This is a genomic window from Kamptonema sp. UHCC 0994, from assembly GCF_029167235.1.
Lineage (GTDB): Bacteria > Cyanobacteriota > Cyanobacteriia > Cyanobacteriales > Microcoleaceae > Kamptonema.
Genome location: NZ_JARFTR010000036.1, coordinates 1 through 43,899, shown reverse-complemented (window position 1 = coordinate 43,899; position 43,899 = coordinate 1). Strand labels below are relative to the sequence as shown.

31 protein-coding genes, 1 tRNA gene and 1 pseudogene are annotated in these 43,899 nt (G+C 42.4%); 16 read left to right on the top strand and 17 right to left on the bottom strand.

Translation table 11 applies throughout. The features are described from left to right. Positions 1-323: 323 nt before the first annotated feature. From PY364_RS03190 to lipA, 3 genes and pseudogenes are all read right to left on the bottom strand, one after another. Positions 324-587 (bottom strand): annotated as a pseudogene (locus PY364_RS03190) (transcriptional repressor); the annotation flags it as partial. Between the two features lie 281 nt (positions 588-868). After that, on the bottom strand, positions 869-2,131 hold the full coding sequence (gene sigC / locus PY364_RS03185; RefSeq protein ID WP_275520507.1) for an RNA polymerase sigma factor SigC: 1,263 nt from the start codon (positions 2,129-2,131) through the stop codon (positions 869-871). Positions 2,132-2,560: 429 nt separating this feature from the next. Next, positions 2,561-3,445 carry a lipoyl synthase gene (lipA, locus tag PY364_RS03180; protein WP_275520505.1) on the bottom strand — a complete coding sequence of 295 codons (885 nt, stop codon included), beginning with the start codon at positions 3,443-3,445 and terminating at the stop codon, positions 2,561-2,563. 144 nt (positions 3,446-3,589) lie between these two features. On the opposite strand from lipA, the gene PY364_RS03175 reads away from it, so the two are divergent. Together PY364_RS03175 and PY364_RS03170 are read left to right on the top strand one after the other, a co-directional pair. Further along, positions 3,590-3,663, top strand: a tRNA-Pro gene (locus PY364_RS03175). 81 nt (positions 3,664-3,744) lie between these two features. Then, the gene (locus tag PY364_RS03170; protein WP_275520503.1) at positions 3,745-3,921 is read left to right on the top strand and encodes a type II toxin-antitoxin system HicB family antitoxin; all 177 of its coding nucleotides are present in this window, start codon (positions 3,745-3,747) and stop codon (positions 3,919-3,921) included. 11 nt (positions 3,922-3,932) lie between these two features. Here PY364_RS03170 and PY364_RS03165 read toward each other — a convergent pair whose 3' ends face one another. Then, positions 3,933-5,912 (bottom strand): ATP-binding protein, encoded by a 1,980-nt coding sequence (locus tag PY364_RS03165; protein ID WP_275520501.1) that lies wholly within the window; start codon positions 5,910-5,912, stop codon positions 3,933-3,935. A gap of 446 nt (positions 5,913-6,358) precedes the next feature. On the opposite strand from PY364_RS03165, the gene PY364_RS03160 reads away from it, so the two are divergent. Further along, positions 6,359-7,456 (top strand): EAL domain-containing protein, encoded by a 1,098-nt coding sequence (locus PY364_RS03160; protein ID WP_275520499.1) that lies wholly within the window; start codon positions 6,359-6,361, stop codon positions 7,454-7,456. 154 nt (positions 7,457-7,610) lie between these two features. Here PY364_RS03160 and PY364_RS03155 read toward each other — a convergent pair whose 3' ends face one another. The 7 genes from PY364_RS03155 to PY364_RS03125 form a co-directional block, all read right to left on the bottom strand. Then, positions 7,611-8,486 (bottom strand): SDR family oxidoreductase, encoded by an 876-nt coding sequence (locus PY364_RS03155; RefSeq protein WP_275520497.1) that lies wholly within the window; start codon positions 8,484-8,486, stop codon positions 7,611-7,613. A gap of 50 nt (positions 8,487-8,536) precedes the next feature. Beyond that, complete coding sequence (xth, locus tag PY364_RS03150; RefSeq protein WP_275520495.1) at positions 8,537-9,322, bottom strand: exodeoxyribonuclease III; 786 nt, start codon at positions 9,320-9,322, stop codon at positions 8,537-8,539. A 66-nt stretch (positions 9,323-9,388) separates the two neighbouring features. After that, positions 9,389-10,423 (bottom strand): methyltransferase, encoded by a 1,035-nt coding sequence (locus PY364_RS03145; RefSeq protein ID WP_275520493.1) that lies wholly within the window; start codon positions 10,421-10,423, stop codon positions 9,389-9,391. Positions 10,424-10,611: 188 nt separating this feature from the next. Beyond that, positions 10,612-14,481: a beta-ketoacyl synthase N-terminal-like domain-containing protein gene (locus tag PY364_RS03140; protein ID WP_275520491.1), complete on the bottom strand. Its 3,870-nt coding sequence runs from the start codon at positions 14,479-14,481 to the stop codon at positions 10,612-10,614. After that, entirely contained in the window at positions 14,474-20,377 is a 5,904-nt protein-coding gene (locus PY364_RS03135) for a non-ribosomal peptide synthetase (RefSeq protein ID WP_275520489.1), read from the bottom strand. The genes PY364_RS03140 and PY364_RS03135 overlap by 8 nt, the downstream gene beginning before the upstream one ends. Before the next feature lie 404 nt (positions 20,378-20,781). Continuing rightward, a complete protein-coding gene (locus PY364_RS03130) occupies positions 20,782-26,427 on the bottom strand; it encodes an ATP-binding sensor histidine kinase (protein WP_275520487.1) in 5,646 nt (1,881 codons plus the stop codon). A gap of 538 nt (positions 26,428-26,965) precedes the next feature. After that, the gene (locus tag PY364_RS03125; RefSeq protein WP_275520485.1) at positions 26,966-27,559 is read right to left on the bottom strand and encodes a DUF3611 family protein; all 594 of its coding nucleotides are present in this window, start codon (positions 27,557-27,559) and stop codon (positions 26,966-26,968) included. Positions 27,560-27,728: 169 nt separating this feature from the next. Between PY364_RS03125 and PY364_RS03120 the strand changes: the two genes are divergently transcribed. From PY364_RS03120 to PY364_RS03110, 3 genes are all read left to right on the top strand, one after another. Further along, positions 27,729-27,899 carry a hypothetical protein gene (locus PY364_RS03120; protein WP_275520483.1) on the top strand — a complete coding sequence of 57 codons (171 nt, stop codon included), beginning with the start codon at positions 27,729-27,731 and terminating at the stop codon, positions 27,897-27,899. Positions 27,900-28,289: 390 nt separating this feature from the next. Next, positions 28,290-28,583: a hypothetical protein gene (locus tag PY364_RS03115; protein ID WP_275520480.1), complete on the top strand. Its 294-nt coding sequence runs from the start codon at positions 28,290-28,292 to the stop codon at positions 28,581-28,583. A gap of 74 nt (positions 28,584-28,657) precedes the next feature. Continuing rightward, a complete protein-coding gene (locus PY364_RS03110; protein WP_275520477.1) occupies positions 28,658-28,780 on the top strand; it encodes a hypothetical protein in 123 nt (40 codons plus the stop codon). A gap of 298 nt (positions 28,781-29,078) precedes the next feature. Here the strand turns inward: PY364_RS03110 and PY364_RS03105 are convergent, their stop codons facing one another. Then, entirely contained in the window at positions 29,079-29,636 is a 558-nt protein-coding gene (locus PY364_RS03105; RefSeq protein ID WP_275520475.1) for a transposase, read from the bottom strand. A 334-nt stretch (positions 29,637-29,970) separates the two neighbouring features. On the opposite strand from PY364_RS03105, the gene PY364_RS03100 reads away from it, so the two are divergent. Then, positions 29,971-30,213 (top strand): hypothetical protein, encoded by a 243-nt coding sequence (locus PY364_RS03100; RefSeq protein ID WP_275520473.1) that lies wholly within the window; start codon positions 29,971-29,973, stop codon positions 30,211-30,213. A 275-nt stretch (positions 30,214-30,488) separates the two neighbouring features. On the opposite strand, the gene PY364_RS03095 is transcribed toward PY364_RS03100, so the two are convergent. Beyond that, positions 30,489-32,795, bottom strand: a complete 2,307-nt coding sequence (locus PY364_RS03095) for a calcium-binding protein (RefSeq protein WP_275520471.1) — start codon at positions 32,793-32,795, stop codon at positions 30,489-30,491. Positions 32,796-32,938: 143 nt separating this feature from the next. Between PY364_RS03095 and PY364_RS03090 the strand changes: the two genes are divergently transcribed. The 3 genes from PY364_RS03090 (at position 32,939) to PY364_RS03080 (ending at position 36,610) form a co-directional block, all read left to right on the top strand. Then, a complete protein-coding gene (locus tag PY364_RS03090) occupies positions 32,939-33,505 on the top strand; it encodes a hypothetical protein (protein ID WP_275520469.1) in 567 nt (188 codons plus the stop codon). A 494-nt stretch (positions 33,506-33,999) separates the two neighbouring features. Continuing rightward, the gene (locus PY364_RS03085; protein ID WP_275520467.1) at positions 34,000-35,028 is read left to right on the top strand and encodes a glycosyltransferase family 2 protein; all 1,029 of its coding nucleotides are present in this window, start codon (positions 34,000-34,002) and stop codon (positions 35,026-35,028) included. A 157-nt stretch (positions 35,029-35,185) separates the two neighbouring features. Further along, complete coding sequence (locus PY364_RS03080) at positions 35,186-36,610, top strand: NAD(P)/FAD-dependent oxidoreductase (RefSeq protein ID WP_275520465.1); 1,425 nt, start codon at positions 35,186-35,188, stop codon at positions 36,608-36,610. 163 nt (positions 36,611-36,773) lie between these two features. Here the strand turns inward: PY364_RS03080 and PY364_RS03075 are convergent, their stop codons facing one another. The 3 genes from PY364_RS03075 to PY364_RS03065 all read right to left on the bottom strand — a co-directional run bounded on the left by PY364_RS03075 (position 36,774) and on the right by PY364_RS03065 (position 38,744). Beyond that, a complete protein-coding gene (locus tag PY364_RS03075; protein WP_275520463.1) occupies positions 36,774-37,283 on the bottom strand; it encodes a hypothetical protein in 510 nt (169 codons plus the stop codon). After that, complete coding sequence (locus PY364_RS03070; protein ID WP_275520461.1) at positions 37,280-37,777, bottom strand: TIGR00725 family protein; 498 nt, start codon at positions 37,775-37,777, stop codon at positions 37,280-37,282. Before PY364_RS03070 ends, PY364_RS03075 begins: the two co-directional genes overlap by 4 nt. An 85-nt stretch (positions 37,778-37,862) precedes the next feature. Next, entirely contained in the window at positions 37,863-38,744 is an 882-nt protein-coding gene (locus tag PY364_RS03065) for a 4-hydroxybenzoate solanesyltransferase (protein WP_275520459.1), read from the bottom strand. Between the two features lie 264 nt (positions 38,745-39,008). On the opposite strand from PY364_RS03065, the gene PY364_RS03060 reads away from it, so the two are divergent. Next, positions 39,009-40,649: a Ppx/GppA phosphatase family protein gene (locus PY364_RS03060; protein WP_275520457.1), complete on the top strand. Its 1,641-nt coding sequence runs from the start codon at positions 39,009-39,011 to the stop codon at positions 40,647-40,649. A 116-nt stretch (positions 40,650-40,765) separates the two neighbouring features. Here PY364_RS03060 and PY364_RS03055 read toward each other — a convergent pair whose 3' ends face one another. Beyond that, positions 40,766-41,047 (bottom strand): hypothetical protein, encoded by a 282-nt coding sequence (locus PY364_RS03055; protein WP_275520455.1) that lies wholly within the window; start codon positions 41,045-41,047, stop codon positions 40,766-40,768. Positions 41,048-41,252: 205 nt separating this feature from the next. Here PY364_RS03055 and PY364_RS03050 point away from each other — a divergent pair, with 205 nt between their 5' ends. The 5 genes from PY364_RS03050 to PY364_RS03030 all read left to right on the top strand — a co-directional run bounded on the left by PY364_RS03050 (position 41,253) and on the right by PY364_RS03030 (position 43,851). Next, entirely contained in the window at positions 41,253-41,423 is a 171-nt protein-coding gene (locus PY364_RS03050) for a hypothetical protein (protein ID WP_275520453.1), read from the top strand. Between the two features lie 75 nt (positions 41,424-41,498). Further along, positions 41,499-41,834 (top strand): hypothetical protein, encoded by a 336-nt coding sequence (locus PY364_RS03045; RefSeq protein WP_275520451.1) that lies wholly within the window; start codon positions 41,499-41,501, stop codon positions 41,832-41,834. 37 nt (positions 41,835-41,871) lie between these two features. Next, complete coding sequence (locus tag PY364_RS03040; RefSeq protein WP_275520449.1) at positions 41,872-42,090, top strand: hypothetical protein; 219 nt, start codon at positions 41,872-41,874, stop codon at positions 42,088-42,090. Continuing rightward, entirely contained in the window at positions 42,083-42,352 is a 270-nt protein-coding gene (locus PY364_RS03035) for a type II toxin-antitoxin system mRNA interferase toxin, RelE/StbE family (protein ID WP_275520447.1), read from the top strand. Before PY364_RS03040 ends, PY364_RS03035 begins: the two co-directional genes overlap by 8 nt. Positions 42,353-42,417: 65 nt before the next feature. Continuing rightward, positions 42,418-43,851, top strand: a complete 1,434-nt coding sequence (locus PY364_RS03030) for a YdiU family protein (RefSeq protein WP_275520445.1) — start codon at positions 42,418-42,420, stop codon at positions 43,849-43,851. Positions 43,852-43,899 lie beyond the last annotated feature (48 nt).

The window sequence follows — 43,899 nt, the reverse complement described above, 5'->3', positions numbered from 1 at the left end:
ATTTCAAAACGGGTTTACCTTTGACTAGCCATTACACCATTACACTTAACGATGGTTCAGACACATCTTTGCTTTCGCTACGCATGGACTCTTGCTCGACAGTTACCGGGTTTGGCTCCTAGTAGTTCTGCCTTTTACCCCCGCTTTAGCTATCATGGTTGCTACCCAATAAACTAGGGGATATGCTTTCACCTCTGCACTTGAGGGGTGGGGCTTACCGCACAGCGATTCACCCACAAATGTAATCAGTTATCACCAGTTTCATCAACTGGGTTTACCGTCCCGCAAGCTTTTCAGCTTACTTTAGGTAAAACGAATCGCACTATTTCATAATGTTTGTGACCTTCCGCCAGTTCTAATTCTCGCAGCAAACCCATCCTAGCCATTAACTTTAGAGTTCGGTAAATGGTAGACAGACTAATCCTTTCGCCTCGATTTTGTAGCACATTGTAAAGATCCTCCGCACTCAGGTGATTGCCCTTTGGCAAATTTTGAAAGACGTGCAAAATAGTCTCCCGCTGAGGAGTCATCCGCCAGCCCTTGTCGTTGAGTTCGGATTTAAATGATGTCGCTGTGTAAAGTACCATAATCAGCTTTTCAAAAAGTCTTCCTATTGACAATCATACACAAGAATTCTATATTTTTTCAAGTATTAAAGATTATTGAGAATCAATAGCGATTAGATTATTAGCATTAATCAAAAAAAAATCAATAAACGGGGAAGAAGGGGCTAGGGCGTGTTCTCAAACTATCAATTTGATGTAGGGGCGAAGCATTCGGGCAATAAATTACCACTATAAACCAAGGTTTTGTGTCCGAATGCTTCGCCCCCCCAGAGTTTGAAAACACGCCCTAGCCTCTAGTTATACTAAGTTAGAGACTCTAAATAATCCCGAACTCGGTTGCGGCGCTTCGGCTGGCGCAACTTTTGCAAAGCTTTAGCTTCAATTTGGCGGACTCGTTCTCGCGACAAGTCAAGGGCGCGACCAATTTCTGCCAGAGAGTAGGGATGTCCATCTCCCAAGCCAAAACGCATCAGAATCACATCTCGTTCCCGACTGGTTAAATCGGCCAGAAGTTGCTGCAAGTCACGGTGTAAAGCCTCCCGCATCAGCATTTCTTCTGGGGAAACACTCTCGGTATCGTCGAGCAAATCTCCTAACTCAGTATCCTTCTCATTACCTACTTTAGTTTCGAGAGAAACAGAACGTGGCACTCTGAGCAAAACTTCTCGCACTTGGGGCGCAGTCATGCCCAATTCAGCAGCGATATCTTCAATACTTGCCGTCCGGCCTTTTTCTTGAGAGATTTTGCGTTGAGCTTTCTTGATTTTGTTAAGCTTTTCAGTGATATGAACAGGTAGGCGAATAGTGCGGCTTTGGGTTGCGATCGCCCGCGTAATTCCTTGACGAATCCACCAGTAGGCATAGGTGCTGAAGCGATATCCCCGTGTCGGGTCAAACTTCTCAACTGCCCTTTCCAGTCCCAGAGTACCTTCTTGGATTAAATCTAAAAGTTCCAAGCCCCGATTTTGATATTTTTTCGCAACTGATACCACCAGCCGCAAGTTAGCCTGGATCATATGATCCTTGGCTTGGATGCCTTCAGTAATCATTTGATCTAACGCTTCCAGCGTCAGACTCGCCAATTCAGCCCAGTGGCGCTTACCTTCAGCCATGATCCGCTTCAACTCGGATACCTCAGCGACACCTGCTAATGCGGCCCAGCGTTCTAGGGAGGGGCGGTGGCCCAACTGAGCTGCTAAGCGATCGCGTGCCTCAATTAACCCTACGTAGCGGCGAATTAACCCTTCATCCTCAAGTGCTGCGGTGTTTCGCAACTCCAGCAACCTGATGTAGCGTTGGACTTTTTGGGCTTCGGAGACTTCCTCATCTCGACCCAATAAACGAACCCGACCAATTTCTTGAAGGTACAAGCGCACCAAATCGGTAGTGCGGCGGCTGGCCGCGTTTTGGAATTTAGCTGTGTCTCCTTCCAAGACCTCTATCTCATCTTCTTGGAGGTCTTCCACAGCTTGTTCGGCATCGCCCTCCACTACGTCGGGTCGCAAAGAATGCCCTTGCAGTTGCTCGTCGTATTCGGCTTCAGCGTAAAAAGAGGTGGCTGGCATAGTGATTCTCTCAGTTGCTCCGGGTAACAAGATCCTGCGCTTAGCGGCGGTTTATTTGTATGATGCCCCCTGTATTAAGACGAAGCATCACCGCTATTAGTTTCGTTTCCCGCTTTGCCGACACCCGTGCTGCGATCTGTTAGGACTCAAGCCCCTGTAATGTTTGACGAACATTAGCGAAAGTAGCCAGACTCTAGCATCAAACAACCAGACTGCCCGTAAAGAGGGTTATGCTTCTCTATTTGCTAGCTAGTATAGAAAAAATATCAGCTACCAGAGGGTGACTTTCGTCAGAAGCTAAGATAATCTTCATCACCGTTAATGTTGGTTCCCGATCACTTCGCAAAATCAACCTAAATCTTTACAAAACTTGATTACTGTATCAAGTTAGATGCCTAAGTCTTAATTCAAATTTTTAATTTTTAATTTTTAATTTTTAATTCTCTGCCGGGGATAAAGCTGCATCAAGGCTCTAACTTGTTCAGCATGATAAGAACTGCGAGTTAGAGGAGAAGCGACAACTTGCAAAAATCCCAAGGACTCCCCAAACTCCCTCCAAGCCGCAAACTGTTCTGGCGGTACAAAGGTTTCGACATTTAAGTGCTTTTGGGTGGGTTGCAGATATTGCCCAATAGTTAAAATATCGCAATCAACCGATCGCAAGTCCTGCATCGTTTCCCGAACTTCCGCGTCAGTTTCTCCCAATCCCACCATGATGCCTGATTTAGTGTAAACCCAAGGTGTCAGTTCCCGGCTGCGCCTCAATAATTCCATTGTCCGCCGATATTCCCCTTGGGGGCGCACTCGACGATAAAGGCGTTTAACTGTTTCTGTATTGTGGTTAAGTACGTCTGGCTGTGCTGCGAGAATAGCCTCTAAAGCTTGCCAATTGCCGCATAAATCTGGGATTAATACTTCAATCGTAGTTTGATGCCTGAGCGATCGCACCGCTTGAATACACCGCCCAAACTGGGATGCACCGCCGTCGGTCAAGTCATCTCGGTTGACAGAGGTAATCACAACATGGTTGAGTTTAAGCCGTAATACCGCCTCTGCAAGTCGTTCTGGTTCAGTTGCATCAAGAGATTTAGGCTTTTTCTCGAAGTCAATGTCGCAATAGGGACAGGCGCGGGTACAGGCGGGGCCCATAATTAGAAAAGTAGCAGTACCAGCATTGAAGCACTCGCCAATGTTGGGGCATGATGCTTCTTCGCAAACGGTATTGAGGGCTAAATCCCGCAGAATTTCTTTAACATTGCCGACTCGCTCCCATTGGGGGGCTTTAACTCGCAACCATTCTGGCTTAACTGTCACGACTGCCTCGATACTGCTGAAGTGTTAGAAATTATTATAATACAACGGGTTGGGGTGATCAGGTGTGGCGAACTCTAAGATTTTTTGTGGGATGAGTTTGTTCGTAGCGATCGCGCGTGCTAGAATCTCGTAAACGACTAAATTCGGGATGTAGCGCAGCTTGGTAGCGCACCTCGTTCGGGACGAGGGGGTCGCAGGTTCAAATCCTGTCATCCCGATTTTTTATAATAAAATAGCCTCTGGCATTCTTTGCGATCGCTGTTTAAGCTATGAAGTCTACCGCCAAGCAATAAAAATCAATGAAACTTAAAGTCATAATTCACGAAGCAGAAGAAGGAGGATTTTGGGCAGAAGTTTCTGCTATTCCTGGTTGTGCTACTCAGGGAGAAACCTTTGAGGAATTACTTCAAAACCTTTATGAAGCTATAGAAGGATGTTTATCAGTCGATATTGAATCAGGCGATCGCACTCCATAGCTAACTGAATATTAAACAGCTTTAGCCACCAGCAGCGGAATCTCAATGATAAACTCTGCTCCCTCTCCTGGTGTAGAAATACACTTCAACTTTCCCCCATGTTTTTGAGTAACAATGCTGTGGGAAATTGATAACCCCAAACCCGTACCCTGGCCAACAGACTTCGTAGTAAAGAAAGGGTCAAACAAACGCGGTTGCAATGCCAAAGATATGCCTGGGCCATTATCAGCAATCCGAATTAATACTGTATTACTATTACTAACTTCCGTACTAATTCTAATTGTCGGGATACTAAAATTTGCCTGCGTAATTTTCCCTGAATAGCCTTCTTCCAAAGCATCAATAGCATTAATCATAATGTACATTAACACCTGATTTAGTTGCCCTGCATAACACTCCACCAGTGGGAGTTGACCGTATTCTTTAATCACCTGAATCTCAAAGCGAGAGCCGTATTTTTTTAAGCGACTATCCAAAATCATCAAAATATTATCAATACTTTCATGAAGGTCAATCGCTTTGATATCGGCTTCATCGAGACGGGCAAAGTTCCGCAAAGAATAGACGATGTTGCGAATTCGCTCCGCTCCTGCTTGCATAGAACCCAGTAGTTTAGGTAAATCTTCCTTGATAAAATTTAAGTCAATATCTTCTATTACTCTGTCAATCTCTGGGACTGTATTGGTATAGCATTGCTGATAAATTTCTACCAAATTCAGGACATCTACAAAATATTTAGAGGCGTGGGGTAAGTTACAGTAAATGAAACTGACAGGATTGTTGATTTCATGGGCAATACCAGCAACTAAAGTACCCAGCGAAGACATTCTTCCACTTTCAACCAGTTGAGTTTGAGTTTGTTTTAGTTCGTCCAAAGTTTGCTCTAACTGCTGTGCTTTTTGTGTCAACTGTTGAGAAGCAAGCTCCAATTCTTGATTAGCTTTTAGCAGACGCTCTTGAGCTTTTGTCCGTTCAATACGAACTCCCAAAATGCGGCAAGCAGCTAGGATTAAATCTTGTTGTGGGCTGTTTTTAATTGGCGAGAAATTGTGCGAATTTAAAGTAAGCACACCTATAACATTACCGTCTGTAGCCGAAATCGGAAAAATACCGATCCTGTTAATTTCGGGTTGGCTAAATGTGGAGACAGAATTTAGCTTTGGAGTATCATCTTTGACAAATATTGGCTGGCCAGTTTTTACGACTTGCCACAGCATTCCTTCACTATTAAGGATGTCATGGTTTATTTCTTCGTCTATTTCCGTAGGGTTGGGTTTGCCGTAGGCGGCCACCAATTCGGCAGACAGATCGCTACCCACAGGACAAGTGTAAGAATTTTCATCAATGCTATTAATTACTTTGACATCTCCATAAGTAGAGTTTGTGGTTTCAACAAGATGTTGGATAGCAAATTCAGCAATCTCATTTAAGTTAGTAGAAGTTTGCAAGCGTTCAGTCAAACCTAGTAAAAAAGAAAGACGTTCAACTTCAGATTCTAACTGATAGTGACTGGTTACATCTACTAGCAAACCATTCCAGAAAATATTTCCGTTTGCTTGGCGGGAAGGTTGAGCATCCCACTGAATCAATTTAGTCTGTCCTGAAGATAAGATAAACCGCCCCGCCCATTTCCATGATTGCAAATTACAGGCGGCGATCGCTATAGAATTGTGAAAGTCATCTATGTCTTCTGGATGAATCATAGCCAGAAGAGTTTCTGTGTCCAATTCCATCTCCCAAGCATCCAGCTCAAAAAATTCGCCAAAACTAGGAGTTAAGAATAAGAAACTTAACGAACCGTCTTGACGGAGTAAGAATTGATACATCAATCCCGCCATGCTTGACAACTGCCACTGAGATTTAGTACGGAAATGATACATAGATCCTGGTTTTTCGTAGCATTCACTGTGGGAGTGTTGCGTAGGCGTTCCCTGTCGTTGCCATCGCTCAGTATAGGAAGACGCTTGACCCAGGAAGGCTGATAGTGTCATAAATTTACAGGGCTACCTGACTAGGAAGATTTTGCTTGCTGGAACAAGAAGGTAAGCTAAAAAGAAATTGAAAACATTTTTATACGAATGTATAAAAATAAGACTATGTAAGCCGTTAAGACTGCTGAGCATAGAATAGTATAAATATAGTAACTATTTTTAAGTTTTACCTAATATTTAATGATTGTTAACTCTATCTATAGGTTGAACACCTAAAAGTTGAGTTCGTTTAACAATTGACAATGTAAAGCAGTCTGACTTCAGGCTTTAACTGTTAAAAAAATATAAATTATCGATCGCTTAAGTCAGTTTAATGGTATTAGGCGTTCCAACTCTCATCAACCAATGCTATACTTCTATAGAGAGATGAGCTAAAATTTTAATATGTTGGAAATTATATCTAACGATAAATTTTAACACCAACCCTGAGTTCAGAGGAAATTCTCATGTATCAAAGTGGTAAAGTTTTCGGCTCCTGCACTCGCTGCGAAACCCTGCCTAGCAAAATTGAAGGCAGCGGCTGTTTATACTTGTGGTTTCCTGTAGGCCATACACTAAACAAGGTTATTTCTGTTTTGCAAAAAGCTGGACTTAAATCCCAATTTCTAGAAGATGAAAAATGTTTGTACATATTTCTAGAAAAAAATGAAGCGGAAACTTTGAGTTCTCTAGTATCAGCTAAACTTACGCCTAAAGAGTTGAAAGAGACGCAAGTTTTATGGATGGCGGGAGATACAAAACCACAATTTAGTGATTTTTACCGCATGGCTTCACTGCATAACTTCACTAGCCTCAAACAGTCGGAATGGTTGGTTGATTTGTTGGCAGAAGAGCGAATTACCAGTCATTTTCAGCCGATTGTTTACACCTCAGATACTTCTAAAATTTTTGCACAAGAGGCGTTACTCAGAGGTTTTGACAAGGAGGGAAATTTAATTTTTCCGGGTCGCATCTTCTCTCAAGCGGAGTCCGCAGGTATGGTTTTTCAACTAGACGCTTTGGCTAGGACTTGTGCGATTCGGCAAGCAAGCCATCATGGAATTAAAGAGTTGATTTTTATCAATTTCTCTCCTACTTCTGTCTACGATCCAACTACGTGCTTGCGAATGACTGTGCGTGCCATTGATGAAGCCGGGATTCCTCACGATAACATTGTTTTTGAAGTAGCAGAATCGGAACAGCCACCGGATCTTGCTCACTTGATTAAGATTCTAAAATTTTATCAAGAAGCAGGGTTTTTAATTGCACTTGACGATTTTGGGGCTGGATATTCTAACTTGAATTTAATTCATCAGTTACGCCCGGATTTTGTGAAGTTGGATATGGACTTAATTCGCAACGTACATCAAGATTCTTACAAAGCTCTAATTACTGAAAAACTATTGGAAATTGCGAATCATTTGAATATTAGAACTGTGGCGGAAGGGGTGGAATCTTTAGAGGAATTTCACTGGGTGCGGGAACGGGGAGCAACTTTTGTGCAAGGTTATTTAATTGCTAAGCCAACTACCCCGCCTGTGGTGACTACACCGTATTTTGAATAATTTATACAAATATGCAAAAGTATACGTAACGTCGCCATCCTAGTGGTAAAGAAACCGCCTGGAAGGCGGCGTTACGTAGAGGGTGCTTAAGTTCTGAATAAGCAAGAAATCCAGAAAACTCGCCCCGATTCTATGCCACTATAAGATGTCCCATTTAAACGCCGATGTACCTCCGTAGATAGCTTTCTAGAGATTCCATTTTCATATCGAAAATTAACTCCAAACTTTCGATTTCTACGGGGGTACAGAAAAATTCGTTAGCTAACAATACTCGCAAAGTGCTTAAACCTTTTTGAGCTTGAGGGTTTAATAAACCCACTGCTCCGCGTAAGCCGTCGAACACAAATAGAGGCGGGTTAATTACCACAGGTTCGCGATTGAAAATGCGCCCAAAGATGCGAGCAATTTCCTCTCGCGTCAGGATATCGGGGCCGCCAACTGGTAAAATTTGATTGCGAGCTCCGGCAATATTTACGGAGTCTATGGCAATTTTTGCTAAGTCGTCGGTACTGACAATTGATGTGCGATTTTTGGGGTCGCCTATCAATAAATAAACTCCCGTTTGTCGAAATTGTTCGGCTAGGGGGATTAAATTTGAAGCAAAACCCGCAGGTCGTAAAATTGTATAATTCAATCCGCTGGTTTGCAGATATTTTTCTACTTCACGCTTGGCTTTAAATACCGTAGAGTCTTCATATCCTCGGTCTACTCCAAGTACGGAAATAAAGACAAAGTGTTCAACGCCAGCATCTTTGGCGCGGTCAATTAATTCAATGTTGGCGCGGTAATGTATTGCTTGAGCATCGCTACCTGCACCATGCGTGCTAATGACGTATTTAACGTTTTGGCACGCTTTTTGAATGTCTTTGTCTTGCTTGAGGTCGCCGATGAAAATTTCAGCGCCTCGGTTTTCTAGTTCTGAGTAGCGAGATGTGAGGCGAACAAATGCTCGCGTTGCTATTTCTCTTTCTCTGAGTAGCCGCACAATTCGGCGGCTTAGTCCGCCTGTTGCTCCAGTAATTAGAAACATGATAATTAGTTGTGAGTTGTCAGCGGTTACAAATCTTTATAACTCATATTTCAAATTTCGACAACGACGGGGGCGTGGTCGCTGGGTTTGGGTAATTGTCTAGGAGTTTTGTCTATTATGCAGCTTTTGGCGCGATCGCATAGACTCAAGCTGAGATAATGGTGGTCAATGCGCCATCCCCTATTTTGACGGAAACCACCCGTGCGATAGTCCCACCAGCTAAAATGACCGCCTTCATCGGTAAATTTGCGAAAAGCGTCGCTGAAGCCTAATGCGACGATTTCCTGTAAGGCTTGGCGTTCTGCTGGTGAAGCCATGATTTGATCTTTAAAGGCTTTAGGGTTGTGAATATCTCGATCGTCGGGAGCAATATTAAAATCGCCGCAGACACATAAATTAGGAGATTTATGAATAATATTTTTGAGATATTCTTGCAGAAGTTTAAGCCAATTTAGTTTGTAGTTATATTTATCACTACCAACTTCTGAACCGTTGGGAACATAGAGGTTGATGACTTGAATATCGGCAATTATACCTGCGATCAATCGTTTTTGGTCGTCAAAGTCTCCAACAATATCAGCGCCGAGTATGGGTGCAAATCCGGTGCTAATATTTGTCATTGGTAAGCGGCTAAAAATGGCTACTCCGTTGTAAGATTTTTGGCCAGAGATATAACAATTATAGCCGATATCAAGAAATGGCTGTAGTGGAAAATCTTTATCTACAACTTTGGTCTCTTGTAGGCAGAGAACATCTACAGAATTTGCTTGTAGCCACTCTAAAACCTGTTCTAGACGGCTGCGAATTGAATTAACGTTCCAAGTGGTAATTTTCATTTTGTAATTGGTAATTGGTAATTGGTAATTGTTGTAATACTTCCTTCTTACCTCCCCTTCCTTCTTCTATGCAAGTGTCGCCTCGATAACACTTGCTGGCCCTTTTGTTTCTATCATATTAGTCACTTTAAACCCTGCGGAAGAAAGTAAATGATAAAATTCATCCTGGGTACGCATAAAATTACCACCGATCGCAAACAAAGTTAAGCTACCCATACCAATAAATGGCGACATTTTACCTTCAGGCAACATAAAATCAACAATCATCAACCGATCTTTAGCTGTCATAACTTGATAGCATTTTTTAAGAATTGTAATAGCACGATCGTCGTCCCAATTGAGAAGGACACGAGAGAGTAAATAAAGATCGCCACTAGGAGGAACCGCATCAAAAAAGCTACCTCCAACTATTTGACACCTATCTGCAACTCCCGCAACTTTCAAAACGGGGTTTGCATCAACAACAACATCTTCGCGATCGAATAAAATAGCTTGCATCTTGGGATTTGCATTCAGAATAACAGCCGTTAGAGTACCAATACCTCCACCCACATCCACAAGGGTTTTAACCTCTGAAAAATCATAAGCTTCGAGTACCGGCAACAGCCACTCCCTTGTTGTCTCCTTCATCCACTCATTAAAGTTTACCGCAGCCTCAGAATTCTGTTTTAAATAGTCATAAAAACTCATTTTAAAAGTATATTCAAAAGCAGTTTCTCCGGTTTTCATACTGTATAGTAAATTACCCCATCCCTGATAGAGTTCATCACCCATTGCCAAAACCGTACCTCGTAAAGAATCAGAAGTACCAGTTAGTAAATGTTTTCCCAGAGAATTCAAGCAAAACTTGTCATTATCTTCTAGACAAAATACACCAACACTTACTAGCATACGCATCAGGTGATAAATACCCTGAGAATTTACACCAGAAGCTTTTGCAAGTTCATCAGCAGTCTTAGAACCGTCACTCAGAATATCAGCAATTTCCAGTTTGGCGGCCACAAAAAGAGCCTGAGATATTTTAAAACCATACATCATTTCTAGTAGTAATGATGATGAATTTTCGCTATTTAGTTGGGTATTATCTGAATATAAAGCCATGAGTTGTCCTTTGACTGAAAGTTTCTAATTGTTACACCGCATAAGTTCTAGGTAAGTAGTTGGGCTTTAGCCCTCTTTAAAAAGTACGTAGTTGGGCTTTAGCCCTCTTTAAAAAGTACGTAGTTGGGCTTTAGCCCTCTTTAAAAAGTACGTAGTTGGGCTTTAGCCCTAAGAGGGCTGAAGCCCAACTACGTACCTAGATATATTCTAAGTTGTTCCGCCATAATCTGAACATGAGGGGGATAATTCATAGTAATATGATTTCCTGGTACTTCTCGAACTTCTACCCCAACTCCAGCAACATCAATCCAGGGTAATTCTGGATTTTTCGCATTGACTTCATTTTGCTCTGTAGCACGGAAAAAGATAATTTTACCTTGATAAGTTTGCGGAATATAATTTCGCATTGCTTGAGCGTGTACTTTAAACAGATGAAGAAATTGCCGAATTTGCGGTAATCCAAAATCTGGAGGAACTACCCTATTAGCAACCTTTACCTGTTCTAAAAAGTAGATAAGTTGCGCCTCTGGTTCAAGTTTTTGAAGGATATCCATAGAAAGAGACAGATTAAAACCAACACCCAGTAAGTATACCAGAATTGTGGTATCATCTTCTGTCGCTAAAACAGGCATTTGACCAGGGCCAGGAGTATCTATTAAAGTTAGCAATCCTATCTTTTCACCTTGAGCTTTGAGTTGCTGCGCCATCTCAAAAGCAACAGTACCTCCAAAGGAAGAACCACCCAGAAAATAGGGCCCTTCAGGTTGGCGAATCCGTACCGCTTCAATATAGCTAGTCGCCATTTCCTCAACAGTAAAAGACTGTGTTTCCCCATCTGAAACGTGGGCTTGTATGCCAAAAACAGGCAAATCTGAACCTAGATAACGTGCTAAATCTCGATAAATGTAAACGTGGCCGCCTACCGGATGAACTAAGAACAAAGGTTGCTTAAAACTACCGCGCTGAATTTCTACTAACAAGGAGTCAGAAACTGCCTGTAATTGATGTTTATCACTCTCAGACAAATCGTAATTTTCTTTAGCTAATTCAGCCAAAGCTGCAATTGTTGGTGATTGCAATAGGCTATGAGGAGACAATGATATTTGTAGAGTTTCGTTTAATTTAGTTATTAGTTGAACTGCTAATAATGAGTCTCCACCTAAATCAAAGAAATCATCATAAATCCCTATTTGCTGAATCCCAATAAATTCTTGCCAGATATTAGTAATGGTTTGTTCAATCTCATCTCTAGGTGCAGCATAAGTATTGTTTAAATTTGGTCTTGAGTGGAGTGTTGAATCTATTTTTTTGGCATCATCTGTATCTGGTAAAGATGTAGTTTGAATTTGTGGATCGATTCCTGGTGCTTCAATCCAATAACGTTGACGTTCAAAGGGATAAGTTGGTAAAGGAATGCGATAACGTTGCTCATTAGCATAAATTTTAGACCAATCTATTTGTACTCCTCCTAACCAGAGTTTACCCAAGGTAGTAAGTAAGAAAGCTACATCGGAATTTTGGTCTTGTGGATGGCGCAATGAAGAAAGTACAATCTGTTCCGATGCTTTATTTGGATGCTGTTTTGCTAGGGTGTTCAATGTCCGTCCCGGCCCCACTTCTAACAATATTTGGTTTTGGTCTTTTAATAGCTGTTGTAAGCCATCGGCAAACCTTACTGTTTGACGTAGATGTTGAGCATAATAACTCGGATTTGTCGCCTCCGTCGTTGTAATCCAAGTGCCAGTAACGTTAGACAAATAGGGAATTTTAGGCGCTTTCAGCTTAACTTTTTTCACCTGTTCGGTGAATGGTGTTAAAATTGGCTCCATCATCTGTGAATGGAAGGCATGGGATGTGTGCAAACGGCGACATTCTACACCTTTTTTAATTAACTTTTGTTGTAATTCATCTATGGCTTCATTATTACCTGAAACCACGCTCATAGATGTTCCATTAATCACAGCTAAGTCGAGTTTATTGCCCAGAAAGGGTTGTATTTGCTGTTCGGGAAGTGGAACGGCAATCATTGAACCAGCAGGCATTTTTTGCATTAAATTACCTCTTGCTGCTACCAAGGATAAGCCATCTTCCAAGGAGAAAACATCAGCCAAACACGCGGCTACATATTCACCAATACTATGACCAATCATGGCTTTAGGATGTACTCCCCAAGACATCCACAATTTAGCTAAAGCATACTCGATCGCAAATAGTGCTGGCTGTGTAATTGCAGTTTGTTTTAGTTGGTTTGTCGCTGTTTCTGCTTCTGTCTCGCTGGGATAAAGTACGTGGCGGAGGTCAATTTCCAAGTGATGTTTAAGAATTTCCGAAGATAGATCGATTTGTTCGCGAAATATTGGTTCACTTTGGTAGAGTTCTAAACTCATATTAATGTACTGCGAACCCTGTCCTGAAAACATAAATACCACAGGTGTATTTTTAGACTCTTGGAAGCTTGTAAAAACTTGTTTTGGATCGAGATTTTCAAGAGCAATTGTACTTTCTTCAACGCTATTACAAACTACTATCCGTCGATGGCTAAAAGTCCTCCTACCAATTTGCAGCGTGTAACCAACATCAGCCAGGTTTAGAGCGGAATTTTGCTTTAAATATTTTGCTAAATTTGCGGTTGCCTTATCTAAGGCAGTGCTAGTTTTTGCCGATAAAACTAACAGTTGATATTCTGGGGCGGGCACGGGGGCACCGCCCCTACTATTTCTGTTCAATAGTTCTACATTAGGCGCTTCTTCTAACACCACATGAGCATTAGTTCCACCGATGCCAAAAGAGCTCACTCCAGCACGGCGGGGTGTTTTACCTGCTTTCCATTCAGCAAGTTTAGTATTAACATAAAATGGACTATTGGCAAAATCAATTTTAGGATTAGGCTGTTCAAAATGCAGGCTAGGTGGTATTATTTGGTGTTTAAGAGATTGGACAGTTTTGATTAAACCAGTGACACCAGCCGCAGTATCTAAATGTCCGATATTGGTTTTTGCCGAACCGATGGCACAGAAGCCTTTTTTCTTAGTTTCAACTGAGAAAGCTTGCGTCAGGGCCGCTATTTCTATGGGATCTCCCAGGGGTGTTCCAGTTCCGTGAGCTTCTATATAACTAATAGTTTCAGGAGGAGTTTCTGCTAATGCTAAAGCATCTGCGATCGCCTGCGCTTGACCATCTATACTAGGAGCAGTATAACCAATTTTGAAAGCACCATCATTATTAATCGCACAACCTTTGATTACTGCATGAATATAATCTCCATCTGCGATCGCTTCCTCTAATCTTTTCAAAACCACAATACCCACACCGCTACCGCTAACAGTTCCCTGTGCCTTAGCATCAAAGGCTCTACAGTGTCCGTCTGGAGAAAGAATCATTCCCTCTTTATACAAATATCCTGTCTTTTGGTTAACGCCGATAGAAACGCCACCAGCCAAAGCCATATCGCACTGATAATTTAGCAAGCTTTGGCAAGCCATGCTAATAGCAACCAATGAAGTAGAACAGGCTGTTTGTACAGTCACGCTCGGCCCTTTTAAGTTTAATTTATAAGAAACGCGAGTTGACAGAAAATCTTTCTCATTGGCGATCGCAAGTTGATAATCTCCAACTGATTCTCTAAGCTGACGATTAGGATAAAGGTTATTCAAGAAATAAGTATTGAAACTCCCTGCACCAGCGTAAACTCCAATCGAACCTTCGTAAGTTTCCGAGTTATAACCAGCACTTTCTAAAGCTTCCCAAGCCGATTCTAAGAAAAAGCGGTGTTGTGGATCGGTAATTTCTGCTTCTCTTGGATTAAAGCCAAAGAATGCAGCATCAAACAACTCAATATCTGCTAATACGGCTCTTGCTTTTACATAGCGTGGATTGTGCAATACTGACTCATCAATGCCTGAAGATTTAAGTTCCTCTTCAGAAAAGAAAGAAATAGATTCCACACCATCGCGGAGGTTTTGCCAAAATTCATCAACATTTTTAGCACCGGGAAAACGACCGGCCATACCGACGATCGCGATACCTTCTATAGAGTCGGGAGTTTCAGTATTATCCATTTTTATTCTTTCCCTTTAGCGCTTGTTTTTGCTTTTGCTTATTGATTGCCTCTTTTTGTTTTTTGATGCGATCTTCACTTTGCCCAAAAGAAGATTGTTCGTCGGTTTCCTCACTTAAATATTTAGCCAAAGAACTGATGGTTGGATATTTAAACATCTCAACGATTGAAATCTCTTGTTCCACCACTTCGCGCAGTTGGCTATGAGCCTGAGCCATCAGTAACGAATGACCGCCTAGATCGAAGAAATTATCATCTACACCTACTTTTTCTAAGTGTAATACCTGTTGCCAAACTGTAGCGATGGATTGTTCAATCTCAGTTTGGGGTGCGATATAAGTTGTTTCCAACTGTGGGTTAATAGCATCTGGAGCTGGCAGTGCCTTGCGGTCTATTTTACCGTTTGGTGTGAGCGGTAAATGATTCAAAAATACAAAGCTGGAGGGAACCATATAGTCGGGTAGTTTCTGCTTCAAAAAGTCGCGTAAGCTCCCGACTGTTGTGCGTTGCAAAACTTTCAAGAAACCCTGAGTTTCCAGAAGGTAATCTATGCTTTGTTGAACTAGAGTCTGCTCAGTCCGGGTGAGGGCGAACTGAATCCCACATTGTTGCCCTTGTCGCCAGACGAGCCTGCCTTGCAACCATTGCTCCTCAATCAAACCAGGTAGGCGCAGATACAGGCGGACGGGTTGACCGGGTTGACAAGCATCTGGTACGCCGACTATGCAGACACCACCGATAGAAATGTCTTCTGTGCGAACTTCCACCGCAGGACTTGTGCCAAATTCTGCCAAACACGCACTCTGATAAGGTACTCGTTCTAGTCTGAGGTTGGAAAGAATATAAGCTACTAGGCGCTGATTGCCAGAGGCTTCCTCGCGGTTGATAACTAGAGACTCCTGCACATCCGGGTGTTGGCTCAATACGGCTTCAATTTCGCCGAGTTCGATGCGGAAGCCGCGAATTTTCACTTGATGGTCGATGCGGCCTAGAAATTCGATATTACCGTCGGGTAGGTAGCGGGCTAGGTCGCCAGTTTTGTAGAGGCGAGAACCTAATTCATTGCTAAAGGGGTTGGGGATAAAGCGATCGCTTGTTAGTTTGGGTCGGTTGAGGTAGCCCCGTGCTAAACCATCGCCACCAATGTATAACTCTCCGGGTACGCCGATCGGGACAAGTTGCAGTTGGGTATCTAGAATATAAACCTGCGTGTTAGCTATAGGTTGTCCGATAGGCGGTGCTGTGTCGGTTTGGTCTCTAGCAGGAATGACGCAGGAAGTAGTAACGACAGTATTTTCAGTTGGGCCGTAATTATTTACTAGCTTCACCGAGAGTTCTGGTAAAGAATAGTTATGGAGTTTGTCTCCCCCAGTCAGCAAAACTCGCAAACTTACATCATCAGGCCAATCAAACAACAATACACTTTCTGCTAGTGTTGTTGGTAGAAAAGAGATAGTAATTGCATTGGAAATTAGCCAATCCTGAAGGTACTTGGGTGAAATGCGAATTTGTTCATTGGCGATATAAATACTCGCTCCTGCACTCAAGTAAGGCCACAACTCCCACACTGATGCGTCAAATGCAGGTCCCGCTATTTGAGTTGCCCGATCCGTAGACGACACAGAAAAAGTTTCTTGATGCCAGAAGACAAGATTAAGCAATGCTCGATGTTCAATTAGAACTCCTTTTGGCCGGCCTGTAGATCCTGAAGTGTAAATTACATAGGCTAGATTCTCAGAGGTTACGCTGTATCCAGGGTTTTCCTCGCTCTGTCGCTCAATTATTTCCCAGTCAGTGTCCAGACAAACAGTACGCCCTTGATGTTTGGGAAGAGATTTTATCAACCGCGCCTGAGTCAGCAGCACTGCTACTTCGGCATCTTCTAGCATGAAAGCTAAACGCTCTGCGGGATAAGCTGGGTCTAGCGGTACATAAGCCCCGCCAGCTTTCAGAATGCCCAGGAGTCCTACTACCATTTCCAAGGAACGCTCTACACAGATCCCCACCAATACCTCTGCACCCACACCCAAATTACGCAGATGATACGCTAGCTGATTTGCTCGTTGATTCAGCTCTTTATAGGTAAGTTGCTCATCTTCAAAGACTAATGCGATCGCATCGGGCGATCGCTCTACCTGCTCTTCAAACAACTGGTGTATACAAGCATCTTTACGGTAATCGGTTTCGGTATGATTCCACGCTGCTAACTGCTGTCGCTCAAATTCAGTTAAAAGAGGCAACTCCGAAATTTTCTGGTCTGGGTTAGCGACGATGCCTTCCAGTAAAATCTGAAAATGCCCTACCATCCGCTCGATCGTCTCAGCATTAAATAAATCTGTGCTGTACTCAAAACGACCGACTATGCCTTCTGGTCTCTCGTCAAGTTCGAGGTACAGGTCGGACTTTGCCGTACCGGTATCCACGTCTAGCTGGCTGATTGTCCACCCATCCATTTCGACAAGCGGGGGTTCGAGGACAAACGCAACTTGAAACAGAGGATTATAACTGAGATTCCGCTCTGGTTGCAGTTCTTCCACTAGCTTCTGGAAAGGCAATTCTTGGTGAGCGTAAGCCCCTAATGTCACCTCACGCACCCTCACAAGCAGTTCCTTAAAACTGGGGTTGCCAGAAAGATCGCTACGCATTACTAAAGTGTTGAGGAAGTAACCAATCATCCCCTCTAGCTCTTGTTGGTTGCGGATGTTGGCGGCAGTGCCCACTGGAATGTCAGTCTGCCCCGTATAGCGGTAGAGCAAGGTTTGGAATGCTGCCATCAAAGTCATAAACAGGGTGACACCTTCTCTACGACTCAGATCCTTAAGCATCTCGGTTAGGCTCAGAGGTAGTTCTAGACATTGCCTCGCACCCCGGAAGGTTTGAACCAGCGATCGCGCTCGATCTGTAGGCAGTTGCAGTGTTGGCAAATCGGCTAGTTGCTGTTTCCAGTATCTCAGTTGGTTTTCCAGCACTTCTCCCTGTAGCCATTGCCGTTGCCAGTAGGCAAAATCTGCGAACTGAATTGGTATTTCTGGGAGGGGCGATGGCAAGCCTAAAGCAAAGGCGGTGTAGAGTTCCGCGAGTTCCTTTAACAAGACGCTGTAAAGAGAGACAGCATCAATAATGATGTGGTGTATGGTCAGGAATAACCTGTAATCTGTCTCGCCTAACTGTATGAGAGTACCCCGCAGTAGCGGCCCTTGGGTGAGGTCAAAAGGCTGCTTTGCTTCCAAAGTTGCCAGTCGCAAGGCTTCAGACTCCCGTTCTATCTCTGGTAATTCCTCAAGATTCACCACTGGTAAGGCAAAATTAAAGGCATCTTGAATCATCATCACTGGTTGCCCATTCGCAATACCAAAGGTGGTTCGCAAAATTTCGTGACGCTTGACGATTTCGCTGATGCTGCGCTCTAGTGCGGCGATATTGACCGAACCAGGTAGACGAATGGTAATCGGTTCGTTATAGAAAGGTGTATCGGGAGCCAGTTGACATAAAAACCACAGTTGTTGCTGGCTGAAAGACAAAGGCAAATCCTGATCGCGCGAAATTGGTTGAATCGGTGGAGCCTGGGTTATGGGAGCTTTTTGACTGGCGATTTCCAGATTGTGAGCCAGATCCGCTACTGTGGCAGACTCAAATAGGGTACGCAAGGGTAATTCCATCTGGAAGGTGTCTCGCATTCGAGTTGCAATCTGCGTGACTAGCAGAGAGTGACCTCCCAATTCCAAGAAGTTATCGCGAATACCAACTCGCTCTAATCCCAACACTTCCGCCCAAATGCCTGCGACTACTTCTTCGACTGGAGTTTGAGGTGCTACATAATCTTGTCGTACTTCGGGAATTTTTTTAACGGCAGGTGCTAATAGCTTCTGGCGGTCTATTTTGCCGTTCGGCGTTAGCGGCAAGCTTTTCAGGAATATAAAGCTGGAAGGCACCATGTATTCGGGCAACTTATCTTTCAGGAAGTTACGCAATTTGCCTGCGACGGTGCGTTGCAAAAATTTTAAGAAGCCTTGGGTTTCTAAGAGATGGTCTATACTCTGCTGAATTACAGCTTCTTCAATGGGTGTGAGAGATAAATCAATTCCCGCCTGATTTCCTTCACACCAAGCAACAGTTCCCTCAAAACATTGCTCTTGGGTATTTCCGGGTAGTACGAGGCGGAGGCGAACTTGCTTACCTCTTGCCCAATTATCGGGCACTCCAACTACGCCGATGCCACCTACTGATATGTCTTCTGTGTGTAGTTTAAGGGAGCGATCGCCATCAAATTCTGCTAAACATTCGCTTTTAAATGGTGTGCGTTCTGCGGTGACTTTAGAAACAATATAAGCTATCAACCGCTTCTGTCCGGGGACATCCTCTTGTGCTGTTACCACTGCTACCTGCACATCTGGATGTTGTCCCAGCACTGCTTCAATCTCGCCTAGTTCGATGCGGAAGCCGCGAATTTTAACTTGGTGGTCGATGCGACCTTGAAATTCGATGTTACCATCGGGTAAATAGCGACCTAAATCGCCTGTACAGTAAAGGCGATCGCCTGTATGGGGATGATTAATGAAGCGTTTGCTGGTTTTTTCTTCATCTCGCCAATAGCATCTCGCTAAACCGATTCCGCCGATGTAGAGTTCCCCAACTTCTCCCTCATTACAAGGCTCCATTGCTTCGTTGAGGACGTAGAATTTCTGGTTAGTCATCGATCGACCGTAAGGGATACTTTTCCAGTTAGGATCGATGGTTTCTATGGGATATAAAATCGACCAGATGGAAGCCTCGGTTGCGCCTCCTAAGCCAATAACAGCGGGGGTTGAAGGTTGGGCTATAGTTTCATTTTTAGGACTTACTGGGTATCCAGAAACCGGGTTTTTTACCGAATCTACGGGCTGTAACGAAGTATTTTCATCAAAAAACCCGGTTTCTTTAGTCGGAGTGCGTAAGTCCTGATTTTCTTGTAGGGGCAATCCCCCTGTGGTTGCCCCTTTTGGGTTTGGGGCAGGCACGGGGGCACTGCCCCTACAGATGACTAAAGTTTTGATTTGATCTGGCAAAGTCAGGGGTATCCAATCTCCGCTTAGAAGCACCAATCGCAGAGATGATGACAGAGTATTGCTATGAGCAGTGGCATAATCTACAAGCATCTGCATCAAGGCGGGTGCTGAGTTCCAGATTGTGACTTGCGATCGCGCGATCGCCTCAACCCAATCAGCGGGATCTGGCGTTGCTGATACTTTAGGGATCACAACGGTTCCTCCCGCAGCCAACAAGCCGAAAATGTCGTATACAGATAAGTCAAAGCTGAGGGAAGATAGAGCTAAGACGCGATCGCCTGCTCCAACTTCAAAGCGATCGTTAATATCAAGAAGCGTGTTAACTGCGCCACTATGGGCGATCGCAACTCCCTTGGGTTGACCAGTAGAGCCAGATGTATAAATCACATAGGCTAAATTATCGGGTGTCACCTCACTGTCTGGGTTTTCCTTGCTGAAGCGATCGATTATTTCTGAATTTCCATCCAAACAGATAACATGGGCTTGGTGTTCGGGAAGAGAATCGACTAAATGTTTTTGTGTAAGCAAAACTGGCGTTTGCGAATGTTCTAACATGAATGCCAGTCTATTTACTGGATAATTCGGATCTAGTGGTACATAAGCGCCACCAGCTTTGAGAATACCTAATAGACCTACAACCATTTCTAGCGATCGCTCTACACAAGCGGCAACCAGTACCTCTGGCCCAACACCCAGAGTCTTCAGATAATGCGCCAACTGGTTAGCTTGGGAGTTTAGCTCTTGATAGGTTAGCTGCTTCCCTTCAAATATTACTGCAATAGCGTCAGGCGATCGCTTTACTTGGAACTCAAATAGCTGGTGGATGCACTTATCCTGAAAATTATCTAACATTTTATTCTTCCTTAGATCGAGAAATACTGATTTTTTTACTCCGTTCGCATAAGCGTTGTGGAGTTAATATCCGAGTCTCAGCCAAAGGGCTTAAATAATTGAACTAACTATCAAAAATACCTGATGTTTTCTTGATAGATATCTTACTGCGAACCTAAGACTTAAGAAATATTATGAAAACGATTACAACAAGAGCCTCTAAAGGCTATTGATTTTCAATCTAACGGATGGTGATATTTTTGTAAATCTACCTTTAGTGGTATTTTTGAGAGTAAAAATAAATGCCAAAAAAATGCACAAACAGGTAAATATTATTCCTGTCTTACTAAAGCCAGTAACTTTCTACCTTCTGTATTCTGCCTTCTGCCTTCTGCCTTCTGCCTTCTACTTACTTATTATTTCGTTTACTGCTTGATTGGAATCTCAATCACAAACTCCGCTCCCTTTTCTGGCGCTGAAATACAAGTTAGCCTACCCTGATGTTTTTCCACTACAATTTGATAGCTAATAGCTAAACCTAAACCAGTACCAGATCCAACAGGTTTCGTAGTAAAGAAAGGATCGAAAACTCTTCGACATACTTCCTCTGTCATCCCCACTCCATTGTCCGCAATACATATCTCTACGTTGTTACCGTTTACAATACTGGTGCGAATGCAAATTTTTCCTTTTTTATTTACTGCTACTGTAGAAGAAACTAAAAATGATTCTTCTATCGCATCAATCGCATTGCCGAGTATATTCATAAATACTTGGTTAAGAAAGCCAGGGTAGCACTCTACACTAGGTAGCTTTCCATACTCTTTAATAATTTCAATTCCAGGATGCTCTGGCTTAGCTTTTAATTGATTTTGCAACAAAAGCAAAGTGCTATCGATCCCTTCATGGATATCTACCTGTTTCATTACCGCCTCATCCAAGCGCGAGAAATTCCGCAGCGACAAGACAATCTGGCGAATGCGTTCAGCCCCTACTTGCATTGAATCAAGCAGTCTAGGAAAATCAGAAATTAAGAATTCCAGATCGATACTTTCTGCAAGGTTCTCAATCTCAGGAGTTGCATCAGGCAATTCCTTCTGGTAAAGATTCAGCAATCCCAGCAAGTCATGGAAATAGTCACTAGCATGGGTAAGATTGCCATAGATAAAGTTAATCGGATTATTGATTTCGTGAGCAACCCCACCAACCATTTGCCCCAGACTTGACATTTTTTCAGTTTGAATTAACTGAGTCTGTGTCACTTGCAATTCTTTAAGGGTAAGTTCAAGCTGAATTGCTTGTTCTTTCAAAAGCGTATTTTTTTCTTGTAACTCCAGTGTCCTTAATTCCACCTTCTCTTCCAGGGTTTGGTTGTAATCGTCTAATTGCTCGTTGGCTGTTTTCAAGTTTTCAGTTGCAGTTTCTAATTTCCCATAAAGCATCGCATTTTTAAGGGATATAGCTATCTGTGAAGAAAGTATTTTTAATACTTCCAGCCTCTGAGGTGTAAATGCACCACTTGTGATATTATTTTCCAAGTAAAGAATACCAATTAGCTTGCCTTGATTAATAATAGGCATAGACAATATTGACTTCGGTTGTGTTTTTATGATGTAAGGATCGTTTATGAATCTTCCTGACACGGTTGCATCATTTAAGACAACATTTTCTTTAGCTATTCCCACGTAGTTGATTATAGAAACAGGTAGATTATCACTGTTTTCAACGGGTGACTCCGAACACAAAACAACCGTATTTTTATCCACAACACCTGTAGCTTCTATCAAAAGCTTTCCATCTTTTTCTAAAATCAGGTAACTATTAGTAGCTCCGGCATTTTCCATCACAATTTTCAGTAGCTTATCCAGCAACTTATCGAGAACTATTTCTTCTGCCAAGACCAGAGATGCTTTATTGACAGTGGACAAATCCAAAACTGCCGAACTTCCTCCTGTAGTCGATGTTGTTGTCCTATTAATCTCTATGCCTGTCGATTCTCGCATCAGCATCTCGGAAAATACCAAGGGATATCTAGACTCTAAATCTTTAACTTTAGCTTTAGCTCCCCAACGAATATATCCGTAGTAAGCCTGTGTTAGATAGATTCGAGCAAACTTGTCTCTACCGAGGGAGAAATAAAACTCTGCTGCTAGTTCCGATGCTATTGCTTCTTCCTGAATATATCCTTGTGCTTTGGCTCCCGCTATAGCTCGGTCATAATATTCCATTGCTTCTACAATTTGCCCTTGAACTCGTGCTTTCTCTGCTTCCACAAGGTCGTACTTATGTTGGAAGTTAGAGGGGGCATGAAATGCCCATTTCTGCATTTGTTGTTGATTAGATTCTACTAAGCTGATATATTGTTGTTGTTCGCCGTGTGAAACTTGAGGATAAACAGCGAGGAGAGCGAGGGAATAATAGAAGTTATAAAAAGCAGCAATTACCATGCCCACCACACTGACTGCGTATTCTGCGGCTAAATAAGCGTTGGTAACAGCATTCTTAGGTTCTTTAAATAGATAAAAGAGAATCGTTTTGCTAACATAGGTAATAAACAGCAAAATTCGATTATTACTTTCAATAAAAACAGGTAACATTTCTGTTTCATTAAAACTCTTGCCAACCAACAAACATTGAGCTTCAGATTCATTGTGAAGATTTAGGGTCAGTTGTTGGAGGATCTGGATGTAGTAGATAGAATAATCTTGTTTTAGTTTGAACGCTAAATCAAGATATTGCCCTTGTGCTTCTTCTACAATATCTAATCGCTCCCCCGTCAAAAAGATGTTAGCGCAATAAAGAGTAATAGCATAACCAGCATATTCGATATCTCCAGTTTCTAACCCTATTTGAAACGCTGAGATTAAGGGAAGTAAACCTTTTTTAGCAGGCTCTTTCCAATGGATAACAAAACCGTTAAATAATTCATTAACTTTACATTTAAGCGAGTTAGTATTAAATTTATCCAATAACTTTAATGCCAAGTTACCAGAATGATATCCGGCATCTATATCCCCTATTACCGAACACAGTATTACACTATAAAAAGCATATACAAAAGCAGCAAGAGGGGAATTGCCATATTCCATGCAGATTTTAACTAGAGTTACTGCAAGCGGGAGCAAAATTTCTGGATTAGCAGTAGCAACAGGAGAAATAAGGGATGTCAATATCCTTAAAGCCGCTATTTTGTAAGGATCTGTCATTTCTGGGATATTGTCTAAGTCTGCGAGGTTTGGCAAATCAACCACAAAACCCCCGTCACCTAGGTCATTTGACAAAGAAACACCCAGCATATCCAGCACTTCCAGCCCAGTATCAATGGCTTTTAACATCTGATTTTGAGCCATATAAAACTGGATTTGTAACTCGTATACTTTCACTCTTTCGAGCAGGGTGTTAGCTTGTTGCAGAACAACTTCCGCAAGAGTTGCTGACCTTTCGTAATTGGTATTGAGATATTCTGCTTCCACCGCTTCTACATAGAGTGCTAGTGTCAGATCGTAGTTACTCTGCCAACTGTTTTCTGCTAAGAGTTTTAACCCTACTCTTAATTGCATGACAGCAGTTTCATAAGCTGACGCTGCTTTTGCTTTTCGACCAGCTATTAAATTTAATTGAGCAAGCTGGTATTTTTCTTCTTGTTCAGTAATGAATTCTACTCCGATATTTAGCTGGTTAACAATATCAAAGACATTTTCTTCTAGTGCGTCTTCATGTGTATTCTGCAACAATAGTTGCCCAATTTTCAGGTGCGTAGCTTTTTGCTGCTTAGAAGCAATTAGAGAATAAGCGGCTTGCTGTACTCGGTCATGCAAAAATTTGTAGGATACTTTGTAAGTATTAATTTCTAATTGGGCTCCTTGAATATTGCTGATTACTAAGGAGTTTTGACCATTGCACAGTAAAGGTATTTTGTAAGCATTTTCCCCGATAGGTAAAATTAGACCAGTCTGAAGCCCATCCCATAAAGCAGATGCCGTTTCTGAGAGCGATTGTTCGCTTACTATTGCCAAAACATCTAAATTAAATCGGTTGCCAATACAAGCTGCTAATTTTAAAACTTTCTGGGTATCTGAAGGTAGTTTTTGAAGGTTTCTGGCTATGAGTTCTACGACATTATAATCTGCGATCGCGACACTTTGAATTTGCCCTATATCCCACTGCCATTTACCAATACTGAAGTCAAATGTCAATAGTTTTTCTGCGTAAAGGGATGTGAGTAGTTGAGTAATAAAAAAAGGATTGCCTTGAGTTTTATTAAAAACTAGATCGGCTAATAAATTGCATTTTTCTATTTCTTTGTTATTGTTTTTAGCCAGCAAATTTTCTTGCTTAATTTCTCCTTTTTGCTCGGAAAAACAAACAGGAGGAGGGAGTGCTAATGAGTATTTGTCACCCAAGGTGTCAGCAACTAATTTATTGACTGTACTCAGTGTCAAGGGTTGAAGGATAATATTATTTACTATTGACCCAGATGAACGAATCCGATCTAAGGTCTGCATTAATGGATGAGTCGGGCTGACTTCGTTATCTCGATAGGCTCCAATTACCAATAAATATTGGCTATCTCTGTCAGTTAGCAGCACCTCAATCAATTTTAAAGAAGCAGAATCTGCCCACTGCAAATCATCTAAAAATAAAACTAGCGGATGTGTTTTTTGGGTAAAAACATTAATGAATTGTTTAAAGGCGAGATTGAAACGATTTTGTGATTCGCTTGGCCCTAATTGAGCAACTTCAGGTTGCTCGCCAACAATCAATTCTAATTCGGGAATAACATCAATTATTACTCTAGTATTTTGACCTAAATCATTTAAAATATTCTGCTTCCAAAGCTTGATTTTTTCGGAGCTTTCTGTTAATAGTTGCCGAATTAGTTCTTCAAAAGCTTGAATTAAAGCTGCATAGGGAATGTTTCGCTTGAATTGGTCAAATTTGCCAGCAATAAAATAACCCCGCGCTCCGACAATGGGTTTGTGGACTTCATATACTAAGCAAGATTTACCTATTCCTGAGTAACCGGAAACTAGCATGATTTCTGCTGTTCCCATGCTAACTCTGTCAAAAGCATCCATTAGATTGGCTACTTGTGTTTCTCGTCCGTACAGTTTTTGGGGAATCGAAAATTGACCGGATTTATCACGCTCGCCGGGAATGAAGTGACAATTTTTGCCAGGTTCTTGTAGTTGATTTAGACATTGTTCTAAATCTGCCTTGAGGCCATAACCACTTTGATATCTATCTTCAGCAGTCTTGGCTAATAATTTCATCACGATGTCAGAAATTATTTTGATAACCTCGCCATTTTTGATTTTAGATTCAGGATTTTTGCTCTTAATTTCTACTCTACTATGTTGCTCTTTTGCCCATATAAGATCCCAGAGGGGTACAGGCTGCTTAGCGATGTGGCAGTGAACTAATTCCATTGGCTCTGTAGTCTTAAATGGCAGTTCACCTGACATCATTTCATAGAATGTAACACCTAAAGAATAGAAGTCAGTGCGGTAGTCAATTGAGCGATTCATCCGCCCTGTTTGCTCTGGCGATATATAGGCAATTGTACCTTCTAATAATGTGGGATGGCTGAGTGTTTGGGTTTCTCTAGACAATCGCGTAGCGATGCTAAAGTCGGTAATTTTTACTTGGAGAGTAGCTGGAGTGATGATGATATTCGTCGGCTTAATATCTTTATGGATAATTTTACGTTCATGCAACTTTGCTAGAGAATCTGATAACTGAATAGCGATCGATAAAAACTCTTTTAGTTCAAGTTTGTGACTACTCAGAAACTTTTTTAGTGCCTCTCCTTGTGAATCTTCTAGTATTAATGCTACACCATTATGATGATTCTCTAAGCTGTAGGGCTTGACAATACCTTCTAAGTTGAGATTTCTAGAAATTTCATATTCATGCCTCAATTGCATAATCTCTTCGAGAGTAGGACAGTCTGCTTTCAACAGCTTGATGATTACAGCCTGCCCATCTTGCTTCCTCACGGCACGATAAACTACTGTGTTCAAACCATCATTAATTTTTTCTATTAGTTTGTAGTTTGTCTTGATACTCATATAATGTTCGCCTATCTTAATAATTGTGATGAGATAATGTGCTAGAATATACCGTATTAAAACTAAAGCTGGTATTGTTGAGAATACTGTCTTACAGTTTTGCGGCTAACAACGTTTGTAATATAGCATTTCTGCACTGGGTAGGGCGCTTTTAATTAGCAATTAGCAATTAGTAATTAGTAATTAGCAATTAGCAATTAGCCTGTCCTCATCTATATGAAAACTGTTATAGAAAGTATAGTAACTTAGTTGCCCTCTACTTGGAATCCGTATTTTCCACATTCTTTGTGGCTTTAGCTCATGCTTATCAATTTGAGTAAGTAAGTAGGTAGGCAGAGATAGACAAAACTAAGTAAAAAGACCAAGACCAGAAAGTTGCCATCAGCGACAAATTAACGACTCACGATCGCCACCCTCAACATTTTGACCTTGGATGCGATCGCTAAATTTTCGATGGTTTTCCCTGACCTAATGGACACCAATTGGCGCAAGCTTGTTGCCTCATATGGGTTTGCTTCCTTGGTGTCTGCCCTTCTTCCTACTGCTTATAAATGCGATCGAGTAGCCAAAGGGCGGCGACAATGCCGATAAAGTGGGCAAAAATAGCGTGGGTGTTGGCCAGTACCACAAAAATATCTAGGGGCTGGATGAACTGGTTAAAATTAATATTGGGATTGTATAACGCTTGTGGCTGAGCCAGAGATTTAGCCAAAAGCGTGCCGCTGATCGCTTCGGCCCCTAGTATGGTCAGGAACATCCCTACCGTATTACTCATTAGAGCAAATCGTACTGCTTGAATCGTGGCAGCCTTCTTGGGACGAGAATCGGTACTGGATGATCGCAATTCTCTTGACAAGCGAGTGTAGCGGAAAGCTCGATAAACACTATAGGCAAGTACCCCTAGCCCGCAAATCGCAAAAAATAAACCCCCGCCAGTACCAGGATTTGTGGAACGGGCACCAGGGGCCGCACTTGGGAAAGCAAAGGGGATGGCAAATAGCAAAATCAGCGCCGCAACTACTGCTAGCACTGACTGTGCCCAAAAGCAAACCCACCCGACATTACGAAGGGCAGAGGCAACTCGCTGGACAGCAGGTGGAAGCGACGAAAAGGACTCTAACTGATTTGACATATTTTCGAGTTGATGGAAGCTATGGGGCTGAAATTTAGAACATTTTTCTAACCAGGGAGGCTTGACGGTCGGTTAACCCTCTTTACACAATAGACATAAATGTTGAAGAATTGTAACTAAACAAGCTAGTTTAAACTTAACTAGCATACGTCGCGAGGAACCGCAAGCAATGTCGCAACTAGAACCCACCACTACTCCCAAGCTGGAACAACCAAAGTTTGGCTTCAACGACTACGCGGAACGCCTCAATGGTCGAGCCGCGATGGTTGGTTTTACCCTAACTCTGATTATCGAGTATTTCACTGGTCAGGGATTACTCTCTTGGCTAGGTCTCAACTAAATTTTAGCAATGGCTAAGGTCAGCCCCTATCTACTCAACCTTTTTTTACTGGTGAGTTATTTCTACGATCCTGCTCTAGTTAAGGGGGGCAAGCCTTCCTCAACCTGACAACCTCTGGGATTTAGTTAGAATAGACATTAGGGAGAACAGGTTCAGGGAGTTGTCCACATCAGACTGAAATTCTCGCGATTGAAAATTATCACGTCGTGAGGTGTGTCTGAGGTAAAATTTTGTAGCTCAAGAGCTTCGCAATTTGGTCGTGCTCGTCTACAATTCCCCAAGGTAAGGATAAGAAATTAAATTCGGCTAGCCTTTGAGCTAGAAAATCCCGAACCTTCCGCAAACTCTAAGTTTTAGAGATCGTAGATAAACAGAACTGAGTAAACCGCGATGAATGTTTCATGGCAGCGCATTTTAAAATCAGCTTACCGCAGGGAGCCTGTCACCAGCTTTGTGATTACCGTAGGGGCTGTTGATGCCGCGATCGGCGGTATGGCCGCGAGTGGGCCATTATTAGCTTTTGGACTCGGTACTGCTAGCGTAGCGATCGCTCTCCGTTGGTGGCAAATCCACAGTTCCTCTATCGAGCAACCGGCCCCAGCCCCAGAATATTATCTCCCTCCTCATTCTTCTAGACCTCAGTTGCCGATACTGAATGTGTCTAAGAAAAATCCTCCGTACTAAGGGAATTTTGGGTTTATCGAGATTATCTATGGGTAATAAAATCCATCGGTGAACCCATCCCTACCACACTAGCCATGTTATTCCTTGTGGATACGAATATTTTGCTGCGGTTTGCTGATCGCTCTCATCCTTTGCAGGTTGTGGGTTCGCCCAGGTATTTAACACCCACTGACATAGGCAATCGCGATCGCCCTTAAACCAACCCTACATCACACGCATTGGAAATGCCTAATCCAAGAGGGCGATCGCACAGGATTGTCCCAAAAAAATGCGATCGCACCAAATGAATGTAGGGGCGGGTTCGCCAAAATATTTGACACCAATCGACAATCCTAAAAACCCGCCCCCACCCACGAAAAGATTAACAATTAATTGAATTTAACAATCAGGCGAGGATGGTTATTTGGGGTTATTCGTTGGGTGGGGGCGGGTTTTCAAGATTATTCGTTATGTAGCAAGAATTGTTGGCGAACCCGCCCCTACAAGTTGTGGGTTTTATGATAAATTTATCGATAGGATATTTTTCTTATTTAATTTAATATTGATTTGCTGGGAATTGTTTAATTTTTGGCATGGGTGCATTTCATCGGTTTCCCAATTATAGGGATTATTGATAATATATTCCTGAATTTTAGATAAGGCGGTTTCGTTCCGAATAATATGTTCATAATAACCCCTTTGCCATACAGGTATGCCTGAAACAGAACGTAGCTGATTGATCCGACGGGCAGAAAATGTTTTGAAACCTCTAACAATTTCCGATAAACTACAATTTTGATTCCGCTCTTTTATGAGAATAATTCCATGAATATGATTCGGCATGATTGCAAAACAATCTAATTCAATATGAGGATAGACTTTGAGCAGATTAAACCAATTAAAATTAACAACTTGACCGTAACTGTTTAATAAAATATTCCCCTCTTGAATTTCACCTAATAAACATTCACGTTGCCAAATACAGATTGTTACAAAATATGCACCTGGTTGGCTATAGTCATATCCTGGTAAACGAATAGATCGGCGATGATGGATATCAGGATTATATTTCATATTTTTGCCAATATTTTACCATCCCATTTTAGCAGGCTTGTAGGGGCGGGTTCGCCCAAATATCTGACACCCACCGACAATCCTAAAAACCCGCCCACACCCCATGAAAAAATTAACAATTAATTCAATTTAACAATAAGGTAAGGATGGTTGTTCGGTGTTATTCGTTGGGTGGGGGCGGGTTATCAATATTATTGGTGAGTGCCAAAATTGGTCGGTGAACCCGCCCCTACCACATTTTATTAAATAGCGATCGCCCTTAAACTAACTCTACATCACACGCACTGGAAATGCCTAATCCAAGAGGGCGATCGCACAGGATTGTCCCAAAAAAATGCGATCGCACCAAATGACTGTAGGGGCGGGTTCGCCAAAATATTTGACACCCATCGACAATCCTAAAAACCCGCCCCCACCCACGAAAAATCAACAATTAATTGAATTTAACAATCAGGCGATGATGGTTGTTCGGTGTTATTCGTTGGGTGGGGGCGGGTTATCAATATTATTGGTGGGTGACATAATTGGTCGGTTAACCCGCCCCTACCACATTTTATTAAATAGCGATCGCCCTTAAACCAACCCTACATCACACGCACTGGAAACGCCGAATCCAAGAGGGCGATCGCACAGGATTGTCCCAAAAAAATGCGATCGCACCAAATGACTGTAGGGGCGGGTTCGCCAAAATATCTGACACCCATCGACAATCCTAAAAACCCGCCCCCACTACATTGATTTTAACAATAAGGCGAGGATCGTTGTTAGGGATTATTCGTTGGGTGGGGGCGGGTTTTCAATATTATTAGTGGGTGACATAATTGGTCGGCGAACCCGCCCCTACAAATTTTATTAAATAAACTCTACATCACACAAACCGGAACTCTTGAATTGAGTAACGATTTGATTTAATCCACCAGTGAGATGAAAGTCAAGCAAATTGCTCATTTGAGCTAACTCACGACCCTTGCTTGTACCTGAAACAACAAGATACTCGGATCTTCCTAACCTACCATCAGCCGCAAAACCCAAGTCATCACAGTCCCCAAAAGAGTTTGGCTTGTTTCGTATCCCAAAACTTATCGTGCCACTGGATGAGGAAACAGGAATGTCTTTGGTTTTTCCATTCCCAAGGAATATATGTAAGTTGTCTATTTCATTTTTGGGATCGCAGTAGGTAACTTTGACTTCTGCTGCTTGTCCATAGTTGAGAACTGAAGGCGTAATTTCTGCCTCAAAGTCTCTTTCCGAACAAGTTGGTGCTGGTTCAGGAGTAGTCGCAGGTTTATCGCAAGCGTCAAATGGAATACCCGTATTGTCAGCAAGAAACTTTCGGAATTGAGGCAAAAAGTTTGTTTTGAGAGTGTTTTCTTGCGGCATTTTCAAACCTACAAAGAGTCTAGAGATAGATTTACCTACATCGATACGCTTTGCTGTAACTTTTGCTAAGTCTTTGAATTCTTCAGCTTTCTCAAATTTTTTGTCAATCACAGTGTCAAATACTCTCAGAAGAAGCTGTGTATCATTACCAGTAAGAATTGTGCAACAGTAATTAACTACTGTCAACGCATTTGATATTCCCTTCAATCCGGCTGCAACAACTTCAAGGGGAGGAAATGCTAAACCACCAAGTGCTGACACAGCAGCAAAAACGTCAAGCACTTTAGCCACTTTTTCATTTTTCTCACAGAAATCCGTAAGCGACTTACAAGCTTTCGCAAAATCTGGCCCAGCAACTGGGGGAGGAGTCGTTGGTTTTGGTTGTACAGGAGTAGATACTGGAGGTGGCTCGATTGGCAGAGGAAAATTTACTTTGTCAACAATCTGACCATCTTTGAGCCGCGATATGACACCTTGCTCCGGCTTTCCAGGTTCTTTACTCGGCTGATTCTCAACTCGTAGAGTTTCATTAGACCCTTCAACTGTGACATCCGCGCTTGTACCATCTCGACTCATGCGCGTTGTACTACCACTAACACCTGTTATAGGATTGGGTACAAAGATAACTGATTCTACGAAACGTCCGTCAGCATCATCTTGAAAAACAATTATATATTTGCTACCATCACTCGCCGGAAATTCCATCTGGAATTTAGTGTCAGATAGCTTTTTCACTTCCGGTAGATCGAGCGTCGCCAAGTCTTCAGGACGATCTGGTTCCACATCATAAGGTCTGAAACGACCCCTTAAATCATCTGGTGTCACTCCCAAAACAGTACCTAACAAAGTCCCTGTTGCAGCCACTTTAATATCCACAGCAGAACCACCAGAAGGCTGCACTTTTGACTCCAAAACGATATCGGATTCCCGAAGATTTGTACTAAGTCCGATGAAATCAATTGTTTTTTGATAGTCGGTAATTAAGTCAAAAGTAGGAGAGCCTAAAGCCTCTTCATAACGCAGAAAAAACACATCTTGACCCGCACCACCCGTCAAAGTATCATTGCCAAAATCGCCGATTACAAAGTCATCGCCATCTTCCCCATTTACAATATCGTTACCGCGACCACCGCGCAAAAAGTCGTCTCCGCCAGCACCAAAGATTATGTCATCACCTGCATTTCCGTTGACACCATCAGCACTTTCACCACCCTGCAAAGTATCTTCACCATCACCGCCAAGGAGACCATTTTGACCAGTACCGCCACTTAGAAAATCGTTTCCCGCGCCGCCGTAGAGCAAATCAGCACCACCGAGGCCCTCAATTCTGTCATCTCCTTCGTCGCTATAGACGATATCCCCTGATTCCGAACCCGTAATCGAATCCGCACCGCCTAAACCCCGCAAGCCGCCTATGAGAGTATCGAGCAAGCCGATCGCGATGGTGAATCTGTCGCTTCCTTCAGTTAAGATGTACGCACTACCATCGCTTGAAAGTGAGCCACCGCCGACTTGAGAAAGCGATCGCCCCATATCCCCATCAGCACTATCGGATATGAAGTCGTTTCCTGTGTTACCATTCAAAAAGTCTTGCGTGACAGAAGGTTGTAGCGTATCTTTGCCCCCTGGGTTGAGGATACTATCGATAGACTGAGCATTCGATACCGTCTCTGGAGTCGCGGCTTTTTTGAAGGGACAGCCGCAATCCGCTTCAGTCTCGGCGCTGTCAGTGTTCGGTATGTTATCGCTTTTGTCGAGCAGAGCTAAATTGTCAGGCATTGTGTCGCTCACTTGGTGTTAGTGCAAATAAACTGATTCAGAATGTACCTCATCTGTCTCACTTATGTCTTGACCAAAAAAGCCCGAAAAAGACTGAAAAAGCCCGAAGTTTCACACAATTTTATTTTGCCTTCACTCAACCTATGGTGCCCAAGGACGATCGCCCGTTGCAAGCCGTCCCTGACGAAAACGAACTGCTAAAATTAGTTGATGACCTGATCTTCGAGAAAACTGGTAAACATCTCAATACTCTGCAACGGCTACTGTTTCAGGGAATGTATGATGGCAAAACTTATGAAACGATCGCTCGTGACACCCGCTACACCACCAAATACGTCCGAGAAGTCGGCTACAAGTTACTCAAAACTCTCTCGGTAGTTATGGATGAAGATATGCAAAAAGGCAATCTCAAAGCTGCTTGCGATCGCAGAAATATTAGCAATACTTCAAACTTCGGTAGAGATTATATTCATCAATACGTCGAATACGTCCACACTCTCAACCTCAACCCCTGTCTTTCTCCGCCTAACGACTCTGATAAAGATCGCGCCACTAACTCCAGATTAAAAACTCAGATCGAACGCCTAGAAATTAATGTCGCTGATGTCGTTTGCAAATTGCACAGTCAAGGTATCGAACCATGCCAAATAGCTTTGGTACTCGGTCTACCCGATGTAGCGATCGAAACAATATTGCGTGAATTATTATAGTTTAAATCGCGATCGCTCTTTTACTGTTATCGTTGCACAATTTATTGAGGCGAACTCTCTACTGAACCTACTATATCTAAATGCCATTTTGCGTCAAGGGGGAAAACTGGCAAGTGGGAGCTGGGGACTCTAAGCTGAGATCGCAAAGGAAAAGTATTATACTATACTTGCCCAGCACACTTGGATAAAAATTTTGTGTAGTGCAAGACTGTTAAGCCTAAAGCAAACTCAACTTTTTGGGAAATTTATCAAAGTAACCAAATAATTAAAGAATTGGTAAAGATGCCCCCCAAACAATAGCAATATCAACAAAATGTTTACTAGAATACAAGTATAAACCAGACGCAAGACAATTACCAAGATCGGCAAAAATTATGTATTTGAGAACACAAGCCTAATGCTTCTTCCTGAAAAATAACTAGACTTTACCCTTGTAAAGTAGCATCTGTAAAACTCAAGTACATTTTGGCAATTTAATTTAAACAGTTTAGGTGATGCTTGATAACAGTGAATTGACTGTCTCGGTTATTATCCCAGTTCACAATGGGGGCGCATACTTCCGCACCTGTATGTCAAAACTGGCGGAAGCCTTACCAAGAGCTACCGAAATCATTGTAGTGGCAGATGGCGATACGGATGGTTCCTGGCGTTTGGCCAAGGAATACGGCGCAAAAGTAATCAGAATTCCCGAATCTGGCGGCCCCGCCCAGGCGCGGAATTTGGGGGCGCTGGCAGCTCAGGGAGATATTCTGTTTTTTGTAGATGCAGATGTTGCTGTCTGTCCAGAGGCTATCGGTTATGTGATGAAGATTTTCCAGGGGAATCCGTACTTAGCTGCGATGATTGGTTCTTATGATGATGCTCCTGGCTCGCCTAATTTCCTGTCTCAGTACCGAAACTTGCTCCATCACTACGTTCACCAAACCGGCTGCGAGGAAGCATCTACTTTCTGGGGTGCTTGCGGAGCCATCCGCCGAGAGATTTTCTTGGCTGTGGGTGGTTTTAATGAGATTTACCGTCGGCCTTCGATTGAAGATATTGAGCTGGGGTATAGACTGAAGGCGGCCGGTTATCGGATTCGATTGTGTAAGACGTTACAAGTAAAACATTTAAAACGCTGGGAAGCTGTTTCTCTGCTGAAAGCTGACTTTTTCTATAGGGCACTACCTTGGACTGAATTAATTTTGCGCGATCGCAGGCTGAATAATGACCTTAACCTGCAAGTTTCTAGCCGAATCAGCGCGATGTTAGCTTATGGGCTGTTGGGATGTTTGGTTCTAGCATGGCTGTGGGTTGGTTTTCTGGCTGTAGCGTTGGTACTCGCTCTGTTACTGTTTGCGCTCAACGCGGCACTTTATAGCTTTTTTGCCCGTAAACAGGGGCTTTGGTTCGCCATCAAGACTATTCCTTGGCACTGGCTGTATTATCTTTACAGTGGGCTGGCTTTTGCGATCGGCACACTCAGACACCTTTCCCAGAAAGGGGGTCTTTTTAAGGTTAGCTCTCCAGCATCGGCTCAGTAATTATTATGTGGGTGTGCGATCGCGCACTCTCAAATTCCCGCCTAAATCCGCGAATTGTTGTAGGATGTTGTTTTGCGAGTAGCATCTACCGGAATTTTGAGCGGAGCCGTTTTCTAGAAATCCTAGAAGACAAAAGTAAACCTGGAGGTACTCTAATTTGGAGCATTACCCTGTCATCATCACCGGCGCTGGCCCCGCAGGTTTAACCGCTGCTTACGAACTGGTTAAACAAGGCATAGCACCTCTGGTGCTGGAAAAAGGCGATAAAGTTGGTGGGATAGCCCGCACGGAAACTTATAAAGGCTATCGCTTTGATATCGGCGGCCACCGATTTTACACTAAGGTTGAAGCTGTCCAGCAGCTCTGGATGGAGGTACTAGAAAAAGATTTCATTAAAGTACCCCGCCTGTCACGGATTTACTATGGAGGCAGATTTTTCAACTATCCCCTGAGCGCCTTCAATACTTTATCTAATCTCGGCATTATCGAAAGTCTGTTGATTTTGTTGAGCTACTTTAAAATTAGAATGCAGCCACTTTCTGAAGAAGAAACTTTCGAGCAGTGGGTGACTAATCGCTTTGGCGAGCGTTTGTATAAGACATTTTTTAAGACTTATACTGAGAAAGTTTGGGGGATTCCTTGCAATCAGATTCAAGCAGATTGGGCCGCGCAGCGGATTAAGGGACTGTCGCTGACAACAGCTATAATTAATGCTCTTTTTGGCAGTAATGATACTAAAACATTGATTAAAGAGTTTGATTATCCACGCTTGGGGCCGGGGATGATGTGGGAGCGGTTTACGGAACTTGTGGAGGAAAAAGGAGGAAAAGTCGAACTCAATACAGGAGTAATTCGGATTGAGCGAGATGGATATCGGATTAAGAGCATCGCTGCACAGCAAAATGGGGAAATAGTCCAATTTTCGGGCGATCATTTTATTTCCAGTATGCCCGTATCGGCGCTGATTAATCGCATGGAACCACCGCCGCCAGAAGAAGTGATTCATGCAGCCAAATCGCTTAACTATCGAGCTTTTATGATTGTCTCTCTGGTGGTCAATCAGCCAGATTTGTTTCCTGATAATTGGATATATATTCACACTCCCGATGTAAAAGTGGGGCGGATTCAAAACTTCAAGAATTGGAGTCCAGAAATGGTTCCTGACTTGAGCAAAACTTGTTTGGGGATGGAATATTTCTGTAACGAAGGTGATGAAATTTGGAACATGGCAGATGGGGATCTGATCGAATTGGCAGCTCGTGAGTTAGAGTGTTTGAATTTAGCTCATGCTAGTGATGTGGAAGATGGAGTTGTGATTCGTCAACCAAAAGCTTACCCAGTTTATGATAGCGAGTACCGCCAACATTTGGCAGTAATTCAAAGTTTTCTTACCAAATTTGAGAACTTACAAACTATTGGTCGTAATGGAATGCACAGATATAACAATCAAGATCATTCAATGCTGACTGGTATTTTGGCAGTGAGAAATATTTTAGGTGAAAATCACGATTTGTGGGATGTTAATACTGAGCGTTCTTATTATGAAGATTTCACCTCAGACAAGTTGAAAAAGAAGAAGTAGTCCTCGATGAGATCGGGAGATTCCCAATTTTGTAGGAGTGAAGCATTCCGGTAGATATAGCAGGAGGTAGGTAAGGCTAAGGCAGGAGGAAAATGAAATAGAAAGGGTTTGGGCGATCGAGAATGTGCTAACCGTTGTGGCGGTTGCCATAATCGATCGCATCTTATTTAAAAGAACTTTCTGGATCGGAGAATGTGTTCTGAAAATTACGACTTCCTCGATACCCAGATGCGTTAGCAAGTTCATCCAAAAATTGCATACCTCTATAAAATTTACCATCGATCTCCCAAGTTGGATATCCTGTAATATTAGCAGCTCGGCATAGATTTGGCTGAGCATTTTTTCCCTTGGGATCGCACTCAATATATTCAATCATAGCAAATGCTTCTTTGCCAAAAAGTTCCTCTTGGGCGTGACAATAAGGACACCAATAAACACCATACATTTTAACTTTTAGGCTTTGTAAATGAGCGGCTAATGCCATTTCATCTTGCCCAGAAGTAGTAGTAATCGGGGGCGGTTCTTGTTCACCAGATGGTGTTGTATTCGGGGGAATTTCCTTCACGATCGCGCTAGGAACTACTTCTGCACCTACTTGGGCAGATGCAGTGGTGAAAACTGCTAAACTGAGCAAAATACCGCTAAAATATAAATGCAATTTGCTGAATTTCATCTTTCAGTTAATAAGATTTGACGAGTTTGCTCAATAGCATCTATAACAGTATTTACCACAAAAACATTGATTTGTGACAAATTACGAAAAAAAACTTTACTTGATTCGTCACTGTTCAACAATATAACTTTTTTATTGGCTTTGATTGCTAGGGCAATTTCGGAAGCGGTTCCTGCACCCATACCGCAGGCAATGATTACATCAGAAGAGAGAACGTTGATATTATTGCGAGCGCTGCCCATATCAGTCACAATGGCAATATCTACAGCTTCAGAGGTATGATTAGTGTTGTTGTTGGGAAGGATGCCGATAGTTAGACCGTTTGCTGCTTTTGCACCTTGATTTGCAGCGTCCATAACGCCGGTATTCCACCCCCCTGTTAGCAGCACCCATCCTGCTCGAGCAATGAGTTTTCCCAGTTGATAGGCATTTTCTAAATCAGTTGATGTGGGGTTGTTACCAGGCCCCATCACTCCAATAATAATTTTTCTCATATATGAATACTGATTAGACAAGCTCAGTCCTTGATGATACTGCCGAGATAGGGGGGTTACAATTTGTGCAAAAATGCTATTGAAATCAAAAAATTGTTCCGGTAATCATGCCAGTAAGTAGAACGAAGCCAACCCAGACATTTTGGCGAAAGATATCGCCATAAACTGGTTTAGGTAAATCTTTTTGCCGGAGTTGATTGTACTGTAATATCCATAAAATAGCAGCGATACAAATTCCCAGCCAGAACCCAAGATGCAGGTGCATATTTATCCCTGTTGCTGCTAACAAACCAAGGGTGAAACAGAAGAAAATGCCAACAGCATTGGCGCTGTTATCTCCAAAGAATATGGCACTAGAATTAACTCCAAGGCGCTGGTCATCTTCTCGGTCACTCATAGCGTAAACTGTATCAAATCCTAAAGTCCAAAATATAGTTGCTCCCCACAGCAACCATGTGGCTATTTCTAAATGGGAAACTTCTGCACTCCAGCTAATTAATACTCCAAAACCCCAGGCAATAGATAATACTAATTGTGGGACTGGAAAGACTCTTTTTGCTAGGGGATAGCAGATAATTATGGGGACGGCGGCTGCGCTCAGCCAAAAACTGAGAGGATTAAGATAAAGTGCCAGAACAGCGGCGCAAATGAAGGAAATTAAGGCGACTCCGATAGCTGTTTGGACTGTGAGGGCGCGGGAGGCGAGGGGGCGCGATCGCGTTCTTTCTACTTCGGGATCGATATCGCGATCCCAGAGGTCGTTAACGACGCAGCCGGCGGCGCTGGTGGCTAAAGTTCCTAGCACAATTACGCCTACTAAGGGCGCAGGGGGTGTACCCCGTCCGGCCAAAAAAACGGCCCAGAGGGCGGGAATCATTAAAATTAGTCGTCCTGCTGGCTTATCCCATCTCAGCAGCCGCATGACAGTAACCAATTTGGGTTCGGGTTTAGACTCGGATGCAAGCATTTTTAGTGTTTAATTTTGATTTGATCTGATTTTTACACCAAGGTTGAGGACAGGCAAGATGCTCGTCACGAAATTAAAAATTAAAAATTAAAAATTAAAAATGGTCTCTTGCCTGACGAAGGGCAATTTTAAATTTTACATTTTTAATGACTGGATATCGCTACAACCAAATTATAATTGTACAAAATATTTACTTTTATTTACGCTACAACCTAACGAAATTCGTGGGATAATAAATATATGTGTTATCTTTCATAAATTCCAATGGTTAGTTCAGTTCCTTTAGTGAGGATTCCTACTCCTCCTGCGGAGCAAAACCGCATTCTTGCCGCCCTTGATATGGGTACAAACTCTTTTCACATGGTGGTAGTTCGTATTGATGTGGCGCTGCCTGCCTTTACAATTATTGCTAGCGAGAAAGAAAGTGTCAGATTGGGCAATTGTGACCCCAAAACTGGGAACTTAAAGCGAGAGGTAATGGAAAAAGGAATCGCAACTTTACGACGTTTCCAAGATATAGCTAAAACTTTTAATGCTGAACAAGTAATTGCTGTAGCTACAAGTGCGGTACGCGAAGCTCCAAATGGTCGTGATTTTCTCAAACGGATTGCTGAGAAATTAAACCTTAATGTTAACTTAATCTCTGGTCAAGAAGAAGCACGAAGAATTTATCTGGGCGTTTTGTCGGCGATGGAATTTAACAATCAACCCCATATTATTATTGATATTGGGGGAGGATCTACGGAGTTAATTTTAGGTGATTCTCTAGAGCCTCGTTCTCTCAGTAGTACGAAAGTAGGTGCTGTTCGCTTGACAGGGGAATTTGTGAAGACTGACCCGATTAATAGAGATGAGTTTGCGTATTTGCAAGCTTATATTCGGGTAATGTTAGAACGTCCTGTTGATGATTTGTTGGCTAATTTGGATGTTGATGAGTTACCGCGTTTAATTGGCACTTCTGGTACTATTGAAACTCTGGCAATTATTAACGCTCGTGAGAAATTGGGGATAGTTCCTAATCCCCTAGCTGGCTATCAGTTAACCCTCAAAGATTTACGGGATTTAGTTACTCGCTTTCGGAAGCTTTCTAACTCGGAAAGACTGGCGATTCCTGGGATGTCTGACAGGCGTTCGGATATTATTTTAGCGGGGGCTTTAATTTTACAGGAAGCGATGGCTTTACTGGGGGTGGAGTCGTTGACTGTTTGCGATCGCTCTCTCCGAGAAGGGGTAATTGTTGATTGGATGTTAGCTCATGGTTTGATTGATAATCGCCTGCGATTTCAAAGTTCAATCCGCCAGCGCAGCATCATGCAAATGGCTCAGAAATATGATGTTAATTCTGAATACAGCGAGCGAGTTGCAGCTTATGCGCTAAATTTGTTTGACCAAACTCAAGGTATTCTTCACAATTGGGGAACGGAAGAAAGGGAATTGCTTTGGGCGGCTGCGATTTTGCACAATTGCGGTTTATATGTCAGCCATTCAGCACACCATAAACATTCTTACTATTTGATTCGCAATGGTGAGTTATTAGGTTACACTGAAACTGAGATTGAAATCATTGCAAATTTAGCGAGATATCACCGCAAAAACAATCCGAAAAAGAAACACGATAATTATCAAGCTTTGCCTAAAAAATATCGAGAATTAGTGAATCAATTGCATCCTTTATTGCGGTTGGCAGTGGCCTTAGATCGGCGGCAAATCGGCGCAGTCGCGCAGGTAAAGTGCGAATATCACCCAGAAGTTCGAGAGTTACACTTGCGGATAATACCAGCCGAATTAGATGATGATTGCGCTTTGGAACTGTGGAGTTTAGATTATAAGAAACCTGCTTTTGAGGCTGAATATAATCTCAAATTAATAGCAACATTGGAACCAGTTATTGCTAGCAATTTTTAACTATTTGTAGAAAGAAGCGATCGCCTACGAGTGTTATTTGACCGATCGATAAGAGCGATCGCTTCCTGTGTTGGTAAAATAAGTCAGGAAGCGAGTACAATTAAAATAAAGCATTCTCACGGTGAAAGTTTAATCGTTTTACCGCCACCGCCAAGATTTCGACCATCTGGACTTCGGTAGATATATCCTCCTCTGAATGCAGTAAAGATAGCATTTTGGCACACCATCATCACATTTACTGTTCCCGATCCAGTATAAACTTTTTCAGTTCTACCGCCGCCACCAAGGTTTTGTCCATCTGGACTCCGATAGATGTATCCTCTATCAAATGCTGTATAAACCGCCCCATTATATATAATAATAGCTACGGCTCTTCCAGAACCATTGTAGACAACCACTGGGTTGCCCCCACCGGAAGGTTTGAAGAAGATTTGACCGTTTGGCTGAACTTCATATCATTGCGATCTTTGCAGCAAGGTTAAGTAATCTCTTCTACCGTATTCCAGCATCTCAAGAGTGTCATCACTTATGAGTGGCGGAAAAAGACGGAAAAAGACGGGAGTTTGATTAAAAATATTTACAAAGGGCGGATTATAGCGGATAATGGCGGATAAAGTAGGCTTTAACTCAACAGCGATGGACACAACAGAGGTGTTAAAGTATTTGGACGAACTGGTTTTCGCTCAAACGGGTAAGCACCTCGATAGTCTGCAAATAGCAATTATCAAAGGCGTTCTCAGCGGTCGGAAATACGCCGATATTGCTAAAGAATAACAATGTACGCGAGGTCACGCTAAAGATGAAGCTTATGCGCTTTGGCAGATTTTTTCTAAAACGTTGGGAAAAGATTTGAACAAGTCAAATTTTCGGGCTTGTGTTGAAAGATTAGGAATTGATAAGTCTAAGTATAAAAGTCAAATTATCGGTCATTATGTTATTGGTGGTAATATTAATCATTGTTATAATCATTCACAAGTTGACGATAAATCAGAATTGGAAAATTTGGAATCCATCATTAAAGAAACTCCTACACCTGTGAACGGCAAGAATAACAATATTGAAACTTCATTAAGGCTAGCCAAACAAGAAACGATACGGCAATTGGTAAAAGTTGGTTTAACAGCAGAGCAAATTGCCCAAGTTCTAGATTTGCCACTGGAGGAAGTACAGGAAAAGATGCGATAATAGAGGTAAACGTTGAGTTAAGCGATCGAGCAAAGCCATGAAAACATCAACTCAGGTAAACGATATTTTGCAAGCCATATCTGACCTCGATCTTGAGGAACAGTCTTATATTGCTGAAATTCTTACCAAAAGAACGATCGAATTGAGAAGAAATCAAATAGCCTCAAGAGCTAAAGAAGCTGAAGAGAATTATAGATTGGGTAATGTTCGTGCTGTTACTGTTGAAGATTTGATGATGGATTCAAGCAATGATTGAGCTTATTTCGGATGAGCCATTCTTACGAATATTGAAAAAGTGGCGAAAGAAGCATCCAGAACTCGTTGAAAGATTTCAAGAGAAAATCTCCCTCTTTACCAACGATCCATTTCATCCATCCTTGAAAACACATAGTTTAAGTGGGAATCTTCAAGGCTACTGGGCGTTGAGTATCACGTATGAGCATCGGCTTGTCTTCAAATTTCTCTCTGACAGCAAAGTGTTACTAATCGATCTTGGAACTCACGATGAAGTTTACTAATTCCATCAAGTAATGTAGTATCGTTTAAATGCTCAACAGCTTATCTGATTTACCGGAAAATAGCAATGTCAAATCCCTTCCTCAACCTCAATTACGAAACCGCCCTAGAATCTTTAGGCAACGATTATTATGATGAAGTCCCCGCCGCCGACTTTCCCCAACATATCCTTCGCTTCCGCAACGACCAATTATTACCCATATTAGGACTCGACCCCAAAACAGTCACCGACGAGCATTTCATCGAAGCATTCGGCAAATTTCACTGCGTCCGACCATTTCTCGCACTTCGCTATCACGGCTATCAATTCAACGAATATAACCCCAACTTAGGCGACGGTAGAGGTTTTCTTTACGGTCAAGTTCGTGGCGTTGACGGCAAACTTTACGACTTTGGCACCAAAGGTTCTGGCCGCACTCCCTACTCCCGCACTGCTGATGGTAGACTCACCCTTAAAGGAGGAGTGAGAGAAGTTTTAGCTGCCGAAACTTTGCATCGATTAGGTGTTCGTACTTCCCGATGTTTAAGCATGATTGAAACTGGGGATTCACTGTGGCGAGGCGATGAACCTTCTCCCACTCGTTCATCAGTAATGGTACGTTTTAGTCAGTCTCATATCCGCTTTGGAACCTTTGAAAGATTGCATTTTTTGAGACGGAATGATTTAATTAAAAAGCTTCTAGATCACGTTATTCAATACTATTACCCTGAATTACATTTTCAGACAGGCAGAATGCCAGTCCCAGAATCAGAGCAATATGTACTATTTTACGCAGAATTAGTGAAACGAGTAGCAGAATTAGTTGCTCAGTGGATGGCAGCAGGATTTTGTCATGGAGTATTAAATACTGATAATATGTCGATTACGGGAGAAAGTTTTGACTATGGGCCCTATGCCTTTATTCCTACATATAAACCTCAGTTTACAGCGGCTTATTTTGACTATTCAGGACTTTACTCTTACGGCAATCAACCATTTATTTGCCATTTGAATTTAGAGCGGCTTCAGCAACCGCTAAGCGCTGTAATTGATAAAACTGAGATGGAATTAGCGCTGGCAAAATTTGGCGAATACTATAACGCTAGTTATCAGCAACTAATGTTAAATAAATTAGGTTTTGACCAGTTGCCAGATTCAGAAGCCGAAGAGTTGTTACAACTAACAATTAAATTACTGAGTGAGACTCAGGTAGGCTATCACGATTTCTTTTTAGAATTGAGAAAACAGTTTTCTCAAGATTGGCGTGATGATAGCAGTAAAATTTTTAGTGAAGTTGAACCAGCAGAAGTTATAACACCTTGGCGGCAATTTTACTATCATCTTTTGCAGACTTTATCGCCTGCGGATATGGATGAAATGTGCTTGCGGTTGCGGCGTTATAACCCCGAACAATCCTTACTCAGAACCATCATTGAGGAAGTTTGGGAAGCTATTAATGTTGACGATAATTGGCAGCCATTTTATGAATTAGTTAATCGGATACAAGATTCTAATTGGTAATTGCTAATTTAAGACAGGATTTACGCCAAAGTATCCGTAACGCCGCCA

Excerpts from the sequence above, each read along its gene's own strand:
- sigC (WP_275520507.1), bottom strand. The coding sequence starts at position 2,131 with ATGCCAGCCACCTCTTTTTACGCTGAAGCCGAATACGACGAGCAACTG.
- PY364_RS03170 (WP_275520503.1), top strand. The coding sequence starts at position 3,745 with ATGAAACTTAAAGTCATAATTCACGAAGCAGAAGAAGGAGGATTTTGG.
- PY364_RS03165 (WP_275520501.1), bottom strand. The coding sequence starts at position 5,912 with ATGACACTATCAGCCTTCCTGGGTCAAGCGTCTTCCTATACTGAGCGA.
- PY364_RS03160 (WP_275520499.1), top strand. The coding sequence starts at position 6,359 with ATGTATCAAAGTGGTAAAGTTTTCGGCTCCTGCACTCGCTGCGAAACC.
- PY364_RS03155 (WP_275520497.1), bottom strand. The coding sequence starts at position 8,486 with ATGTTTCTAATTACTGGAGCAACAGGCGGACTAAGCCGCCGAATTGTG.
- xth (WP_275520495.1), bottom strand. The coding sequence starts at position 9,322 with ATGAAAATTACCACTTGGAACGTTAATTCAATTCGCAGCCGTCTAGAA.
- PY364_RS03145 (WP_275520493.1), bottom strand. The coding sequence starts at position 10,423 with ATGGCTTTATATTCAGATAATACCCAACTAAATAGCGAAAATTCATCA.
- PY364_RS03140 (WP_275520491.1), bottom strand. The coding sequence starts at position 14,481 with ATGGATAATACTGAAACTCCCGACTCTATAGAAGGTATCGCGATCGTC.
- PY364_RS03135 (WP_275520489.1), bottom strand. The coding sequence starts at position 20,377 with ATGTTAGATAATTTTCAGGATAAGTGCATCCACCAGCTATTTGAGTTC.
- PY364_RS03130 (WP_275520487.1), bottom strand. The coding sequence starts at position 26,427 with ATGAGTATCAAGACAAACTACAAACTAATAGAAAAAATTAATGATGGT.
- PY364_RS03125 (WP_275520485.1), bottom strand. The coding sequence starts at position 27,559 with ATGTCAAATCAGTTAGAGTCCTTTTCGTCGCTTCCACCTGCTGTCCAG.
- PY364_RS03120 (WP_275520483.1), top strand. The coding sequence starts at position 27,729 with ATGTCGCAACTAGAACCCACCACTACTCCCAAGCTGGAACAACCAAAG.
- PY364_RS03115 (WP_275520480.1), top strand. The coding sequence starts at position 28,290 with ATGAATGTTTCATGGCAGCGCATTTTAAAATCAGCTTACCGCAGGGAG.
- PY364_RS03110 (WP_275520477.1), top strand. The coding sequence starts at position 28,658 with ATGTTATTCCTTGTGGATACGAATATTTTGCTGCGGTTTGCTGATCGC.
- PY364_RS03105 (WP_275520475.1), bottom strand. The coding sequence starts at position 29,636 with ATGAAATATAATCCTGATATCCATCATCGCCGATCTATTCGTTTACCA.
- PY364_RS03100 (WP_275520473.1), top strand. The coding sequence starts at position 29,971 with ATGCGATCGCACCAAATGACTGTAGGGGCGGGTTCGCCAAAATATTTG.
- PY364_RS03095 (WP_275520471.1), bottom strand. The coding sequence starts at position 32,795 with ATGCCTGACAATTTAGCTCTGCTCGACAAAAGCGATAACATACCGAAC.
- PY364_RS03090 (WP_275520469.1), top strand. The coding sequence starts at position 32,939 with ATGGTGCCCAAGGACGATCGCCCGTTGCAAGCCGTCCCTGACGAAAAC.
- PY364_RS03085 (WP_275520467.1), top strand. The coding sequence starts at position 34,000 with ATGCTTGATAACAGTGAATTGACTGTCTCGGTTATTATCCCAGTTCAC.
- PY364_RS03075 (WP_275520463.1), bottom strand. The coding sequence starts at position 37,283 with ATGAAATTCAGCAAATTGCATTTATATTTTAGCGGTATTTTGCTCAGT.
- PY364_RS03070 (WP_275520461.1), bottom strand. The coding sequence starts at position 37,777 with ATGAGAAAAATTATTATTGGAGTGATGGGGCCTGGTAACAACCCCACA.
- PY364_RS03065 (WP_275520459.1), bottom strand. The coding sequence starts at position 38,744 with ATGCTTGCATCCGAGTCTAAACCCGAACCCAAATTGGTTACTGTCATG.
- PY364_RS03060 (WP_275520457.1), top strand. The coding sequence starts at position 39,009 with ATGGTTAGTTCAGTTCCTTTAGTGAGGATTCCTACTCCTCCTGCGGAG.
- PY364_RS03050 (WP_275520453.1), top strand. The coding sequence starts at position 41,253 with ATGGCGGATAAAGTAGGCTTTAACTCAACAGCGATGGACACAACAGAG.
- PY364_RS03040 (WP_275520449.1), top strand. The coding sequence starts at position 41,872 with ATGAAAACATCAACTCAGGTAAACGATATTTTGCAAGCCATATCTGAC.
- PY364_RS03035 (WP_275520447.1), top strand. The coding sequence starts at position 42,083 with ATGATTGAGCTTATTTCGGATGAGCCATTCTTACGAATATTGAAAAAG.
- PY364_RS03030 (WP_275520445.1), top strand. The coding sequence starts at position 42,418 with ATGTCAAATCCCTTCCTCAACCTCAATTACGAAACCGCCCTAGAATCT.